Genomic DNA, 52,958 nt, shown 5'->3' on the forward strand with positions numbered 1-52,958 from the left:
GGCGTCGCGGCTCATGCCGTGCAGGGCGAGGATGCGGGCGCGGGCGATGTGCTCGGCGTCGCGGCCGAGGATCATGCCGCCCTCCCCCGTCGCCACGTTCTTGGTGACGTAGAAGCTGAAGCAGCCGAAGTCGCCGAAGGTGCCGGCCTCCTGGCCGCGGTAGGTGGTTTCGATGGCGTGGGCGCAGTCCTCGATCACCAGCAGGTCGTGCTTGCGGGCGATCGCCATCAGGCGGTCCATGTCGCAGGGGCGGCCGGCGAAGTGCACCGGCAGGATGGCCCGCGTGCGCGGGGTGATGGCCGCCTCCACCGCCGCCGGGTCGAGGTTCTGGGTGAGCGGGTCGACGTCGGCCAGTACCGGGGTGAGGCCCGCGTGCAGGATGGCGTTGACGGTGGCGCAGAAGGTCAGCGGCGTGGTGATCACCTCGCTGCCCGGCTCCAGCCCGGCCGCCACCATGCTCACGTGCAGCGCGGCGGTGCAGGAGTTGACCGCCGCCACCTGCGCCGGCGTCGCGCCCTTGTAGGCGGCGAAGTCGCGCTCGAACTGCGCCACCCGCGGCCCGGTGCCCAGCCAGCCCGAACGCAGGCAGGCCTCGACCTCGGCGATCTCCTCCTCGCCGATCGCCGGCGCGCCGAAGACCAGGAAGGGCGGCTCGGTGGATGCGGACATGGCGGGCTCCGGAACGAAACGCGCAGTTCTAGCGCAGTGGGGCGACGGCGTCCACGACGCCGCCCCGGCGTCGCCCCGGCCGAGGGCTTTTCGGTCGCGCGCCAGGTGGGCTTTCGTGACGAGGGCAACGGCAACCCGGGGCTCAAGCTCGATCGGAACACCAGCCACATGCCCGGGCCGAGCGGCACACCCGCCGGCATGCGCCCTGCATCAGCCCTCCCTGGCCGCCGGGCGCCCCGCCGCCACGATCCGCCCGCCCTGTGCGCCAGATCACTGCCGGCGGGGCGCCGGCGGGGGTATACGGGTGACCCGACCCGTTATCTGGGTTAAATTGCCCTTCGATCAGGGGCCTGGGGCGGATCCGGCTATGTCCTCGCAATTGCAACCGTCGCTCGCCGGCTTGTCCGGCATGGCTCGCCGGCTGGTGTCCGAAGGCGTGCTGCCCGAGGCGGACGTGCGCCAGGCGGTCGCCGACTCCACGCGGCAGAAGCACACCCTCACCGCCTGGCTGCTCGACCACAACCTGGTGGACGGCACCCGGCTGGTGCAGGTCGCCTCCTACGAGTTCGGCATGCCGATGATGGACGTGGGCACGCTCGCGCCGACCAACATGCCGCTCAACCTGATCAGCGAAGCGCTGATGACCAAGCACCGCGCGCTGCCGCTGTTCAAGCGCGGCAAGCGGCTGTTCGTGGGCATCGCCGACCCGATGCAGTCGCACGCGCTGGACGAGATCAAGTTCCACTCCAACTGCATGGTGGAGCCGATCCTGGTCGAGCGCGGCCAGCTCAACCGCGCCATCGACAACGCGCTCGCCACCATCAACAACGTGATGCCCGAGGTGGGCGCCGGCGAGCTGGACGAGCTGGCGCTGGAGGGCGGCGACGAGGTCGAGACCACCGGCATCGACGCCAACGCGAACGACGACGCACCGGTGGTGAAGTTCGTCAACAAGATCCTGGTGGACGCGATCCGCCGCGGCGCCTCGGACATCCATTTCGAGCCGTTCGAGACGCAGTACCGGGTGCGCTTCCGCATGGACGGCATCCTGCGCCCGATGGCCAGCCCGCCGAGCAAGCTGTCCGCCCGCATCTCCTCACGCCTGAAGGTAATGTCGGGCCTGGACATCGCCGAGCGGCGCGTGCCGCAGGACGGGCGCATCAAGCTCAACCTGTCCAAGAACCGCGCGGTGGACTTCCGCGTCAGCACGCTGCCCACGCTGTTCGGCGAGAAGATCGTGCTGCGCATCCTGGACGGCTCTTCGGCCAAGCTCGGCATCGACGCGCTGGGCTACGAGGAGGCGCAGAAGAAGCTCTACCTGGAGGCCATCCACAAGCCCTACGGCATGGTGCTGGTCACCGGCCCCACCGGCTCGGGCAAGACGGTGTCGCTGTACACCGCGCTCAACATCCTCAACACCGCCGAGCGCAACATCTCCACCGTGGAGGACCCGGTGGAAATCCGCGTGGAGGGCATCAACCAGGTGCAGCAGAACACCAAGCGCGGCATGACCTTCGCCGCCGCGCTGCGCTCGTTCCTGCGCCAGGACCCGGACGTGATCATGGTGGGCGAGATCCGCGACCTGGAGACCGCCGAGATCGCCATCAAGGCGGCGCAGACGGGCCACATGGTGCTCTCCACCCTGCACACCAACGACGCACCGCAGACCATCGCGCGCCTGATGAACATGGGCATCGCGCCCTACAACATCACCTCCTCGGTGACGCTGGTGATCGCCCAGCGCCTGGCGCGGCGCCTGTGCAGCCGCTGCAAGCGGCCGGTGGAGCTGCCCGAGCACGCGCTGCTCGCGGCCGGCTTCACGCAGGAGGAAATCGCCGCGGGCCTGGAGCTTCACGAGGCGGTCGGCTGCGACCATTGCAACGGGGGCTACAAGGGCCGCGTGGGCATCTATCAGGTGATGCCGATGATGGAGGAGATCCAGCAGATCGTGCTGCAGGGCGGCAACGCGCTGCAGATCGCCGAGGTGGCGCGCCAGGCCGGCGTCAACGACCTGCGCGCCTCGGCCCTGCTCAAGGCCAGGCACGGCGTCACCAGCCTGGCCGAGATCGACCGCGTCACCAAGGATTGAGGCCCGCCATTGGATGGCTTTCACGATCCAGGCAGTGCACGACTTGCGTCCGGCGCCACGGATTGTCGCCAGGGAATGACATAAGCTTCAGGCCGGTGACGGGCGCCGCCACGGCGGCGACGGACCGAACGACTTAAGGGGGATAAGGCGCATGGCAACCGCAACGGCAACGAACTCGCGTGCAATCGGCGCCCAACGCGCGCAGGTCAGCCAGCTGACCATGTACGACTGGGTCGCGCTGGACAAGCGCGGCAAGCGCATGAAAGGCGAAATGCCGGCCAAGAACGCCTCGCTGGTCAAGGCCGAACTGCGCCGCCAGGGCATGAACCCGCAGACCGTGCGCGAACGCAGCAAGCCGTTGTTCGGTGCCACCGGCAGCTCGGTGAAGCCGCGCGACGTGGCCATCTTCAGCCGCCAGATCGCCACCATGATGGCCTCCGGCGTGCCGATGGTGCAGGCCTTCGACATCATCGCCGACGGTCAGCGGAACGTCCGCTTCAAGAACATCCTCACGGACGTGAAGCAGAACATCGAGGGCGGCGCCGCGCTGCACGAGGCGCTGGCCCGCTATCCGGTGCAGTTCGACGAGCTCTACCGCAACCTGGTGCATGCCGGCGAATCGGCCGGCGTGCTGGATACCGTGCTGGACACGGTAGCCACCTACAAGGAGCGGATGGAGGCCATCAAGAGCAAGATCAAGAAGGCCCTGTTCTACCCGGTGATGGTGCTGGCGGTGGCCATGCTGGTCTCGATGATCATGCTGCTGTTCGTGGTGCCGGTGTTCGCGCAGACCTTCAAGGACGCCGGCGCCGATCTGCCCGCGCCGACGCAGATCGTGATCTCCGCCTCGGAGTTCATGAAGAGCTACTGGTGGGTGGTGATCGGCGGCATCATCGGCAGCATCGTGGCGGCGGTGATGGCGAAGAAGCGCTCGCCCAGGTTCGCGCACTTCCTCGACCGCGTGTCGCTCAAGATCCCGGTGATCGGCAACATCCTGCGCCAGTCGGCCATCGCCCGCTTCGCCCGCACCCTGGGTGTCACCTTCCGCGCCGGCGTGCCGCTGGTGGAGGCGATGGAGGCGGTGGCCGGCGCCACCGGCAGCGTGGTCTACGGCGAGGCGGTCATGCAGATGCGCGACGACGTGGCGGTGGGCCACCAGTTGCAGCTGGCGATGCGCCAGACCAGCCTGTTCCCCAACATGGTGGTGCAGATGACCGCCATCGGCGAGGAATCCGGCGCGCTGGACAACATGCTGTTCAAGGTGGCCGAGTTCTACGAGGAAGAGGTCAACAACGCCGTCGACACGCTCTCCACCCTGCTCGAGCCGCTGATCATGGTGATCCTGGGCGTGCTGGTGGGCGGCATGGTGGTGTCGCTGTACCTGCCGATCTTCAAGCTCGCCGGCACGGTGTAAGCCTGGCAAAAGCCCCTCTCCCGCCGGGAGAGGGGCCGAGGTGAGGGTACGGCCGGAGCGCGAGGATGATGTCTTGCGCTCCGGCCGTACCCTCATCCGCCTGCCGGCACCTTCTCCCGCCGGGAGAAGGACCTCGACCTGGGAAGCGTCGACTTCTATTGCGACGGCGCAAAGCTGTTTGTGGAACTCGACGGCTCCCAGCACAATGAAGAGCGCGACGCGGCACGAACGACTGCCCTGGAACATCAAAGCTTGCGAATACTGAGATTCTGGGACAATCAGGTGCTACAAGATACAGCAGCGGTGCTCGCGGCAATCCTCGACGTTGCGCAAGCCCGGACCCTCACCCCAACCCCTCTCCCGGGGGGAGAGGGGCTCTAAGCCAGGCCCTCGCATGCTCCAGCTTCCCCTTGCCCTTTGGACCGGCTTCGCCGCCGTGCTCGGCCTCTTGGTCGGCAGCTTTCTCAACGTGGTGATCCTGCGCCTGCCCGCACGCATGGAGGCGGAGTGGGAGCAGGAGGCGCGCGAGGTGCTGGAGCTGGAGGCGGAAGAAGAGACGGCGCCGCTGCCGCCGGGCATCGTGCGCGAGCCCTCGCACTGCCCGCACTGCAAGCATCCGCTGGCGATCCGCGACAACATCCCGCTGCTTGGCTGGCTGCTGCTGCGCGGCCGCTGCCGCTATTGCAAGGCGCCGATCTCGATCCAGTACCCGCTGGTGGAACTCCTCACCGGCGTGCTGAGCGCCATCATCGTGTGGAAGTTCGGCCCGGGCTGGCCGGCGCTGGCCGGGCTGGCCTTCACCTGGACGCTGGTCGCCCTCGCCGGCATCGACTTCCGCACCCAGCTCCTGCCCGACCAGCTCACCTATCCGCTGCTGTGGCTGGGCCTGCTGCTTGCCCTGGCGCCGCTGTTCACGGCGCCCGCGCCGGCGATCCTCGGCGCCGCCATCGGCTATCTCAGCCTGTGGAGCGTGTACTGGCTGTTCAAGCTGCTCACCGGCAAGGAGGGCATGGGCCACGGCGACTTCAAGCTGCTGGCGGCGATGGGGGCGTGGATGGGGCCCACCGCGCTGCTGCCGGTGGTGCTGCTGTCCTCGCTGATCGGCGCGCTGGTGGGCGGCACGCAGATCCTGCTCGGCCAGCGCGCCCGCGAGGTGCCGATGCCGTTCGGCCCCTTCATCGCCGCGGCCGGCTGGGTGTGGTTCGTGGCGGGCGACGGCCTGCTGCAGTACTACCTGCATCTCACCGGACTGCGTTGAGATGGGCGCGGCGCGGCGCTCCTACGTGGTCGCGCTCACCGGCGGCGTCGCCGCGGGCAAGAGCGCGGTGTCGCGGCGCTTCGAGGCGCACGGCGTGCGCGTCTACGACGCTGACGTGGCCGCCCGCGAAGTGATCGAGCCGGGCAGCGAAGGGCTGGCCGCCGTGGTCGCCGCCTTCGGCCAGGAAGTGCTCGGCGCGGACGGGCGCCTCGACCGGCCGGCGATGCGCGAGCGCATCTTTGCCGACCCGTCGGTGCGCCAGCGGCTGGAAGCGATCATCCACCCGCGCGTGCGTGCCTGGATGCAGGCGCATGCCGAGGCCGACCCCGGCCCTTATTGCGTGGTGGCGATTCCCCTGCTGGCCGAGCATCGCGCGCCCTACCGCTGGGTCGATCGCGTGCTGGTGGTGGATGCGCCGGAAGCCATGCAGCTGGCGCGCCTGCAACAGCGCGACGGCATCGGCGAGACGCTGGCCCGGCGCATGCTCGCCCAGCAGGCCACCCGCGCCGAGCGGCTGGCGCTGGCCGACGACGTGATCGACAACCGCGGCGACGAGGCAGCGCTGGACGAAGCCGTAGCGGCGCTGCACCGGCGCTACCTGATACTGGCCGCCGACAGGCCGGCCTGAGCACCGCTCACGTTCTTGCCGCGGGTGCGCTGGACGGTGCTGCACAGCGCCGCCCCTGCATGCAGGGGTGATCGAAGGGCAACCCCTGCCCCGGTGCAAGCATGCCCACCCCAACTCTCTTCATGCACGCGAGGGCAGCGCGACAGCGTTCACCAGAACCCCAGGCAACCCGCCACGCCCTGCCCGCCCGCGGCCCGCGCCTGCCGCTCGTCCTCCGGCCGCAAGCCGCCCAGCGCATAGACCGGCAGCGAAGCGGCCTCGGCCAGCTGCCGGAAGCCCGGCCAGCCCAGCGCGGGCGCGCCCTCCCGCGCCGCCTCGGATGCCACCGGCGACAGCGTGGCGAAGTCGGCGCCCAGTTGCACGGCATGATCGAGCTGGCCGGCATCGCGGCAACCGACGCCGACCGGCTGCGACCAGGGCAAGGGGCGCTCCTGCGCACTCGCCCCTTGCAGCCCGGCGGCGTCGAGTTGTACGCCAACGCCTTCGCCCAGGGCCAACGCGCCCTCGACATCGCCGTCCAGCAGCAGGCGCGCATCGAGCGCCCGCGCCTGCGGCAGCAGCGCGGCCGCCAGCTCGCGCACCGCCTCGCGCGGCCAGGCCGGCAGGCGCAGGTGCAGCAGGCGCTCGCCGCGGTCCAGCGCGGCGCGCAGGCGGTGCAGCCAATGTTCGCGCCCGCCCAGTGCCGCCTGCTCCGGCGTCGCCAGGTAGCGACCCGGCAGACGCAAAGCGTGGAGGATCATGCGGTCGGCCGGCGCCAGCGTGGCGGCGTCGACCCGCCGCGGATCGCACCATTGCAGGGCCTGGCCTTCCATCGACCGCGGTGCGCCCTGCCAGCGGCCGACCCGCCACACGTCGAGCAGCAGCGAACGCTCGCCATAGCGCCACGGCAGGCGGATCAGCGGCGCATAGTCGCGCGTATCCACGCCCAGTTCTTCCTGCAACTCGCGGCGCAGGCCTGCCTGCACGGATTCGCCGGGCTCGAGCTTGCCGCCGGGAAATTCCCACAGGCCGGCCAGGTGCTTGCCGGGCGGCCGCTGCGCCAGCAGCACGCGGCCCTGCGCATCGGTCATCACCCCGGCCACTACGTGCATCATGCGCTCTCCGCTTCGATTCGCGCGCGATTGTAGAAGGCGGCGCGCAGAGGCCGCCGGGCGCCGCGCGACTGGGCCGCCACGACCATCCTCGCGCGTGGCGCCAATGCCCCAACCCGAACGAGGACGCGCGCGCTCAGTTGCGCACGTATTCCACCATGTCGAAGGCGTAGAGGTGCTCGGCGTCGGCCTTGTGGTGCGTGCGCGACACCTCGGTCCACAGGTCGAAGTGCAGCCCCGGGAAAAACGCATCCGCCCCGTCCACCGCGGCGCTGACCCAGGTGAGGTAGAGGCGCCGCGCCTCGGGCAGCGCCTCGTGGTAGACCTGCCCGCCGCCGATCACCACCAGCTCGGTGCCGTCGGCGATCGCCTTCGCCTCCGCCAGCGAACGCACCGTCACCTGCCCCGGGTACGGCGCCTCGTGCCGGCGCGACAGCACCAGGTTGTGCCGGCCCGGCAGCGCGCGGCCGATCGACACCGCCGTGTTGTAGCCCATCAGCACGTACTTGCCGAGCGTGAGCCGCTTGAACAGCTTGAGGTCGTCCGGCAGGTGCCAGGGCAGCTGGCCCTTGCGCCCGATGGCGAAGTTCTCGTCCAGTGCGGCGATCAGCGAAATGGCCATCGAAGCTCCAGGATCTCAGGAGGAAGGTCGCAGACGAACGCAGGGCCGGCCCGGTCGTGGTGGGCGCCGATTGTAGCCCCCGGCGGGGCCGGCGAAGCATGCGCACGCCGGGCACTTGTTTGCGTTCGCAGCATGAATGGCCGTGCGGCACGGCCCTACCTGGATGCGCCCCGACCACGCGCGGCGGGCCGGCAACGTTCACGGCGATTCCGGCAGAGTGGCAAGCGCGAGGGCCTGCAGAAGCAGCGGGCCGAATTCGGCGCCGGTCAGACCGCCACCGGCGCCTTGATCGCCGGATGCGGCGCATAGCCCTCGATGGCGATGTCTTCGAAGCGGAAGTCTTCCAGCGCGCGCACGTCGGGGTTCAGCGCCAGCTTCGGCAGCGGCCGCGGCTCGCGGGTGAGTTGCAGGCGCGCCTGCTCGACGTGGTTGTTGTACAGGTGCGCATCGCCCAGCGTGTGCACGAAATCGCCCACGCCGAGGCCGACCACCTGCGCCACCATGTGGGTGAGCAGCGCGTAGCTGGCGATGTTGAACGGCACGCCGAGGAAGATGTCGCCCGAGCGCTGGTAGAGCTGGCAGGAGAGCTTGCCGTCCGCCACGTAGAACTGGAACAGCGTGTGGCAGGGCATCAGCGCCATCTTGGACAGCTCGCCCACGTTCCAGGCGCTCACGATCAGCCGGCGCGAATCGGGGTTGCGGCGGATCTCCTCCACCACCCAGCGGATCTGGTCCACCGTGCCGCCGTCGGCGGTGGGCCAGGAGCGCCACTGCTGGCCATAGACCGGGCCGAGGTCGCCGTGCTCGTCGGCCCATTCGTCCCAGATGCTGACGCCGTGTTCCTTGAGATAGGCGATGTTGGTGTCGCCGCGCAGGAACCAGATCAGCTCGTGGACGATGGATTTGAGGTGCAGCTTCTTGGTGGTGACCAGCGGGAAGCCCTGGCCGAGGTCGAAGCGCATCTGCCAGCCGAACACGCTGCGCGTGCCGGTGCCGGTGCGGTCGGCTTTCTCGGTACCGTGGTCGAGGACGTGGCGGAGCAGGTCGAGGTAGGCGTGCATGCGCCAATTCTAGCCTGACGCCCCCGGCGCCGCCCGCGCTATCTGCCGCGCGCCATGGCGCCGAACACGCCGTCGCGGCGGATCAGCCCATGGAACACGCCCAGGTGGGCCAGCACGGTAAGGCACAGCAGGTAGGCCAGGAAGGTGTGCGCCTTGCGCAACAGCGCAAACCACAGCGGGTCGGCCGGCGCGATGGCCGGCAGATGCAGCGGTCCGTACAGCGTCACCGGGTAGCCGCCCGCCGACAGCATGGCCCAGCCGACCAGCGGCAGCGCAGGACCAGGCCGCCATGGCGCGCGCCGCCCAGCCCGGCACCAGTACGTTCGACACTTCTTGCCCGCGCCGGCCAGGAATTAGACTGCCCGCTTTCGCAATGACCAGGGGGGATGGCAAGCCATGGCGCAGTGGTATTTCAGCTACGGCAAGGACGACGGCCGCATCGGCCCGCTCGACGACGAGGCCGCACGCACCCAGGCGCGCAGCCGGCCGGACGGCTACTGCTGGAAGGAGGGCTTCGCCGAATGGCGGCCGATCCGCAGCGTGGCCGAATTCGGCGCCGGCGAGCCGGTGATGGCGCCGCCGCCGGTCCCCGCCTATGCGGGCGGCCATCGCGCCGACGAGATCGACTACCGCATCGTCGGCCACGAGATGCAGTTCGTGGAGATCGAGCTGGACCCCGGCGAGAGCGCGGTCGCCGAGGCCGGCGCGCTGATGTACAAGGAAGCCTCGGTGCAGATGGACACCGTGTTCGGCGACGGCTCCACCAGTGGCCAGGGCGGCGGCGGCTTCATGGACAAGCTGCTCTCGGCCGGCAAGCGCGTGATCACCGGCGAGAGCCTGTTCACCACCCTGTTCACCCACACCGGCAGCGGCAAGGCCAAGGTGGCGTTCGCCGCGCCCTACCCCGGCACGGTGATGGCAATGAAGCTCAGCGAGCACGGCGGCCGGCTGATCTGCCAGAAGGATTCCTTCCTGGCCGGTGCGCGCGGCGTGCGGCTGGGCATCTTCTTCCAGCGCAAGATCCTCACCGGCCTGTTCGGCGGCGAGGGCTTCATCATGCAGAAGCTCGAAGGCGACGGCTGGGTGTTCGTGCACGCCGGCGGCACCGTGGTGCAGCGCGAGCTGGCGCCCGGCGAGCGGCTGGACGTGGACACCGGCTGCGTGGTGGCCTTCCACGACACGGTGAACATGGACGTGAAGCCCGTCGGCGGCATCAAGAGTATGCTGTTCGGCGGCGAGGGCGTGTTCCTGGCCACCCTCACCGGCCCGGGCACCGTATGGCTGCAGTCGCTGCCGTTCTCGCGCCTGGCCGGGCGCATGCTGGCCGCGGCGCCGCAGGGCGGCGGCGAGCGGCGCGGCGAAGGCTCGATCCTGGGTGGCCTCGGCGACTTCATCGGCGGCGACCGCAACTTCTGAGCCGGGCGCCCCCTTTTCCGCCTGGGGAGCGGGGGCGCCGGCAGCGGGTGCGGCTACTTCACCAGCCGCAGCGTGAACGGGTAGCGGTAGCGCTCGCCCTCGTTCGCCTTGATCGCCGCGATGATGATGAAGACCAGCGCCGCCACACTGATGATGATCGCCAGCGGGATGGTGAGCACCGCGCCGACCAGGAAGGTGGCGATGGTGAGGATCCACAGCACCGCGAAGATGATCGCCAGGGTGATGTTGAAGTTGAGCGCCTCCTTGGCCTGGTCGGCGGCGAACGGCATGCTCTCCTTCTTCAGCAGCCAGATCACCAGCGGGCCGATGAAGCAGCCCATGCCGAACAGGTGGCCGGTGAGCAGCGCGCCCAGCAGGGCGGAGAGATGGCCGAACAGCGCCCACTGGCGCTCCTCGTGCGAGGGCATGCCGTCCGTGGGCGGCGCTCCCTCGTCGGACGGCGGGGGCGGTGGGGACGGGGGCGTGACGGATTCGGGTGGAACGCTCATGGCAACTCCTCCTCGCGGAATTCGTGTGCTCGCGGCGGCACGGCCGGTGCGACGATGCTAGCAGCCCTGCCGGCCGACGCCGCATGCCTTTCGGACTAGGCGATGGACGGCCCGGCGATGGACGGCCCCTATTCGCCCGCCACCGTCATGCGCCCGACCAGGATCGAGCCGGTGAGGATGTGCGAGCGCGGGTCCACGTCGCGCCCTACCGCCACGATGCCGGCGAACATGTCGCGCAGGTGGGCGGCGATGGTGATCTCCTCCACCGGGTAGGCGATGCGCCCGCCCTCGACCCAGAAGCCGGCCGCGCCGCGCGAGTAGTCGCCGGTGGTGATGTTGACGCCCGGCCCCATCACCTCGGTGACCAGCAGCCCCGTGCCCAGGCGCGCGAGCATGCCGTCGAAGTCGTCCGCGCCCGGCTCCACCACCAGGTTGTGGATGCCGCCGGCGTTGCCGGTGGAGGCCAGCCCCAGCTTGCGCGCCGAATAGCTGCCGAGCGCGTAGCGCGCCAGCACGCCCCCCTCCACCAGGGCGCTCTCGCGCGTGGCCACGCCCTCCGCGTCGAAGTTGGCCGAACCCTGGCCGCGCGGCAGCCGCGGCTGCTCCACGATGTTCATCCAGGCCGGCATCACCGGCTGGCCCACCTGGTCGAGCAGGAAGCTGGCGCGGCGGTACAGCGCGCCGCCGCTGGCCGCACCCACCAGGTGGCCGATGAGCCCGCGCGCCACCTCCGGCGCGAACAGCACCGGGCATTCGCGGGTGGACAGGCTGCGTGCGCCCAGGCGCGAGAGCGTGCGCTCGGCGGCCTTGTCGCCCAGCGCGCGGGCGCTCATGAAATCGGCCGGCGAGCGCACGCTGTCGTACCAGTAGTCGCGCTGCATGCCCTCGTCGTTGCCGGCGATCAGCGACAGCGACAGCGAATGCCGGGTGCCCCGCTCGCGGCCCACGAAGCCGTGCGAGTTGGCGTACACCGCCATGCTCTCGCTGGCCTGCACGCTGGCGCCCTCGGAATTGGTGATGCCGGCGTGGGCGCGCCCGGCCGCCTCGATCTCCTGCCCGAGCACGATGGCGCCGGCGGTGTCCAGCGCCCACGGGTGCCACAGGTCGAGGTCGGGGAATTCGGTGGCCATGCGGTCGGCATCGGCGAGCCCGGCGGCCGGGTCCTCCTCGGTGTAGCGGGCGATCGCGCAAGCCTGGTCCAGGGTGGCCTGGATCGAGTCCGGATGCAGGTCGGCGGTGCTGGCCGAGCCCTTGCGCTGGCCGAAGTACACGGTGAGGCCGAAGCCGCGGTCGCGGGTGTGCTCCACCGTCTCCACCTCGCCCAGGCGCACGTTGACGCCGAGGCCGGTGTCGATGCTCGCCGAGACCTCGGCCTGGCTGGCACCGGCGGCGCGGGCGCGGCCGATCACGTCCTCGGCGAGTTCGGCCAGGCGGTCGAGATCCTGCTGGCTGCGGTCCTGGCGGGCGGCGACTTCGGTCACGTTGGGCTTCCTGGTGGCGGGGCGGGTAGAATGCGCGGTTCCACGCCGCGCGTCCTGTGAAGAATGGGGTCGCCGCGGCCGATTGCAAAGCCGCGGAGCCACCCATGTCCACCGTCGCCGGCATCTACCGCCACTACAAGGGCCAGCGCTATCGCGTGCTCGGCACCGCCCTGCACAGCGAGACGCAGGAGGAACTGGTGGTGTACCAGGCGCTGTACGGCGAGCATGGCCTGTGGGTGCGCCCGGCGGCGATGTTCGCCGAGACCGTCGAACTGGACGGCGAGCCGATCCCCCGCTTCGCCCTGGAGCAGGCCGAACCCGACCTCCTCCCCCCGCTGCCGGACCTGCCGTGAACCGCAACTACACCGACGACCCCGACCACGACTACGGCCCCAGCCGCAGCCAGCAGCGCCGCGACGCGCTGGCGGTGCTGACGCTGGCCAGCCAGCTGGTGGAGCTGGCGCCGAGCAAGCTCGCCAAGATCGAGCTGCCGGAGGACGTGCGCGAGGAAATCGCCAACGTGCGGCGGATCACGGCGCACATCGCGCGCAAGCGCCAGCTGGCGTTTCTCGCCAAGCTGATGCGCAAGCACGGCGAGGACGCCTTCGACGCCGCCCGCGCCGCGCTGGGCGAGAACCGCGAATTGCAGCGGCGGGAGGCCGCCGCCCTGCACCGCCTCGAGGCCCTGCGCGAGCGGCTGCTGGAGGACGAGGAGGCGCTGTCCGGCGTGATCGCGCAGTACCCGCAGGTGGACCGCCAGCACCTGCGCTCGCTGGTGCGCCAGGCGCGCAGCGAGCGCGCCGGCGGCAAGCCGGCGCGGGCCTACCGCGAACTGTTCCAGACGCTGAAGGCGCTCGAGGCGGAGGCCGGAGCGGACTGACCGGACGCCATCCGGCGCCGGGCGTTCCGCCTCCGTCATTGTCCATGTTGCAGTGCGAGATGGCCGATCGGGGCGCACGCTGTACATTTGGATCGGTTCAAATCACCGACTCCGCCGCCTTGGACAGCCTGCCCACCCGCCACAAGGTCACCGTGACCGACATCGCCGCCGGCTGCGGCGTGTCGCGCGCCACCGTATCGCTGGTGCTGCGCGGCAGCCCGCTGGTCAGTCGCGACACCCGCGCGCGGGTGCAGGAGGAATTGCGCCGGCAAGGCTACATCTACAACCGCGCGGCGGCCAACCTGCGCCGGCAGACCTCCTCCAGCATCGCGCTGGTGATCAACGACCTGGCCAACCCGTTCTTCGCCGAGTTCGCCGCGGGCGTGGACGATGCGCTGGGCGCCGCCAACCTGGTCACCCTGCTCGGCACCAGCGGCGAATCGGGCACGCGCCAGCAGGCCGTGCTCGGCTCGCTGCTCGAGCACGCGCCCGGCGGCCTGATCCTCTCCCCCGCCGAGGGCAGCAAGGCGGCCGACGTGCTGGCGGCGGTGGGCGCGCAGACGCCGCTGCTGCTGTTCAACCGCGACCTCGACGGCGAGCTGCCCGAGGGCCTGCCGTGGGACCGCCTGCTGCTGGACAACCGCCGCGGCGCCCGGCTCGCCACCGCGCACCTGATCGCGCAGGGCCACCGGCGCATCGCCTTCTTCGGCGGCCACGTCGACTCCATGCCGTTCCGCGAACGCCACGCCGGCTACCTGGAGGCCATGTACGAGGCCTGCCTGCCGGTGGCGCCGCACTGGCTGGTCGAGAACGCCTCGACCCGGCTGGAGGCCGCCGCCCAATGTCCGCGCCTGTTCGCCGCCGAGCCGGCACCGACCGCCGCGATCTGCTACAACGATGCGGTGGCGCTGGGCCTGATGCTCGGCCTGCGCCAGCGGGGGCTGGTCCCCGGCCGCGATTTCGCGCTGACCGGCTTCGACGACATCGCCGAAGCCGCCCTGAGCACACCCGCCCTGACCACGCTGTCCGCCGCTCCGCGTGAGCGTGGCCGGCAGGCGGCGGAACTGATCCTGGCCCGGCTGCGCGCCCCGCACGCCGCGCCGCAAACCGTTGTCGCACCGGTCCAACTGGTGGTGCGCGACAGCAGCCCTTCTCCACTCCCCCGCCACTGATCCGGAATTTCCATGGCCTTCACCCCTACCCCGGCTCCGGGGACCTCCCCGACCGACGCGCCGCGCTACACCTACTACCCGGCCGCGCTGATCGCGCTGACCACGATCTTCTTCATCTGGGGCTTCCTGACCAGCCTCAACGACATTCTGGTGCCGCACCTCAAGGCGGTGTTCGAGCTGAACTACACCCAGGCCATGCTGGTGCAGTTCACCTTCTTCGGCGCCTATTTCCTGATGTCGCTGCCGGCCGGCCGGCTGGTGACCGCGCTCGGCTACAAGAAGAGCATCGTGGCGGGCCTCGGCATCGCCGGCATCGGCGCGGCGGGCTTCTGGCCGGCGGCGGCGCTGCACCTGTACCCGGCCTTCCTCGGCGCGCTGTTCGTGCTGGCCACCGGCATCACCGTGCTGCAGGTGGCGGCCAACCCCTACGTGGCGTTGCTCGGCCCGGAGAAGACCAGCTCCAGCCGCCTCACCCTGGCGCAGGCGCTCAACTCCGCCGGCACCGCGGTGGCGCCGACCTTCGGCGGCCTGCTGATCCTCTCCACCACGGTGAAGAGCTCCGACCAGGTGGCCCAGCTGCCGGTGGCCGAGCAGCTCGCCTACCGCGCGCAGGAGGCGCAGGCCGTGCAGGGCCCGTACATCGGCCTGGCCGTGGTGCTGTTCCTGCTGGCGCTGTTCGTGATGCTGTTCCGCCTGCCGGCGCTGGAGCAGGAGCAGGCCGGCGGCGATTCGGACAGCGGCCAGCACAGCCTGCGCGATGCGCTGCGCCATCCGCACGTGCTGTTCGGCGTGCTGGCAATCTTCTTCTACGTGGGCGGCGAGGTGTCGCTCGGCAGCTTCATGGTCAACTACTTGTCGATGCCGGACATCGGCCACATGACCGAGCAGCAGGCCTCGCACTACGTGTCGCTGTACTGGGGCGGCGCGATGGTCGGCCGCTTCGTCGGCTCGGCGCTGATGGCGGTGATCTCGCCGCGCAAGCTGCTGGCCCTGTTCGCCACCATCAACGCGCTGCTGGTCGTCACCACCATGTCGAGCAGCGGCAGCCTGGCGGTGTACAGCATCGTGGCGATCGGCCTGTTCAACTCGATCATGTTCCCGACCATCTTCTCGCTCGGCATCGAGCGGCTGGGGCCGCTGACCAGCAAGGCCTCCAGCCTGCTGATCATGGCCATCGTCGGCGGCGCGCTGATCCCCACCCTGCAGGGCGTGCTGGCCGACCGCATCGGCGTGCAGCATGCGTTCTTCCTGCCGCTGCTGTGCTACGCCTACATCGTGTTCTACGGCCTGCGCGGCTCGCGCGTGGTCACCGTCACGCCCACCTCCGGCCACTGAGGCGACACCGATGGCTCATGACATCCTCTGCTTCGGCGAAGCGCTGATCGACTTCCACAGCGAGGGCCGCAACGAGCGCGGCTTCCCGCGCGCCTTCGTACCGTTCGCCGGCGGCGCGCCGGCCAATGTGGCGGTGGCGGTGGCCCGCCTGGGCGGCCGCGGCGCCTTCGTCGGCATGCTGGGTTCGGACCTGTTCGGCAACCTGCTGCTGGACAGCCTGAACGCCGCCGGCGTCGACTGCCGCGGCGTGGCACGCACCGGCGAGGCCAATACCGCGCTCGCCTTCGTCGCCCACGACGCCCGCGGCGAGCGCAGCTTCACCTTCTACCGCCCGCCTTCCGCCGATCTGCTATTCCGTCCGCAGCACTTCCGCGAGGACAGCTTCCGCGACGCGGCGGTGCTCCACGTCTGCTCCAACAGCCTCACCGACCCGGCGCTGGCCGAGACCACCCGCGAGGGCATGCGCCGCGCCCGGGCGGCCAGCGCGCTGGTCAGCTGCGACCTCAACCTGCGCCCGGCGCTGTGGCCGCGCGAGGTGGACCCGCGCAGCGAAGTGTGGCCGACGCTGGCCCTGGCCGACCTGGTGAAGCTGAGCAAGGAAGAATTCGCCTGGCTGGCGACGGAAGGCGAGGAAGCCGCGCTGGAGCGCCTGTGGCAGGGCCGTACGCGGCTCCTGATCGTCACCGATGCCGACCAGCCGATCCGCTGGTTCCACCCCGACGCCGAGGGCGTGCTGCCGGTCTACGCGGTGCCGATGATCGACAGCACCGCCGCGGGCGATGCCTTCGTCGGCGGCCTGCTGCATCGCCTGGCGCTCGACGGCGTCGCCAGCGGCGCGGCCCTCGACCAGCTGGTGAGCGAGCTGCCCCGCCTGCACACCACCCTGCGCTTCGCCGCCGCCTGCGGCGCGATCACGGTGACGCGCCAGGGCTCTTTCACGGCGATGCCGGAAGAATCGGAGGTGCTGGCCTTCATGGAAACGCCCGCGGTGCCGGCCTCGCAGGTAAGCGCGTCCGCGACACACTGAACGGGATGGCCTTCCCCCCCCCTCGACCTTGGCGTCATAGCGTCGTGAAGCCGCATGCCAAGTGACGGCGGCAAACGTCCACGACTCGCGGGCGAGGGATCGGGTTGAAGGTGGGCATGCACAACCGCTGCACCTAGCACGACGGCGGTGACGGGGCGTGGTGCTCGCTTGAAGCGGGCGGATCGCTGTAAGGCGATTCCAGGTGACCGGCAACGATCGACCTGCCCAGTACACCAGGATCGGGACGAGGTCTGCCCGCGAGTCGGCGCCAAACAGGCCAAGGCGCATGTGTTCGAGTACATCGAGGTTGACTACAATCAAACCCGGCTCCACTCGACCTTGGGCTACCTCAGCCCGGAACAGTTCGAGCTATCCCATGCCGCTTAGGCGAGTGTCCGCGAATCAGGGGCAAGATCAGTTCACGCTGATCTCCTGTTGGTGGTCACCATCTATGCTGCTCGCTTGCGCAGTTTCGCCGTTCGTGACGAGACCTTTCGGACTTAAAGACTTCTTCTTTTCCGGGTTCTTGCTGATTCCCATCGTGGAGCTCGTGCTCGCTACGCATTTACGGCAAATGTGGCGTCGTGGGGGCTCGAAGCTGCGCGGTGGGTCAAGCCTGGCCTGTATGGCTTGATTGTATGGCTACCGCCCGAAGAACCCCGGTCTATGGGAATGGTGGGGTGGACTACGCTTGTGACCCTCGACCCGGAGAGAAAAAAACATCTGGTCTGGTGAAGGCTGGTCAGGTCGTTGGCGTCCGCGTTAAGCAACATCCTTGAACTGCTTCCCGAATTCGATTGCCTGATCTTTCAAGGCCCGTCGCGTCCAGCTATAACCGCTAGCTTAAGATGCGACACGACGGATATCCCGAGAAATCAAGGAGCTATTGATGACAGAACAACGCCCCCGCCTGCGCGCCATCCCGCGCACGATGCGCTATCCGGGTTTACCTCTTGTCGCCCTAGCATTGCTCCTGGCTGCTCCACTCGTCAGTAAGGCGGCAAAGGTTCCTGCCAACTTTGAGAAATATGCCACGACGGATGTCGGTAGCGGACTAAGCTGTGTTGTCGGTGCGACAACCAGCAAAGGAGAGAGCTCGGATGAACGCGCCTATGTGTATTTGGAGGAATCCGCGTCGCACAAAATACGCTGGATTACATCGATTCCTGTGCGCCCCGGTTGGTACCAGAATCGCGCATCACACTGCGTGGCAGCCGGCGACTCCATCTATGCTCTCGTCCAGTCCGACACTAATGCCGTACCGGTGCTGTCGCAGACATTGATCAGCATAGCGACGCTAAACCAAGCTAGCGGTCATATGGAGGCGAATGACATAGTGAAAGTGCCGGACCTGAAGGGTGCCCACACAGTCTTCGTTTACGACGGTGCTGAAAATTTTCGCTTTGAAGACGGAAAAATCGTTGTAGCCGGAGAATGGGCGACAAAGGGTGACGCTGCCGACACGCGCACACCGTTCAAGACCAGTGTACCGGTAGCGATTTCACACTAAAGCCTTTGTGACAAGGAGAGTGCAAATGACGACCCCGCAACAGCAGTTCATCGCCGACATATATCCAGCCGCAAAAAACCTGTCAGACAAAACAGGAAATTCGTTAGAGCTGATTCTGGCCCAGACGGCGCTTGAGACCGGCTGGGGTCAGCACGTATTGCCGGGCACCAAGAATCTTTACAACATCAAAGCAGACGCGAGTTGGCACGGGAAAACGGCCGAGTTCACGGTGCCCGAAGTCGACGATGCGGGTAACACGTACATGTCGAAGGAGAAGTTTCGCGTGTACGACTCGTATGCGGACTCAGTGGCGGATCGCGGAAACTTCCTGGCCGATAATCCTCGATACGCGAAAGCGGGTCTCTTCGACCCGGGTGTGAAGGGGGATCTGGAAAAGGAGGCCGCGGCTATGGCGAAAGCGGGATATGCCACCGACAAGTCGTATGCCGATAAGCTCATTCAGACGGGTCACGGTCCTACACTGCGAGCCGGGATCGCACTGGCCGAAGGCAAGTCTCCCCAGGCTCATGACAAAGAGCACAATGGTGTTGTTCGCAAGGGGGATCGAGGCGATGCCGTTGGCGGCGTTCAGGCGTCGCTCGCGTCTCTCGGATACAAGGACGCACACGGCAACCCACTCAAGCCTGATTTGGCGTTTGGTCCCGGTACCGATTTTGCTGTGAAGGCCTTTCAGCACGATCACGGGCTGCGTCCCGACGGAGTGGTGGGGAAGGCGACGCTCGCATCGATGGCTGAGGCAGTGGTGGCACAGAAGGTGCCGAGCATGATGGACGTCGGTCACCCGGCCAAAGGGATGTACGACCAAGCATTCCAGTGCGTGGCGCAGCTCGACAAGGACCACCAGCGAGAGACGGGTCCGCATAGCCAGATGCTCTCGGGAAGCCTGGTCTCAGCCGCTACGGCCGCTGGATTCAACCGCATCGATCACGTCGTTCTCTCGGATGATGCAAGCCGCGCCTACGCGGTCCAAGGGGCTCTTAATTCGCCCTTCAAGCAATATACCGACGTGGATGTCATGCAAGCCGTCCAGACGCCGCTCCAGCAAAGCAGCGCAGAGGCCTTGACGCACATTCAGGCCAATGAGCAGGCGCAAGTTCAGCAGGCCCAGGTGCAAACGGTTCAGCAGCCACTTCAGGACATACAGCCCCAGGCGCCTTCCATTCAGCGCTAGATCCATTGCTGGGGCCGCCGGGCGCGGCCCCGGTCCCCGGCTGGGGGAGGGCGATGCTTGCAGTCGGCAGCTAACAGGGGGCACACGCACATACAAGCCCAACGCTGGCTCTAACTAGTCCTGGTTAGCGACGACGCTCAGTCATGAAAATTGTCGACGGCGCGCAATTTCGGCTCAGGCCAAGGCTTGCACAGGGTCATGGCGCGGGCCAGCCGCGGCAGTAACTCGGCGAGGCGAAAGCGGCGGTTGAAGCGGTAGGCGGCTTCGGCCAGATAGCGCCGCGCGTACTTGACCTGGCCTATGGCGTGGTAGCAGCCGCTGATGGCACGCTTGACGTGGCCGAGCACCACGTTCGCCCAACGTGCGCCCTTGACCTCGGTCGCGGCGCGACCGCCCGTGGTTTCCAGCACGGTGTGCGCATGATCCAGCGCGACGACACGCCGGAAGCAGCCCAGCCCGTCGCTGAAGACTTCCGCATCCGGCGCCAGTCGGCGCTGGCCCCAGTCGGTGAGCGAAGCATTGTCGAAGCTGCGCACCGGCTCGATCACGGCAAAGGTCGGATGCTCCAGCCGCTCGTCAGTGGCCACCGCCATGACGAACGGCTGCTTGTTCTCCGAGCCGCGCCCCGGCTTGCCGCCGTTGCGCTCGCCGCCGAGGTAGGCATCGTCGATTTGCACGAAGCCCGCGAGCTGGCGCGGTTCCTCGCGCTCGGTCATGGTCTGCATGATCTTGTGCTTGAGCTTCCAGGCGGTGTCGTAGCACACGCCCAGATGCCACTTCAGTTCCAGCGCGGCCATGTTGGTCTTGCTGCCGGTCAACAGGTGCATGGCCAGGAACCACGTCGTCAGCGGCAGCTTGCTACCCTCGAACACCGTGCCGCTGGTCAGCGTGGTCTGATGCCGGCAGGCGCGGCACTGGTAGTACACCCGGCCCGCGCGGCGAAACCGCGACCGAGGCCGACTGTGGCACTTCGGGCAGCGAAACCCCTGCGGCCAGCGCGCCCGGTACAGCGCCCGGTAGCACTTGGCCTCGGTCCCGTATCGCTCGATGAACTGCGCCATCGACAACCCCACCTGGAACGGCACCGGGTTCATGGCCATGATGGCTCTCCGCCTCGTAACATGGCCCGAGGCTGTGCCGCTCACGTCTCACATCACGCGACAGCCGGCTGAGCGTCGTCGCTAATCAGGTCGCTGAATAATCAGATTGTGGAAGCCTCGATTCCGACAACGCACCGCCAAAGAAGGCTTGCTATGCCGCCGTGCCGCCCACCGTCATGCCGTCGATGCGCAGCGTCGGCTGGCCCACGCCCACCGGCACGCTCTGGCCGTCCTTGCCGCACACGCCGATGCCGGCGTCCAGCTCCAGGTCGTTGCCGATCATGGAGACGCGGTTGAGCACTTCCGGGCCGTTGCCGATCAGGGTGGCGCCCTTCACCGGCGCGGTGATCCTGCCGTCCTCGATCAGGTAGGCCTCGGAGGCGGAGAACACGAACTTGCCGTTGGTGATGTCCACCTGGCCGCCACCGAAGTTCACCGCGTACAGGCCCTTCTTCACCGAGCGGATGATCTCCTGCGGGTCGCGCTCGCCGGCGCGCATGTAGGTGTTGGTCATGCGCGGCATCGGCAGCTGGGCGAAGGATTCGCGGCGGCCGTTGCCGGTGGGCGCCATGCCCATCAGGCGGGCGTTGAGCTTGTCCTGCATGTAGCCCCTGAGGATGCCGTCCTCGATCAGCACGGTGCACTCGCTGGGCGTACCCTCGTCGTCGATGCTGAGCGAGCCGCGGCGGCCCGGCAGGGTACCGTCGTCCACCACGGTGACGCCGGGCGCGGCCACGCGCTGGCCCAGGCGGCCGGCGAAGGCGGAGCTGCCCTTGCGGTTGAAGTCGCCCTCCAGGCCGTGGCCCACCGCCTCGTGCAGCAGCACGCCGGGCCAGCCGGGGGCGAGCACCACGGTCATGCTGCCGGCGGGCGCGTCCACCGCGTCGAGGTTGACCAGCGCCTGGCGCACCGCCTCGTCGGCAATGGCCTGGGCGCGGCCTTTCTCCATCAGCTCGCGGTAGCCGTAGCGGCCGCCGCCGCCGGCGTGGGCCTGCTCGCGGCGGCCGTTGGCCTCGGCGATCACCTGCACGGAGAGGCGCACCAGCGGGCGCACGTCGGCCGCCAGGGTGCCGTCGGAGGCGGCCACCAGCACGGTGTCGAGGGTGGCCGAGAGGCTCACCATCACCTGCTTGACGCGCGGGTCGCGGGCGCGCGTGTAGGCGTCCACCTCGCGCAGCAGGGCGATCTTGTCGGCGTTGGGCAGGCTCTCGATGGGGTCGAGCGCCGGATACAGCTGCGGCGCGCCGTGCAGCGCCAGCGGCTTGCCGGCGCCATGGCCGCCCTGGGCGATCGCCCGCGCGGCGCGCGAGGCGTCCAGCAGCTGCGGCAACACGATCTCGTCGGAATAGGCGAAGCCGGTCTTCTCGCCGGCGATGGCGCGCACGCCCACGCCCTGCTCGATCGAATGGCTGCCGTCCTTGACGATGCCCTCCTCCAGCAGCCACGACTCGCTGCGCGAATGCTGGAAGTAGAGGTCGGCGGCGTCGATCGACGGCCCCATCAGCTGGGCGAACACGCGGTCGAGATCGCCGGTGGCGAGGCCGCCGGGGACGAGCAGCTTGCGTTCGGCTTGGGTGATCAGGGCATCCATCGGTTCGGGTCGGCTCGGGTGACAAGTTGAAAAGGTGGGGACGCGCGGCCCGGCTTTAAAGCGGGCCGGGCCGTCAGCGTCCCGGCTTGGCCGGGGCCGGCGTGGAGGCGCCCGGGGCCGGGATCGGCGCGGCGGGCATCCCGTCGCGCTTGTCCAGCGGCGTCATCACCGGCTTTTCCCAGCTGCCGGTGATGGTATAGCGGAAATAGCGCGAGCCGAGGGCGCGGTTGAGGCCGTGGCCGAGCAGCCCCTGCACCGCCAGGCCCGCGGCGGCGCCCACCGGGCCGGCCACCACCGCACCGACGATGGGCAGGCTGCTGCCCACGTGCGGCACCACCAGCAGCTGCTGGTCGTAGTCGCGCGCGCGCAGGCCGGTGCGGCCCTTGACGGTGATGTCGGCGGCGGGGCCGCGGATCTTCAGGTCGTCGGTCCAGGCGTTGCCGTTGCCCAGACGGAACTTGCCGGTGATGGCGTCGAAGGCCAGGCCCTTGCCGAACACGTCGCCGAAATCCAGCGTCATGCGGCGCGGCAGCTCGCCGATGGAAATCAGGCCGAACAGCCGCCCCACCCCGGGCGCCACCTCGAGGATGCGCCCGTTGCTGACGTCGATGTCGAGCGTGCCGTCCATGCCGGCCAGGTCCAGCGACGAGGGCGCGCCCGGCCAGCTGGCGTCGAGGCGCACGCGGGTCTTGCCGCCCTCGAACACACCCTGGAAGCCGAGCGCGTCGAACATGCGGCCGAGGCTGTCGGCGGCGAAGTCCATGCGCAAATGGGTATGGCTGTTGGCGGCGGTGCCGTTCCAGTCGCCGGTGGCGTTGATCTGCACCTGCCGCGAGAGCGCGCGCAACTGGTCGAGGTGCATGCCCTCGGCGGTGGGCCAGGTCTCCACGCGCGCCTCGCCCAGCTTGGCCTCGCCGAAGCGCAGGTCCGCCACCCACAGGTGGAACGGCGGCAGCTCCGAGGGCGTGATGCCGGTGGCCGCCGGATCGGCCGGCGGCGTGCCGGGCGCGGCGCCCGTGCTCGCGGCGGCCGGCACCGCGCCGGTTTTGTCCTTGGCGGGCGTGCCGCCCTTGTCTTTGGCCGCCGTGGCGGACGATGCGGCCGCGTCGTCGCGCGGCCAGTACAGCCGCTGCAGGCGGGCGGTGACGCCGCGCCGGCGCAGGTCCTGCGCGGGCACGTCGAAGTGGCCGGCCAGTGCCGGGCTGTCCGCGTCGATGGCGAGCACGTCGGTCTTGGGCACGACCTGCATGCGCAGGTCGGGGAAGTCGCGGTTGAACACCTGCGCCTGGGCCGCGCGCACGTCCACGCTCTCCAGCCCCGGGCCGCTGCCGGAGGAGGCGCCGGCCACCGCCTGCTGCACCCAGCCGCTCACGTCCATGCGCGCCGCCTCGCCGCGGATGCGCAGCCCCTTCTCCGGCAAGGCATCGGGCGGCCGGGTGCCGAAGGCCAGCGTGCCGGCCAGCGGCTTGCCGTCGTCGGTGGGCAGGCGCAGGCGCCCCTGCAGCACCTGGCCGAGCGAGAGCTGCAGCGCACTGCCGCTCACCGGCAGGCCGAAACTCAGGCGCAGCGGCAGCGTCGCTGCCGCCGGCTTGGCCAGCGGCACCGGCAGGTTGAGCGCGGTGCCGGCGAGGTCGGATTCGACCGAGAGCGTCTGCGTCCAGTCCTGGCCGCTGCCGGCGCGAGCGATGTCGAAGCCGAAGGTGAAGGCGCTGCGCCCGCTGGAGAGCGGCTTGAGCCAATCCAGTTCGGGCACGTTCTCGATCACCTCCGGCACGCTGTAGCTGCCGGCCAGCCGCGCGGACAGCATGGTGTCCGGCCGGCCGGTGGCGTCGGCGATGTCCATGGTCAGGCTGGAAGGCTGGCCGTGGAAGCCGGCCTGGAGCGGCCCGATGTGCACCCCGCGCGCGGTGAACTGCAGCGGGCCGTCGAGCTTGTCCAGCTTGAGCCGCCATGCCGGCGCGTCGAGGTCGGCCTGCTTGAGCTGGGCGTGGCCTTCGAGCGCCAGCGCGTTCATGTCCGCCACCGGCAGCGAGAGGTGGAAGTCGAAATGGCCGCTGCCGCCGAGCCGGAGCTTGTCGAGCACGTCCGCCTGGCGGCTGGCGATCGGGCTCTTGCGCACGAAGTCGAGCAGGCTGGCGCCGCTGCCGCTGCCCTGCACGCCGAGGTCGAGCACGGTGTGGGCGAAATCCGGGATCGCCGCCGTCGCATGCTCCACGCGGTTGCCCAGCGACTGCCCCGCCGTAGCCTCCACCTGCATGCCGTTGTCGACGAAGTAGGCCACCGCGCCGACGCCGTCGGCGCGCGGCCAGTCCTTGCCGTACTGGAGGCTCAGGTCCTTCAGTTCCGCGCGCGCCTCGAAGCGCCCCTCGTTGTGCCGGAACGGCCAGTCGTTGAGGCTGCCGCGCACCAGCACGTCGCCGGCCGTGACCTGGCCGGCGACCAGGGCCTGGTCGAGCCAATTCACCGCCGCGGCCGACATCGAGTCCACCGGCCAGAACAGCTTGGCCGCGGTCACGTCGGCATGGTCCAGGTGCGCGTAGAGGTCGAGGAACGGCCGCCCGCCCGCGTCGGGCAAGGCGACCTCGCCGCGGGCTTCGCCGCCGTAGCCCTCGCCCTCGAATGCCAGCGCATCGGTGCCCAGGTGCCAGGCGCCGTCGTCGGCGTCGTGCCAGGCGGCAAGCTCGCCACCCAGCCGGCTGAGCGCGAACGGCTTGCGGAAGGTATGCGGCATGGACAACACGGTGGACTGCCCGGGCAGCGACAGCGACAGCGCCTCGCCATCGCCGCGCAGCTCGCCGCGCAGGCCGGCGAGCCCGGGCAGCTTGCCCACCGCGTCGATGCCCAGGCTGCTGAAATCGAAGCCGGCCTGCTCCAGGCCGGCGCCGCGGCTCCATTGCAGGCTGCCCTGCTCCAGCACGCCGTGCGGATGCCCGCCACCCAGCCATTGCGCCAGCGCCGGCGGCAGCCCCGGCTTGAGCGCCAGCCAGCCCAGCAGCGGCGAAAGCTGCAACTGCCGCACGGCGAGGTCGACGCGCATCTGCGCCGTGCCCGGCCGCTGCAGCACGAAGGCCGCAGCGCCGCCGTCGTCGTCCAGCCAGCGCGCGTCGTAGCCGTCGGCGGTCCGCTGCAGGGCGGCCACGCCGTGCACGCCGGGCACCGCGACCGTGGCCGAGGGGCTCTTCACTTCCAGCGCCGACAGGTCCGCCTGCAGCGTGGCGCGCACCACCTGCGCGTGGCGCCAGTCCAGCCACACGGCGAGGTTGCCGCGGCCGCCGCGGGCGCTGTAGCCATCCAGTTCGACGTCGCCGAGCAGGCCGTGCAGGTCCATCGCGTCGCCGGCCAGCCACAGCCGCCCGGCGCTGCCGTCCTCCTGGAAGCTGCCGGCGCCGTGCCACACGCCGCTGGCGCCCTCGCGGCGCAGCACCGCACCCACGCGGATGCGCCGGCCCTGGTGGCTCAGGCGCAGCTGGTCGACGCGCAGGCTGTAGTGGTGGCCGGCGCCCTCGTCGTCCACTTCCAGTTGCAGGTCGTCCAGCCGCAGGCCGACCGAGAGCGAGCCCAACGAGAGGTTCTGCCGCTCGCCGCCGCCCTCGACCCGGCCGATGCCGTCGATGTGCCAGCGCGCCTCGCGGTCGCGGCGCAGGTCCAGCCGCAGCCCCTGCACGCGCAGGTTGATGAGGTGCCGCGAGGGCAGCAGCCAGCCGCCGAGGTCGAACTGCAGTTCGGTCTGCGGCAGGCGCAGCGCGCTGCCGCCGGCGGGGCCGGCGCCGATCACCACCTCGCGCATCACGAACAGCGGGCCGGACGGGCGCCAGCGCCCTTCCATCGTGGTGAAGCTCACCGGCCGCTGGATGCGCGCGCCGAGCTGCGCGGCCACCCATTGCGGATGGCGCGCCACCAGCGGTAGCAAGAGCTGCGCCAGCGCCACCAGCACGGCAAACACCACCAGCGTCACGCCGAGCGTCCAGCCGAGCGCGACCATCAGGCGACGCAGGGACGGTCGCCGCCACGGCATCACCACGGGCCGTCCAGCGCGCCCGCGTTACAGCAGCACCACATCGAACTGTTCCTGCGAATAATGCTCTTCGGCCTGGAAGCGTATGCTTTTGGAGATGAACTCTTCCAGTTCGGCCACGGCGGTGGACTCCTCCTCCAGGATGCGTCCGACCACTTTCGGGCTGGCCATCACCAGCAGCTTCTCCGCATTGAACTGGCGCACCGCGCGGGTGATCTCGCGGAAGATCTCGTAGGTCACCGTCTCGGCCGTCTTCAGCGTGCCGCGGCCCGAGCAGGCCGGGCACGGCTCGCACAGCTGGCGCTCCAGGCTCTCGGTGGTGCGCTTGCGCGTCATCTCCACCAGGCCCAACTGGGACATGGGGTACACCGTGGTCTTGGCGTGGTCGCGCAGCAGGCCCTTCTCCAGCATGCGAATCACCTGGCGGCGGTGCTCCTCGTCGGTCATGTCGATGAAGTCGATGATCACGATGCCGCCGAGGTTGCGCAGCCGCAGCTGCCGCGCCGCCGCCTGCGCCGCCTCCAGGTTGGTGCGGTAGACGGTTTCCTCCAGGTTGCGCGAGCCCAGGTAGCCGCCGGTGTTGACGTCGATGGTGGTCATCGCCTCGGTCTGGTCGACGATGAGGTAGCCGCCGGATTTCAGCGGCACTTCCTTCTTCAGCGCGCGCTGGATCTCGTCCTCGGCGCCGTAGAGGTCGAAGATGGGGCGCTCGCCGGCGTAGTGCTCCACGCGATCGTCCAGGTTCGGCATGAACTTGTGCACGAACTTGACCACCTTCTCGAACACCTCGTAGGAGTCCACCCGCACCTTCTCGATGTCCTCGTTGAGCATGTCGCGCAGGCTGCGCAGCGGCAGCGAGAGTTCCTCGTACACGCGCTCGCCCACCTTGGCCTTGGCGATGTTCTCCTGCACCACGCGCCATACCTTGCCGAGGTAGGTCACGTCGAAGGCCAGCGACTCGGCCGACTGCCCCTCCGCGTTGGTGCGCACGATGTAGCCCAGCGGGTTCTCGCCGATCAGCGCGCCCAGCACCTCCTTCAGCCGCGCGCGCTCGGCCTCCTCGTCGATGCGCGCGGAGATGCCCAGCGTCTTCGCGTGCGGCAGCAGCACCAGGTAGCGCGAGGGAATCGACAGGTGGGTGGAAAGGCGCGCGCCCTTGGTGCCGATGGGGTCCTTCACCACCTGCACCACGATCTCCTGGCCCTCGTGCACCAGTTCGCTGATCGAGGGCGCGTGGCCGCCGACCGGCGGCTCCACGCCCTCGGCCAGCGGCGGGCGCACGATGTCGGAGGCGTGCAGGAAGGCCGCGCGCTCCAGGCCGATGTCCACGAACACCGCCTGCATGCCCGGCATCACCCGCTGCACGCGGCCCTTGTAGACGTTGCCGACGTAGCCGCGGCGCGAGGCGCGCTCCACGTGCACTTCCTGCAGCATGCCGTTCTCGACGACGCCGACCCGGGTCTCGCGCGGGGTCACATTGATCAGGATCTCTTCGCTCACCGGCGTTCCCTAAGTTAGGCAATCTTTATAGCGGCTGGGCGCGCGGACTGTCGATGCGCGGCGCACAGCGGCACGGCGCCGGATCCGGCCCAAGCCGTTCTGCCGCAAGGGTTCCGCGCGTGCCCCGCGCGGGCGGGCGATCGCTTAAAGTGTGCGCATGAATGCCACGCCCACCCTGCTCGCCTGGAGCGGCGGCAAGGACTGCCTGATGGCGCTGGCGCGGCTGCGCGCCGACCCGCGCTGGCACGTCGCCGGCCTGCTCACCACCGTCAACCGCACCCATGCGCGCATCGCCATGCACGGTATTCGCCGCGACGTGCTCGAAGCCCAGGCCGCCGCGCTCGGCCTGCCGCTGCTGGAGGTCGAACTGGAGTGGCCCGGCAGCAACGACGCCTACGAGGCCGCCCACGCCGCCGCGCTGGCCCGGGCGCAGCGGCGCTGGCCGGGCCTGTGCCACTGTGCCTTCGGCGACCTGTTCCTGGAGGACGTGCGCGCCTACCGCGAGCGCCAGCTCGCCCGCGAAGGTTGGGAGGGCGTGTACCCGCTGTGGGGCGAGGACACCGCCGCGCTGGCGCGCCGCTTCGTCGCCGAGGGCCACCGCGCGGTGCTGTGCTGCGTGGACACCGAGCAGCTCGACGCCGCCTTCAGTGGCCGCGCGTTCGACGCCGCGCTGCTCGACGCCCTGCCTGCCGGCGTCGACCCCTGCGGCGAGCGCGGCGAGTTCCACACGCTGAGCCATGCCGGGCCGCTGTTCCGCACGCCGCTCGCCCTGCGCCGCGGCGAATCGGTGCTGCGCGAGGGCCGTTTCCAGTACACCGATTTCCTGCTCGACGATGCCGCCTGAAGCCGCGACACCGATCCTCCCCGACGTGCTGCAACCGGGCCTGGCGCTGGTGTTCTGCGGCACCGCGGCCGGCAAACGCTCCGCCGCCGAGGGCGCCTACTACGCCCACCCCGGCAACCTGTTCTGGCGCGCGCTGGCCGAGACCGGCCTCACCCCGCGCCGCTTCGCGCCCGCCGAATACCCGCTGCTGCCCGGCCTGGGCATCGGCCTCACCGACGTCGCCAAGCGCCACAGCGGCAACGACGACGAGCTGCCGCGCGATGCTTTCGACGCTCCCGCGCTGCAGGCCAAGATCGCGCGCCATGCCCCGCGCCTGCTCGCCTTCACCAGCAAGAACGCCGCCCGCGCCGCGCTGGGCCGCGCGGTCCACTACGGCCTGCAGGCCGAGCGCCTGGGTGCGACGCAGTTGTTCGTGCTGCCTTCGCCGTCCGGGCAGGCGCGCGGGCGCTGGGACCTCGCGCCGTGGCAGCGCCTGGCGGCGCTTTACCGGCACGAGCGCGGACCCACGCCGGGCGGCTGAATACGCCGCCTCCGATCAGCACGCCCCGCCGGCGCAACAGGGCGCGCGCACGCCGGCCGGTGCGGCTGGCCTCGCATCGTCGGCATCGCCGGCGGCAGCGACCGATTCCACCACCGGCGTGGCAGTCGCCTCGGTCGTCGCGTCCGCCGCCAGCGCGTGCGCCGCAGCCGCCTCCTTGCGCTCGCTGTAGCGATCGACTAGGTAGTCACGGCGGTCGCGCAGCAGCAGGGTGAACTTGACCAGCTCCTCCATCACGTCCACCACGCGGTCGTAGAAGGGCGAGGGCTTCATGCGCCCGTCCTCGCCGAACTCCTGCCACGCCTTGGCCACCGAGGACTGGTTGGGGATCGTCACCATGCGCATCCAGCGCCCGAGCACGCGCAGCGTGTTGACCACGTTGAAGGACTGCGAGCCGCCGCAGACCTGCATCACCGCCAGCGTGCGGCCCTGGGTGGGGCGCACGCTGCCGTCCTCCAGCGGCAGCCAGTCGATCTGGTTCTTGAACACGCCGGTCACCGCGCCGTGCCGCTCCGGGCTCACCCACACCTGCCCTTCGGACCACCGCGACAGCGCGCGCAGCTCCTGCACCTTCGGATGGCTGGCCGGCACGCTGTCGAGCAGCGGCAGGCCGTGCGGATCGAACACCCGCGTCTCGGCGCCCAGCCGGCGCAGGATGCGCTCGGCCTCCAGCGCCAGCTTGCGGCTGAAGGACGGCGGCCGCAGCGAACCGTACAGCAGCAGGATGCGCGGCGGATGGCCGCCGCTCGCAGGGCGCTCCAGCCTGGCGAGGCTGGGCGCGTCCAGCAGGTCGGCGGCGAGATTGGGCAGGTCGGGGTGGGGCATGGCGAATCCCGTTGCGGCGGTCGAATAATTCGACCATTATGGAAATATGGAAGTCAACCATCGGACATCGCCCATGCCTCCCTGCCGCATCCTCTTCGTCTGCACCGGCAATTCGGCCCGCAGCATCCTTTCCGAGGCCACGCTCAACCATCTCGGCCACGGCCGCTTCGAGGCCCACAGCGCCGGCAGCCGCCCCACCGGCCGGGTGAACCCCCACGCGCTGGCGACGCTGGCGGCCGCGGGCATCCCCACCGAAGGCCTGTCGAGCAAGTCCTGGGACCGCTTCACCGAAGGCAGCGGGACACCGCTGGACATCGTCGTCACCGTCTGCGACAGCGCCGCCAGCGAACCGTGCCCGGTGCTGTTCGGCGACTTCGTGCGCAGCCACTGGGGCCTGCCTGACCCGGCGGCCGCGACCGGCGACGCGGCGGCGATCGACGCCACGTTCCGGCAGGCCCACGCGCTGATCACGCGCCGCCTGCAGGCGCTGCTGGCGCTGCCGGTCGAGCGCATGCCGAAGGACGCCTTGCGGCGCGCGCTGGACGAGATCGGCACCCTCGGCGCCGGCGACAACGACGCGAAGCCGGCATGAGCGCGGCGACGGCGCCCCGCATCGGCTTCGTCGAGCGCTACCTCAGCGCCTGGGCGGCGCTGTGCATCGTGGCCGGCGCAGGGCTCGGCTATCTGCTGCCGGACGGCTTCGCCAGGCTCGGCCGGATGGAGGTCGCCAAGGTCAACCTGCCGGTGGCCGCGCTGATCTGGCTGATGATCGTGCCGATGCTGCTCCGGATCGACTTCGCCGCGCTCGCCGGCGTGCGGCGCCAGTGGCGGGGCATCGGCATCACGCTGTTCGTCAATTGGGCGGTCAAGCCGTTCTCGATGGCCCTGCTCGGCTGGCTGTTCGTCCGCCACCTGTTCGCCGCCTGGCTGCCCGCCGGGGAGCTCGACGCCTACGTGGCCGGGCTGGTGTTGCTGGCCGCCGCACCGTGCACGGCGATGGTGTTCGTGTGGAGCCGCCTCTGCGGCGGCGAGCCGGCCTTCACGCTGAGCCAGGTCGCGCTCAACGACGCGATCATGGTGGTGGCCTTCGCGCCCATCGTGGGCCTGCTGCTGGGGCTCTCGGCGATCACCGTGCCGTGGGCCACGCTGCTGCTGTCGGTGGGGCTCTACATCGTGGCGCCGGTGCTCGCCAGCGCGGTCCTGCGCCGCGCGGTGCTCGCGCACGGCGGCCCGCTGGCGCTCCGGCGGCTGCTCGACCGGCTGGGCCCGGTGTCGCTGGCCGCCCTGCTGCTGACCCTGGTGCTGCTGTTCGGCTTCCAGGGCCGTCAGCTCGTGGCGCAGCCGCTGGTGATCGCGCTGCTGGCGGTACCGATCCTGATCCAGGTCTACTTCACCTCCGGCCTGGCCTACCTGCTCAACCGCGCTGCCGGCGTGCCCCATGCGGTGGCCGCGCCCTCGGCGCTGATCGGCGCCAGCAACTTCTTCGAGCTGGCGGTTGCCACCGCGGTGGGCCTGTTCGGCGTGCACTCGGGCGCCGCCCTGACCACCGTGGTGGGCGTGCTGATCGAGGTGCCGGTGATGCTGTCGGTCGTGCGCCTCGCCGTCGCCAGCCGGGGCTGGTACGAGGCCGGCGCGGCCCGGACGGGCGGGCGCGGCGACCTCGTACACTGACGCCGCCACTCTCCAGGGCCCATCGCATGCAGACCAAGCAAGCCATCGCCATCCTCGCCGCGCTCGCCCAGGAATCCCGGCTGGCCGTGTACCGCCTGCTGATCGAGCACGCGCCCGACGGCCTGGCCGCCAGTGCGATCGCCGAGCGCCTCGGGCTGGCCAATGCCACGCTCTCCTTCCACCTGAAGGAGCTGCAGCACGCCGGGCTCATCGTCGGCCGCCAGCAGGGACGCTTCATCTACTACGCGCCGGTGCTGGACACGATGGACGCGCTGGTCGGCTTCCTCACCGAGAACTGCTGCGGCGGCAGCGGCGCATCGTGCGCCACGCCCCGGGCCTGTGCGCCGGCAACGCAGCGCGCTTCGACCAAGACCCGGGCCGCCGAGCCTGCGCCGCGAACGAGGCGCGCTGCGCGCGCGATCGAGCGCTGAGCCCGCGGACGCCAATGAAAAGGCCGCGCGATGCGCGGCCTTCCCGTCATCGGAAACGCCGCCGCTTCAGAGCGGCACGCCGTGGTACTTCGCGACCTGCGCCGGCGACACCGCCGAGGCGCGGTTGCCCCAGCTGCGGCGGATGTAGGTGGCGAGCGCGGCGATCTCGCGGTCGGTGAGGCGCTGGCCGAACGGCGGCATCGAGTACGGGCGCGGGTTGCCGTCGGTGGAGGGCGCCACGGCGCCGGCCTGGATGATGCGGATCACGTTCATGCTGTTGCCGGCGGTGACCGAGCCGTTGCCGGCCAGCGGCGGATAGGCCAGGCCCGAGCCCTCGCCGTTGGGCTGGTGGCAGTCGGCGCACTCCTTGCGGTAGAGCGCCTCGCCCTCGGCCATCAGCTGCTCGGTCTCGGCCGCGTTCACCGCGATGCTCACCAGCTCCGGCGGCTCCTTCGTGGGCACGGTCTTGACGTAGGTGGCGATCGCCTTGGCGTCCGTCGCGGTCAGGTATTGCAGGCTGTGGAACACGGCGTCGGCCATCGGGCCGTAGGCCGCGCCCTTGGGCGAGACGCCGGTGCGCAGCAGCGCGGCGATGTCCTCCACGCTCCACTGCGCCAGGCCCTCCTGGTTGAGCGCCGGGCCGTACCAGCCCTGGCCCACCACTTCGCCGCCGGAGAGGTAGCGCGAGGCCGGCAGCGAGGCCAGCGGGCCGCGGCCCGAGTGGCACATGTTGCAGTGGCCGAGGCCGTCCACCAGATATTTGCCGCGGTTCCACTCCGCCCCCTGCGACGGGTCGGGCCGGAATTCGGCGGGTCGGAAATACAGCATACGCCAGCCCAGCACCGCGAAGCGCATGTTGAAGGGGAACGGCATGCGGTTCTGCGAATTCGGCTGCGAGGACGCCGGCCGCGACATCAGGTAGGCGAAGATGGCGTCGCTGTCCTCGCGGCTCAGGTTGGTGAAGTTGGTGAACGGGAAGGCCGGGTACAGGAAACCGCGCGGGGACACGCCGTAGTGCATCACGCGCCAGAAGTCGTCGGCAGTCCAGCTGCCGATACCGTTGTTCTTGTCGGGCGTGATGTTGGTGGAATACAGCGTGCCGAACGGCGTGACGAACTCCAGGCCGCCGGCGTAGAGGTCGCCGCGCGGCACCGTGTGGCAGGCCACGCAGTCGCCGGCCAGCGCGAGATAGCGCCCGCGCGCGATCAGCGCCGGATCCTTGAGGTTGACCGGGCTGCCCGACCCCACCCGCGAGGCGATGAGGGTCGGCAGGCCGCCCTGGCGCACGAACAGCCACGCCGCGACGATGAGGCCCGCCAGCACGATCGCCAGCAAAGGCCACAGCCAGTAACGCTTCGATGACTTGCTCATGCGCGCCCCTTAGAGCCTGTTCATGACCTCCCAGTACCCCGCGCCGGGAGCTGTTTGCGCGCAGGGCAAGGAAGAACGAAGGAGTGGACGTCCGTCCACGACTGAGTGATGACGCCGCCCTGCGGGCAAGCAGACCCGGCCCTGCGGGTTGCTTCGCTGTGGCCGCCAGGTGGTGGTACGTCGCGCCGGGCAGGCTGGCTGCCTGGCCAAGCGGCGCGCTGCCGCCTGGCGGCCACAGCGAAGCAACGCGGGGCACTGGGAGGCCATGAACAGGCTCTTACTGCTGCATGCTGCCGCAGACCAGCGGCAGCTTCTGGGTGGCGGAAGCCGGCTCGGCCTGGAGCGTGTCGCTGCCCGGACGCGAAGCGATCCAGATGCCCACGGCCTCGATGTCGGCGGTGCTCAACCGGTCCACCACCTCGTGCATGCAGTCCGGCGCCACCGCCTGGCGCGCGCCGTTCTTCCAGCCGCCGAGCTGCGCGGTGAGGTAGCTGCGCGACATGCCGACCAGTCGCGGGATGGCCGGGTCGCGGCCTTCCAGCCGGGTACCGTGGCAGGCCGCGCAGGCCGGCACGCCGAGCTGCGCGTCGCCCTGCTCCACCAGCGCCTGGCCGCGCTGCAGCACCGCGGGCGCGATGCCCTCGGTGGAGGCCGGCGGCTCGTAGTGCGGCGCCTGCCTGGCGTAGTAGTCGGCCACCTCGCGCATGTAGGCGTCGTCCATGAAGCGCACCAGGTAGACCATCTGCGTGTAGCGCCGCTGGCCGTCCTTGAAGGCCTTGAGCTGGTGGTAGAGGTAATCCGCCGATTTGCCTGACAGGCGCGGATAGAACTGGTTGTAGGCCACGCCCTCGCCGTGCACGCCATGGCAGGCCGCGCAGCCCATCAGGCGCTGCTCCATGGTGTCGGGCACCTCGGCCGCCACGGCCTTGCCGCCGGCGCCGAAGACGCCCAGGATGGCGACGATCAGCCAGGCGGCCCAGGACTCCGGCCGGCCGGGACGACGTGTAGGGGATGCAGCGCGCGCAGCGTGGGGAAGCTGGGTCGTTTCCATGCGGCTCCATTCGGAAAGCAAGGCCTCGGGAGGCGAGGCGTGGCACCACGGACAACAACGCTTGCCGCAACATCTTGTCGCAGCCATCGCAAAGGATCAATCACGTGAAACCACGCTACGCCCTCGCCGCCGCCCTGATGCCGGCCCTGGCCCTCGCCGGATCCGGCGGCGTGCAGGTCGCGGCGGCGCCAGCCGCGGGCCGCCCCGACCCCGCCTACGCCGACCTCGCCCAGCTGCGCAGCTGGCAGCAGGACGACCGCCTGGGCGCCGCGCAGCTGATCGCCGCGCTCGAGGCGCGCATCGCCGCCATCGACCGCGGCGGGCCGGCGCTGCATGCGGTGCTCGAGCTCAATCCCGATGCGCCGAAGATCGCCGCCTCACTCGACGCGAGCCGCGGTGAAAACGCCGGGCCGCTGCACGGCATGCCGGTGCTGCTCAAGGACAACATCGACACCGGCGACCGCCAGCTCACCACCGCCGGCTCCCTCGCCCTGGCCAGCGCACCCGCGGGCGAGGACGCCGCCCTGGTGGCGCGCCTGCGCAAGGCCGGCGCGATCGTGCTCGGCAAGGCCAACCTGAGCGAATGGGCCAACTACCGCTCCACCCACGCCAGCAGCGGCTGGAGCGCGCGCGGCGGGCAGACCCGCAACCCCTACGTGCTCGACCGCAACCCCTGCGGCTCCAGCGCCGGCTCCGCCGCGGCGGTGGCCGCCGGCCTCGCGCCGCTGGCGATCGGCAGCGAGACCGACGGCTCGATCATCTGCCCCGCCTCGATGACCGGCATCGTCGGCATCAAGCCCACGCTCGGCCTGGTCAGCCGCCGCGGCATCGTGCCGATCAGCCACAACCAGGACACCGCCGGCCCGATGGCCCGCAGCGTCGCCGACGCCGCCGCCCTGCTCGGCGCCATCGCCGGCAGCGACCCGCGCGACCCGGCCACGGCGGAAGCCGACCGCCACGCCACCGACTACACCCGCTTCCTCGACCCGAACGGCCTCAAGGGCAAGCGTATCGGCGTAGTGCGCGAGATGGCCGGCGCGGAACCGAACGCCGACCGCGCGCTGGAGCGCGCCATCGCGCTGATGAAGGCCCAGGGCGCGATCGTGATCGACCCGGTGAAGCTGCCCCATCTGAAGGAACTGGGCCCGGTCGAGAACACCGTGCTGCTGTACGACTTCAAGCACGACATCAACGCCTACCTCGCCACCCGCAAGGGGCTGGGCGTGAAGACGCTGGCCGACCTGATCGCCTTCGACACCGCGCACGCCGACGTGGAGATGCCCTGGTTCGGGCAGGAGTTGTTCGAGCAGTCGCAGGCCAAGGGGCCGCTGACCGAGAAGGCCTACACGGAGGCGCTGACCAAGGCCAAGCGCCTGTCCGGCCCCGAGGGCATCGACGCGGCGCTCGCCAAGGGTCGCCTCGATGCGCTGCTGGCGCCCTCGTGGGGGCCGGCCTTCGTCACTGACCCGGTGCTCGGCGACCACGTGGTGAGCGGTGATCCCACCATCGGCGGCGCCTCGCAGCCGGCCGCGGTGGCCGGGTATCCGTCGATCACCGTGCCGGCCGGCTTCGCGCACGACCTGCCGGTGGGCATCGTGTTCTTCGGCGCCAAGTGGAGCGAGCCGACGCTGATCTCGATCGCCTACGGTTTCGAGCAGCATGCGAAGGCCTGGCAACCGCCGCGCTTCCTCGATACGGTGGGCGGCAAACCGGTAGCCACCGGCCGCTGAGGCACAGGAACCTCGCCCGCGGGCGCGGATCCATCGTGGAACGCGCCCACCCTTCAAGCCCAAGGACCGCCCCATGCACGCGATCAGGAACCTCCTCGCCCGGAACAAGGGCTTCCTCGCCTTCATGCTCTGCATGTTCATGTTCCGCAGCGCGCTGGCGGACTGGAACGTGGTGCCCACCGGCTCGATGCAGCCGACCATCCGCATCGGCGACCGCATCGTGGTGAACCGCGCGGCCTACGACGTGCGCGTGCCGTTCACCCACGTCTCGCTGTGGCAGCTGGGCGACCCGCAGCGCGGCGACATCGTGGTGGTCGACTCCAGCGCGGCCGGGGAGCGGTTGGTGAAGCGGGTGATCGGCCTGCCCGGCGACACCGTGGCGCTGCGCGGCAACGTGCTCTACGTCAACGGCCGCGCCGCGCGCTACCGGCCGGCCACGGCCGACGGCATCCGCGACGACCTGCGCGACCCAGCCGTCTACGCCATCGAAGCGCTGGACGGCATGCGCCACCGCGTGCGCCTCTCGCGCTACGCCCCCAGCCCGGTCAGCCACTACGGCCCGGTGACGGTGCCCACCGGCCGCTACCTGCTGCTCGGCGACGACCGCGACGACAGCCTGGACTCGCGCTACTTCGGCGCCGTGCCGCGCCGCGAGATCGTGGGGCGGGCGCGCTACGTGGCCGTCTCGCTCGACCCGGCCCACCACTACCTGCCGCGCCCCGGACGCCTCGCCGCCCCCTTGGACTGAGCCGGCAGGCCAGCGGGCGGCCATTTGAGGCTCCTTCCCCCAAGCGGCCGTCCAGGTTTCCGCTCACCACGGAACCCGCCGCCCCAGGTAATCCAGGTACTGCAAACCCGCCTTTCCCGCCTGCGCATCCATGGTGTCCGCGAGGTTCGGGATGCTCTCCTCGATACTCAGGCGCGCCTGGGGGCCGCCCATGTCGGTCCGCACCCAGCCCGGAGCCATGAGCAGCAGCGTTCCCGCCTCGCCGGCGTGGCGGGCGGCGAAGCTGCGCATGAACATGTTGAGCGCCGCCTTGCTGCCGCGATACACCTCGTAGTGCCCGTGCTCGTTGTTGGCGACGCTTCCCTGGGCTCGCACGCACGGTCGTCGCGGTGGTGCCCGGATTCCGGGCCGCCTGCGGCGAGCCGGCACACTAGTCGGCAATCGCGGGGGCGCTCCCTTTCGTGGGAGCGCCCCATGCACGGCTTGCATGGCCTGCAGGTGATGCGGATGCCCGGCGCATAGCGCCAGGCATTTACCCGGCCGCTCGCCGGCATGCCCGCAAGAAGGCGTCGCTCAGCCCTGCCCGCCGCTCGACTTGCGCACGATCAGCATGGCCAGTTCCAGCGACTGCTCGTAGTTGAGGCGCGGGTCCACCATCGACTTGTAGGCGCGTTCGAGGTCGCTCTCGGAGAGGTCGCGCGCGCCGCCCATGCACTCGGTGACGTTCTCGCCGGTGAGCTCCAGGTGCACGCCGCCCAGGCGCGTGCCGGCCGCCGCGTGGATGTCCAGCGCCTGGTCCAGCTCGCCGCGGATGTTGTCGAAACGGCGGGTCTTGTAGCCGTTGGAGGTGCTCTCGGTGTTGCCGTGCATCGGGTCGGCCACCCACAGCACGCGCCGTCCCTCGCGCTTGACCGCCTCCAGCAGCGGCGGCAGCGCCTCGGCGATCTTGGCGTTGCCCATGCGGTGGATCAGGGTGAGCCGGCCCGGCTCCTCGTGCGGGTTCAGCGCGTCGATCAGCGGCAGCAGCTGCTCGGGCGTCACCGACGGCCCCACCTTCACCGCGATCGGGTTGCGGATGCCGCGGAAGTACTCCGTATGCGCGCCGTCCAGCGCCGCCGTGCGCATGCCGATCCACGGGAAGTGCGTGGAGAGGTTGAACCAGCCCGCATGGCGCGGCACCTGTCGCGTGAGTGCCTGCTCGTAGTGCAGCAGCAGCGCCTCGTGCGAGGTGAAGAAATCCACCCGCGAGAAGCCGGCGATCGGCCCGGCCAGGGTCTCCATGAAGCGCACCGAGTCGCCGATGGCGTCCACCATGCGGCGGTATTCGGCCGCCAGCGGCGAGTACTCGACCCAGGCCAGGTCCCAGTATTCCGGATGATGCAGGTCGGCGAAACCGCCGTCGATCAGCGCGCGCACGAAGTTCATCGTCAGCGCCGAATGCGCATGCGCCTGGATCAGCCGCTGCGGGTCCGCGCGGCGCGCCTCGGGCGTGAACTCGGGGCTGTTGACCAGGTCGCCGCGGAAGCTCGGCAGGGTCACGCCGTCGCGCGTCTCGGTGTCGGCCGAACGCGGCTTGGCGTACTGCCCGGCGAAGCGGCCCACCCGCAGCACCGGCTGCTTGAGGCCGTGCACCAGCACCAGGCTCATCTGCAGCAGCACCTTGAGCCGGTTGGAAATGATCGGGCTGGTGCAGTCGGCGAAGCTCTCCGCGCAGTCGCCGCCCTGCAGCAGGAAGCGCTTGCCCTCCTGCGCCTCGGCCAGCGCCTGCTTCAGCGCCAGCACTTCCCACGAGGTGACCAGCGGCGGCAACTGCGCGAGCTGCGCGGTGGCCTGCGCCAGTTCGTCGGCGTCCTCGTAGAACGGCTGCTGCAGCGCCACGCGCTGCTGCCAGGAACCGGGCGTCCAGCCGGCGGCTTCGCCGGCCGGCGCGGGATAAGCGTTCAGCGCCGCATGGCGCAGGTGGGTCAACATCTCAACCTCGTTTGCGCACGCTGGCGCGGATCGCCCAGACGGCGAGCAGTACGAACCACAGCAGGGTCCAGGCCGGCATCGGCAGGCCCAGGATCGGGTCTACCTTGGCGCATTCGCCGGAACCGGTGAACACCATCTTCAGCACCTTGGCGAACGGAAAGGCGTCCAGCATGTAGCCCAGCGGCAGGCCGCAGGCCGGCACCTGGTCGGCGGGCAGCGACTGGATCCACAGGTGGCGTCCCGCCACCGCGATGCCCCACGCCGCGCCCAGCAGCACGCCGCCGGTATACACCCAGCGGCCGCCGCCACGCGGCGCATGCGTCGCCCCCAGCAGGAAGAACGCACCCATGGCCACGAACGCGATGCGCTGGAAGATGCACAGCGGGCACGGCGCCAGGCCCCAGACGTACTGGGTATACAGCGCGAAACCGAGCAGGGCCGCGCAGATCACAAAGCCGGCGAGGAAGCTGAAGCGATAGGACCAGTGCAGGGGATTCATCGGCAAAACGGCGACTTGGGGAACGCCGACATTACCCGCTCCCCGCCCCGCTGTCAGCCGGACATTTCCAGACGTCCAGATACGACGAACCCCGGCCGGTCGCCCGATCGGGGGTCGCAGAACGCAGTGGAGCGCGAGGGCGCTTACTCGGCGTCGGCCGCCTGCACGCGCGGGCGATCCACCAGCTCGACGTACGCCATCGGCGCGTTGTCGCCGGGGCGGAAGCCGCACTTGAGGATGCGCAGGTAGCCACCGGGACGCTGGCTGTAGCGCGGGCCGATCTCGACGAACAGCTTGCCCACGGCCTGCTTGTCGCGCAGGCGCGAGAAGGCGAGGCGGCGGTTGGCGACACCGTCGGTCTTGGCCAGGGTGATCAGCGGCTCGGCCACGCGGCGAAGTTCCTTCGCCTTGGGCAAGGTGGTGCGGATCAGCTCGTGCTTGAACAGCGACGCGGCCATGTTGCGGAACATGGCTTCGCGGTGGCTGCTGGTCCGGTTGAGCTTGCGTCCGGATTTCATGTGGCGCATGGCGAAAACTCTCTCTATCAGTCTGTTGTTATGAAAAGCCGGCGCTCAGGTCCGGCTTCCCGCGGTTGCCCGCTTTTACGGCCCTGGTTGAAACGGGCCTTTTCTTAGAGTGCGGCCATGGATGGCCGCTTCTGGACTTCCAGATCGCGGGAGCAGACGCCGCTGCGACGCCTACTCCCGACTACCGCGATCAGGGACGATCGCATTAACCCAATTGCATGCCGTGCGAGAGGCCCGGCGGCGGCCAGTTCTCGATCTTCATGCCCAGGGCCAGGCCGCGCGAGCCAAGGACATCCTTGATCTCGGTGAGCGACTTCTTGCCCAGGTTCGGGGTCTTGAGCAACTCGACCTCGGTCTTCTGCACCAGATCGCCGATGTAGTAGATGCTCTCGGCCTTCAGGCAGTTCGCCGAACGCACGGTGAGCTCCAGGTCGTCGATCGGACGCAGCAGCAGCGGATCGAAACCGCCCTTCTCCGCCTTGTCGGTGGCGCTCTCGCGGCGCGAGAAGTCGCCGAACACCGACAGCTGGTCGTTGAGGATCTCGGCCGCCTTGCGCACGGCGTCTTCCGCACCGATGGTGCCGTTGGTCTCGATGTCCAGCACCAGCTTGTCGAGGTTGGTGCGCTGCTCGACGCGGGCCGCTTCCACCTCGTACGCCACGCGCAGCACCGGCGCGAACGACGCATCCAACTGCAGCCGGCCGATCGGCCGCGCCTCGTCGTCCGGATGCTGGCGCGTACTGGCCGGCTGGTAGCCGACGCCGCGATGCACCTTCAGGCGCATGTTGAGCGCGATGTCCTTGGTCAGATGGCAGATCACGTGCTCGGGATTGATGATCTCGACCGAGTGATCGACCACGATGTCGCCCGCGGTGACGATGCCCTTGCCCTTCTTCGACAGGGTCAGGGTGACTTCGTCGCCGGTGTGCTGGCGGATCGCCACGTCCTTCAGGTTGAGCAGGACTTCGATCACGTCCTCCTGCAGGCCCTCGAGGGTGGTGTACTCGTGAAGCACGCCGTCGATCTCGACCTCGACGATGGCGCTGCCGGGGATCGAAGAGAGCAACACGCGGCGCAGCGCGTTGCCCAGGGTGTGGCCGAAGCCACGCTCGAGCGGCTCGACCACCACCTTCGCGCGGTTGGGTCCAAGCTGCTCGACGCTGAGGCCGCGAGGCCGCAACACGCTAGTTGACGAAACTGCCATGCAGGGCTCCGATTGATTACTTCGAATAAAGCTCGACGATCAGGGCTTCGTTGATGTCGGACGGCAGGTCACCGCGATCCGGCAGAGCCTTGAAAGTACCGGCGAACTTCTTCGCATCCACCTCGACCCACAGCGGGCGCAGGTCCATGGTGTCGAACACGGTCGCCGCTTCCTGCACGCGCAGCTGGGTGCGCGCGCGCTCGGTCAGCGCGATCTCGTCGCCCGGCTTGACCTGGTAGGACGGAATGTTGACCTTCTTGCCGTTGACCAGGATCGCCTTGTGGCTGACCAGCTGGCGAGCCTGGGCGCGGGTCACGGCGAAGCCCATGCGGTAGACGACGTTGTCCAGACGGCACTCGAGCAGGCGCAGCAGGTTCTCGCCGGTGTTGCCCTTGAGGGTCGACGCCTTGGCGTAGTAGTTGCTGAACTGACGCTCCAGCACGCCGTAGATGCGCTTGACCTTCTGCTTCTCGCGCAGCTGCACGGCGTAGTCCGACAGGCGGGCGCGCTTGTTCGCGCCGTGCTGGCCGGGCTTGTTTTCCAGCTTGCACTTCGAATCGAGTGCGCGGGCCGGGCTCTTCAGGCTGAGATCAGCAGCCTCGCGGCGGGCGAGCTTGCAGGTAGCTCCACGATAACGGGCCATGGGTATGCTCCTTTAGACTCGACGCTTCTTGGGAGGACGGCAGCCGTTGTGCGGAATCGGCGTGACGTCGATGATGTTGAGCACCTTGTAACCCAAGGCGTTCAGCGAGCGCACCGCCGACTCGCGGCCCGGGCCGGGGCCCTTGATGCGCACTTCCACCGTCTTCACGCCGTAGTCGGCGGCGGCACGGCCGGCCTTCTCGGCGGCGACCTGCGCGGCGAACGGGGTGGACTTGCGCGAACCGCGGAAACCCGCGCCGCCCGCAGTCGCCCACGACAGCGCGTTGCCCTGGCGGTCGGTGATGGTGACGATGGTGTTGTTGAAGGAGGCCTGCACGTGGGCCACGGCATCCGTGACGACGCGCTTGATCTTCTTCTTGGTTTTGACCGGCTTAGCCATATTCGGAATCCGTTACTTCTTGATCGCGCGACGCGGACCCTTGCGGGTGCGGGCGTTGGTTTTGGTGCGCTGGCCGCGCACCGGCAGGCCACGACGGTGGCGCAGACCGCGGTAGCAACCCAGATCCATCAGGCGCTTGATGGCAATGCCGACTTCGCGACGCAGATCGCCCTCGACGACGTACTTGCCGATCTCGTGGCGGAGCTTCTCCACCTCGCCTTCACTCAAGGACTTGATCGGCGTGGTGGGAACCACGCCAGCGTCCGCGCAGACCTTCTTGGCCCGGCTGCGGCCGATCCCGTAGATGCTCTGCAGGCCAACCCAGACATGCTTCTGGACTGGCAAATTGACACCCGCGATGCGCGCCATGATGTACTTTCTCCGATGCGTTTCGTGCGCGGTAAACGCGCAATTTTAACCTGAATCAACCGGCCGGGAAACCCCTTTGGCTCCGAGCCTTCCCGACCACAGGACCTGACCTCTTACCGCCCAGCAGCCACTAGTTACGGCGGAGGTTGGCCTTCTTGAACAAACTTTCGTACTGGTGGCTCACCAGATGCGCCTGCACCTGGGCGGTGAAATCCATCACCACGACCACCACGATCAGCAGCGAAGTGCCGCCGAAGTAGAACGGTACGTGCCAGGCCTTCTGCATGAAGGACGGCACCAGACAGACCAGCACCAGGTACAGCGCGCCGACACCGGTCAGACGGGTCATCACGTTATCGATGTAGTCCGCCGTGGCGCGGCCCGGGCGGATGCCCGGAATCAGCGCGCCGGAGCGCTTCAAGTTGTCGGCCGTTTCCTGCGAGTTGAACACGATCGCCGTGTAGAAGAAGGCGAAGGTGATCACCAGCACCGCGAACACGATGTCGTACAGCGGCTCGCCGAAGGTCAGCGCCTGGGTGAGGCCCTGCAGCCAGCGCGACTGGCTGCCGGCGCCGAACCAGCTCGCCGCGGTCGCCGGGAACATCAGCAGGCTCGAGGCGAAGATCGGCGGGATCACGCCGGCCATGTTGACCTTCAGCGGCAGGTGCGAGGTCTGGTTCATGTACGCGCGCTGTCCGCCGGAGCGCCGCGCGTAATTCACCGTGATCCGCCGCTGGGCCCGCTCCATGAACACCACGAAAGCGGTCACCAGCAGGATCACCACCACCACCATGATCATCCGCAGCACCGACAGCTCACCGTTGCTGGCCATGCCCAGGGTGTGCGCCACCGCGGTCGGCAGGCCGGCCACGATGCCGGCGAAGATCAGCAGCGAGATCCCGTTGCCGATGCCGCGCTCGGTGATCTGTTCGCCCAGCCACATCAGGAACATGGTGCCCGCGGTCAGGCCCACCACCGAGGACAGGACGAAGCCCATGCCCGGCGTGTAGACCACCGGCGCACCGCCGGCAACGACCTGCTTCTGGAACGCCACCGCGATGCCGAAGGCCTGGAAGGCCGCCAGCGCCACCGTACCGATGCGGGTATAGGTGGTCATCTTGCGACGCCCCGCCTCGCCTTCCTTGCGCAGCGCCTGCAGGCTCGGGATCACCGCGCCCATCATCTGCACCACGATCGAGGCCGAAATGTACGGCACCACACCCAGCGCGAACACCGAGAAGCGTGCCAGCGAGCCGCCCGAGAACATGTTGAACATGTTCAAGAGGCCGCCGCCTTGCTCGATCAGCCGCGTCATCGCATCCGGGTTCACACCCGGAACCGGGATGAACGAACCCAAGCGGAACACGATCAGCGCACCGATCACGAAGAAGATGCGCTGACGCAGTTCAGTCAGCTTGCCGAGCGATCCGAGACCCGAGCCCTTGGCTGCCGCCACGATCGATTACTCCACGCTGCCGCCGGCCGCCTCGATGGCCGCCTTGGCGCCAGCCGTGGCGAGCACGCCGGACAGCTTCACCGCGCGGCCGATCTCGCCCTTGGCGACGACCTTGACCTTCTTCGCGCGGCTGTCGATCAGACCGGCCTGGTGCAGCGCGATCACGTCGATCACGTCCACCTTCAGGTTGGCCAGCTGGTACAGGAACACCTGCTGGTTCTCGGCCTTCTTCTTGGAACGGAAGCCAACCTTGGGCAGGCGACGCTGCAGCGGCATCTGGCCGCCCTCGAAGCCGAACTTGTGGGTGCCGCCGGCGCGGGCGTGCTGACCCTTGTGGCCGCGGCCAGCGGTCTTGCCGAGACCCGAGCCGATACCGCGGCCGACGCGCAGACGCGACTTGCGCGAACCGGCGGCAGGCTTGATGTCATTCAGACGCATGATGCTTACTCCTCGACCCGGACCAGGTAGTAGACCGTGTTGATCAGGCCACGAACCTGCGGGCTGTCCTTCAGTTCGCGCACGTCGTTGAGCTTGTTGAGGCCCAGCGCCTTCACGCTCAGGCGATGACGGCTCTGCACGCCGCGCAGGCCCTTCACCAGGCGCACGCGCACGGTTTTCTCTGTATTAGCCATGGCCCAGCACCTCTTCCACGGTCTTGCCGCGCTTGGCAGCGATGTGCTTCGGCGAGGCGATGGCCTGCAGGCCCTTGATGGTGGCGCGAACCAGGTTGATGGGGTTGCGCGAACCGACCGCCTTGGCCAGCACGTTCTTCACGCCGACCACTTCCAGCACGGCGCGCATCGCACCGCCGGCGATCACGCCGGTACCCTCGGCGGCCGGCTGCATGAACACGCGCGCAGCGCCATGGTTGGCCTTGATGGCGTACCAGAGCGTGCCGTTGTTGAGGTCGATGTTCACCATGTTGCGGCGGGCGCGGTCCATGGCCTTGGAGATGGCCACCGGCACTTCGCGCGCCTTGCCATAGCCGAAGCCGACCTTGCCCTCGCCGTCGCCGACCACGGTCAGCGCAGTGAAGCTCATCTGGCGGCCACCCTTGACGGTCTTGGCCACGCGGTTGACGGCAATCAGCTTCTCGAGCAGGCCGTCGGAATTTTCGCGATCGGTAGAAGACATGTTCTTTTCCGTATGCCCGGACCATCCGGGACTTTGCTTGCGGCTTGGGCCGCTTGGAGTTGTTTTGCTTACGCGGGGAATCGGGAGTAGTGAATAGAGAATTGGGACATCAAGAGCACTCGATTCCCTATTCCCGACTCTCGATTCCTGAAATCAAAACTTCAGGCCAGCCTCGCGGGCCGCTTCGGCCAGCGCCTTGATGCGGCCGTGGTAGCGGAAGCCGGAGCGATCGAACGCCACCGACTCCACGCCCGCGGCCAGCGCGCGCTCGGCCACCGCCTTGCCCACCGCCGCCGCGGCGGCGAGATTCTTGGTGCCCTTCAGGCCTTCGGCGAGCGACTTCTGCACGGTCGACGCGGCGGCCACCACCTGCTGGCCGTCGGCGGCGAACACCTGGGCATACAGGTGCTGGCCGGTGCGATGCACGGAAAGGCGTGCCACGCCCAGCTCGCGGATGTGGGCGCGCGTGGACTTGGCGCGGCGCAGACGGGCTTCGTTCTTGTTCATCGTGTTCTCTCCAAGGAAAGCGGATAGGCGCTTTACGCCTTCTTGGCTTCCTTCAGGGTGATCTTCTCGCCGGCGTAGCGCACGCCCTTGCCCTTGTAGGGCTCCGGCGGACGGAAGCTGCGGATCTTCGCCGCCACTTCGCCCACGCGCTGCTTGTCCGCGCCCTTGATGAGCACTTCGGTCTGCGTCGGGGTTTCGATGCTGATGCCTTCCGGCGCATCGAACACCACCGGATGCGAGAAACCGAGGCTGAGGTTCAGCGCCTTGCCCTGCATGGAAGCGCGATAACCCACGCCGACCAGCTCGAGCTTGCGCTCATAACCCTCGGACACGCCCTTGACCATGTTGGCCAGCAATGCGCGCGCGGTACCGCCGAACTTGTCGTCGGCGCCCTCGGCCAGCTCGATCAGCGCCGTGCCGTCGTTCACCGCGATGGTGACGCCAGGCAGCGCGTGGCTGGACAAGGTACCCTTCGGGCCCTTCACGGAAATGCCGTCTTCGGCAACCTTGAGCTCCACGCCCTTGGGCAGGGAGACAGGCTTCTTGGCAACTCGGGACATCGTTGAGACTCCTTACGCGACCAGGCCGATGACTTCGCCGCCCACGCCCTGGGCGCGAGCCTGGGCGTCGGTCAGCAGACCGGCGGACGTCGAAACGATCGAGATACCGAGACCGCCGAGCACCTTCGGCAGATCGCCCTTGCCGCGATACACGCGCAGGCCCGAGCGGCTGATGCGCTCGATGCGCTCGATCGCCGGACGGCCTTCGAAATACTTGAGCTTGATCTCGAGCACCGGCTTGCCTTCTTCGGTGGAAGGCTTGGCGTCGAGGATGTAGCCCTCGTTCTTGAGGAGGTTGGCCAGCGCCAACTTCAGCTTGGACGACGGCATGCTTACGATCTGCTTACCCGTGGACTGGGCATTGCGGATGCGCGTAAACATGTCGGCGATGGGATCAGTCATGCTCATGGAAACATCCTTCAGCGTGCACCGATATCCGATCGAACCGGAAATCTTGTGTTGAATTGTGTGCCGACAAACGCCGGCCTGCCTTGCGCAGACCGACGACTGTAGCAGACTTCCGGCCGTTTGGAAACAGCAGTGCTTGAAATCGCCTCGCGGCCGGACTTGGCCGGCCGCGACGCGGGCTTACCAGCTGGCCTTGCGCAGGCCGGGCACGTCGCCACGCATGGTGGCTTCGCGCAGCTTGTTGCGGCCGAGGCCGAACTTGCGATACACGCCGCGCGGACGACCGGACAGCGCGCAGCGGTTGCGCTGGCGCACCGGGCTGGCGTCACGCGGCAGCTTCTGCAGCTTCGCCTGCGCGTCCATCTTCTCCTCGTAGGAGGCGGTGGGGCTCAGCACGATCGCCTTCAGTTCGGCGCGCTTGCCGGCGTACTTTTTGACGAGCTTGGTCCGCTTGATGTCGCGGTTGACCATCGAGGTCTTTGCCATGGGTATCTCTCGCGTATCAGTTGCGGAACGGGAAGCTGAAGGCCTCGAGCAGCGCCTTGGCTTCTTCGTCGGTCTTCGCGGTCGTGGTGATGGCGATATCCATGCCGCGCATCGCATCGATCTGGTCGAAGTCGATTTCCGGGAAGATGATCTGTTCCTTGATGCCGAAGTTGTAGTTGCCCCGGCCGTCGAAGGCACGCCCGGACACGCCGCGGAAGTCGCGGGTGCGCGGCAGCGCGACGTTGATCAGGCGATCCAGGAACTCCCACATCTGGGCGCGGCGCAGGGTCACCTTGCAGCCGATCGGCCAGCCGTCGCGGATCTTGAACGACGCCACCGACACGCGGGCGTTGGTCGTGATCGGCTTCTGGCCGGCAATCTTGGCCATGTCGGCGACGGCGTTCTCGAGCACCTTCTTGTTGCCGACGGCTTCGCCCACGCCCATGTTCAGCGTGATCTTGCTGATGCGCGGAACCTGCATCACGTTCTGGTAGCCGAAACGCTCGGTGAGCTTCTGGACTACCTGCTCTTTGTAGAAATTTTCAAGGCGGGTCATGATCGTCTTCCTTACGCGTCCACGACCTCGCCCGAGGAGCGATACACGCGGACCTTGCGCCCATCTTCGAGCGTCTTGAAGCCCACGCGCTCACCCTTGCCCGAGGCAGGGTTGAACAGCTGTACGTTGGAGATGTGGATCGAGGCCTCGCGCTCGACGATGCCGCCGGCCTGGTTGGCCTGCGGATTCGGCTTGGTGTGGCGCTTGATCAGGTTCACGTTGGAGACGAACACGCGCTCGCCCTCAACGCGCAGCACGTCGCCGTGCTGCCCCTTGTTCTTGCCGGTGATCACGAGGACCTGATCACCCTTGCGGATACGGTTCATGGGTCTATCTCCGCTCAGAGCACTTCGGGCGCGAGCGAGACGATCTTCATGAACTTCTCGCCGCGCAGCTCGCGGGTAACCGGCCCGAAGATTCGGGTGCCGATCGGCTCGAGCTTGTTGTTGAGGAGCACCGCTGCGTTGCCGTCGAAACGGATCAGCGAGCCATCGGGACGGCGCACGCCCTTGGCGGTACGCACCACCACGGCGTTGTACACCTCGCCCTTCTTCACCTTGCCGCGCGGAATGGCATCCTTCACGGTGACCTTGATCACGTCACCGATCGCGGCGTAGCGGCGCTTGGAACCGCCGAGCACCTTGATGCACATCAGTTCCTTCGCACCGCTGTTGTCGGCCGCGGAAAGCGTGCTTTGCATCTGGATCATGTCTGCACCCTCCCCTTAGACGTCGGCACGCGTGACGATTTCGATCACGCGGTGATGCTTGGTCTTGGACAGCGGACGGCACTCCGCGATGCGCACCACGTCGCCCTCGTTCGCACCGATCTCGTCCTGCGCGTGGAGCTTGGTGGAGCGGCGGACGATCTTGCCGAGCAGCGGGTGCTGCACCTGGCGCTCGATCAGGACGGTGACCGTCTTGTCCATCTTGTTGCTGATGACGCGGCCCTCGAGGGTGCGCGCCTGCTTGTTGTTGTCACTCATGTCCGCCGTCCTTACTTCTTGCCGCCGAGCACGAACTTCGTGCGGGCGATGTCGCGCCGAACGCGGCGCAGCTGGTGCGGCTGGTTGAGCTGGCCGGTGCCCTTCTGCATGCGCAGGTTGAACTGCTCCTTGCGCAGGTCCAGCAGATGCTGCTTCAGCTCGTCGGCCGACTTGGTGGTCAGATCTTTGATAGCCATCACATCACCGCCCTGGTCACAAACTGGGTCTGCACCGAGAGCTTGGCGGCGGCCAGGCGGAACGCCTCGCGCGCCGTCGGCTCGTCGACGCCCTCGATTTCATAGAGCATGCGACCCGGCTGGATCGGCGCCACCCAGAACTCGACGTTGCCCTTGCCGGCGCCCATACGCACTTCGATCGGCTTCTTGGTGATCGGCTTGTCGGGGAACACCCGGATCCACAGCTTGCCGCCACGCTTGACGAAGCGCGTGATGCAGCGGCGGGCTGCCTCGATCTGGCGCGCGGTGAGCGCGCCGTGCGTGGTCGCCTTCAGGCCGTACTCGCCGAAGCTGACGAGGTTGGAGCACTGGGCCAGGCCGTCATTACGACCCTTGAACTGCTTACGGTATTTGGTTCGCTTGGGTTGCAACATGGCAACACTCCTTACTTCGCCGTCCGCTCGCGGCGGCCTTCACCGCCCTCGCGACGCGATTCACGACGACCCTCGCCACCTTCGCGGCGCGGCTGCGACTGTTCTTCCTTCGACTCCTGGCTGGCCTGGGCCAGATCGAAGATCTCGCCCTTGTAGACCCACACCTTGATGCCGATGATGCCGTAGGTGGTCTTCGCCTCGGCCACGCCGTAATCGATGTCGGCGCGCAGGGTGTGCAGCGGCACGCGGCCCTCGCGGCTCCACTCCGAACGGGCGATCTCGGCGCCGTTCAGACGGCCGGACACGTTGATCTTGATGCCCAGCGCGCCCAGACGCATCGCGTTGCCGACCGCGCGCTTCATGGCCCGGCGGAACATGATGCGGCGCTCGAGCTGCTGCGCGATCGACTCGGCCACCAGCTGCGCGTCGAGCTCGGGCTTGCGCACCTCGCTGACGTTGATGTGCGTCGGCACGCCCATCATCTGGCTGACTTCCTTGCGCAGCTTCTCGATGTCCTCGCCCTTCTTGCCGATCACCACGCCCGGGCGGGCGGTGTGGATCGTCACGCGCGCGGTCTTGGCCGGGCGCTCGATCTGGATCTTCGAGATGCCGGCCTGCGCCAGCTTCTTGCGCAGCATCTCTCGGACCTTGAGGTCGGCCGCGAGGTACTGGGCATACTCGCCCTTATTGGCGTACCACTTCGAGTTCCAGTCCTTGGCAATGCCGAGGCGGATACCGGTGGGATGAACTTTATGACCCATCGTCTATGTCCTCAGTCAGTTGCCAACGACCACAGTGATGTGGCTGGTGCGCTTCAGGATGCGCGAACCGCGGCCCTTGGCGCGGGCGTACATGCGCTTCATCGCCGGACCTTCGTCCACGAAGATGCGCGAGACCTTCAGCTCGTCGACGTCCGCGCCGAGGTTGTTCTCGGCGTTGGCGACGGCCGACAGCAGCACCTTGCGAACGAGGTGCGCGGCCTTCTTGTTGGTGAACTGGAGCACGTCGCTGGCGCGGCCCACGGGGAGACCGCGGACCAGGTCAGCCACCAGGCGTGCCTTCTGCGCCGAGATGCGGGCGCTGCGCAGGATCGCTTTGGCTTCAGTGCTCATGTCACTTGCCCTTCTTGTCGCCGCCGTGGCCCTTGAAGGTGCGGGTCACCGCGAACTCGCCGAGCTTGTGCCCGACCATGTTCTCGTTGACGAGCACCGGCACGTGCTGGCGACCGTTGTGGATGGCGATGGTGAGACCCACCATTTCCGGCAGGATCATCGAGCGGCGCGACCAAGTCTTGATCGGGCGCTTGTTGTTAGTGGAAACCGCAGCTTCCACCTTCTTCACGAGGTGAAGGTCGACGAACGGACCTTTCTTCAGAGAACGCGGCATGACGGTTTCCTGTTACTTGCGACGACGCACGATGAACTGCTGCGTGCGCTTGTTGTTGCGGGTCTTGTAACCCTTGGTCGGCATCGCCCACGGGCTGACCGGATGACGGCCACCGGAGGTGCGGCCTTCGCCGCCGCCGTGCGGATGGTCGACCGGGTTCATCGCCACGCCGCGGACGGTCGGACGAATACCCTGCCAACGCTTGGCACCGGCCTTGCCGAGCTTCTTCAGGCTGTGCTCGCTGTTGCCGACCTCGCCGATGGTGGCGCGGCAGTCGACCGGCACGCGGCGCATTTCGCCGGAGCGCAGGCGCAGCGTGGCATAGCCGGACTCGCGAGCGATCAGCTGCACCGAGGCGCCGGCGCTGCGGGCGATCTGCGCGCCCTTGCCCGGCTTCATTTCCACGCAATGCACGGTGGAGCCGACCGGGATGTTGCGCAACGGCAGGCTGTTGCCGACCTTGATCGGCGCATCGTGGCCGGCGACCACGCGGTCGCCCACCGCCACGCCCTTCGGCGCGATGATGTAGCGGCGCTCGCCGTCGGCGTAGCACAGCAGCGCGATGTGCGCGGTGCGGTTCGGATCGTATTCCAGGCGCTCGACGCGGGCGGCGATGCCTTCCTTGTCGCGCTTGAAGTCGATGATGCGGTAATGCTGCTTGTGACCGCCGCCGCGATGACGGGTGGTGATGCGACCGAAATGGTTGCGGCCGCCGGTCTTCGACTGGGCTTCGGTCAGCGGCGCGTACGGCGCGCCCTTGTACAGCCCCTCGGTGCGGACGCTGACGGCGTCGCGACGGCCCGGCGAGGTTGGCTTGTGGGTGATCAGTGCCATCTCAATTCAACTCCTGGCTCAGGCCTTGGCCGCGACGTCGATGGTCTGGCCTTCGGCGAGACGCACATAGGCCTTGCGCTTGCCCTGGCGGTTGCCCGCGCGGAAGCGGAAAGACTTGGTCTTGCCCTTGACGTTGACCAGGTTCACCTGCTCGACCTTGACGTCGAACATCTGCTCGACCGCGGTGCGGACATCGGCCTTGGTAGCGGCCGGGGCGACCACGAACACGTACTGGTTGCCTTCGGCGAGGCGGGCCGACTTCTCGGAAATGTGCGGCGCGCGCAGCGTATTCAGAATGCGTTCGTTGCTCATGCCAGCCACTCCTCGACCTTCTTCACCGCATCGGCGGTCAGCACCACGTAGTCGGAGCCGACCAGGGCGACCGGATTCAGCGCGAGCACATCCAGCACATGCAGGTACGGGATGTTGCGCGCGGCCAGGAACAGCGCCTCGTCGGCGTCTTCCGAAACCAGCAGCACGCGACCCGACACTTCCAGCTCGGCCAGCTTTGCCACCATCGCCTTGGTCTTCGGGGCGTCGATGCCGAAGCCCTCGACCACCTTCAGACGACCCTGGCGATTCAGCTCCGACAGGATCGAGCGGATCGCCACACGATAGGCCTTGCGGTTGACCTTCTGCTCGAAGCTGCGCGGCTTGGCCGCGAAGGTGACGCCGCCGCCCACGAAGATCGGGGCGCGGTAGTCGCCGTGACGGGCGCCGCCGCCCTTCTGCTTCTTGAACTTCTTGGTGGTGCCCGACAGCTCACCGCGCGACAGCTGCGCCTTGGTACCGGCGCGACCGCCGGCCTGGTAAGCGACGACCACCTGATGGACCAGAGCCTGCTTGAACTCGCCGCCGAACACTTCGTCCGACACGGTGAGCGCGGCCTTGTTAGGCGATGTTGCGCCAATGACATTCAGTTCCATGGCGTCTCTCCTCAACCCTTGGTGGTCGGACGGATGACGACGTCGCCGCCGGTAGCGCCCGGCACCGCGCCCTTCACCGCGATCAGGTGACGCTCGGCGTCGACCTTGACCACTTCCAGACCCTGCTGCGTGCGGTTCACCGCACCCATGTGGCCCGCCATCTTCTTGCCCGGGAACACGCGGCCCGGCGTCTGGCGCTGGCCGATGGAGCCCGGCGCACGATGCGACAGCGAGTTACCGTGAGTCGCATCGCCCATGGTGAAGTTGTGGCGCTTGATGGTGCCCTGGAAGCCCTTGCCCTTCGAGACGCCGGCGACGTCGACGACCTGGCCCGCCTGGAACACGTCCTCGGCCTTGATCTCGGCGCCCACGCTGTACTTGCCGAGATCCTCGGCGGACACGCGGAACTCCCACAGGCCACGACCCGGCTCGACCTTCGCCTTCGCGTAATGGCCCTTCAGCGGCGCCGTCAGCAGGCTGGCGCGCTTGACGCCGGCCGCGACCTGCACCGCGGTGTAACCATCGTTATCTTCCGTCTTCAGCTGGGTGACGCGATTCGGGGTGGCTTCAATCAGCGTCACCGGAATCGAGCGTCCGTCTTCAGTGAAGAGTCGGCTCATGCCGCACTTGCGGCCAACCAGTCCGATACTCATCTTCGTATCCTGTCTATCGCTCAGCCGAGCTTGATCTGAACGTCCACGCCAGCGGCGAGATCAAGCTTCATGAGCGCGTCCACGGTCTTGTCGTTGG

Annotated in this window: 63 protein-coding genes and 3 pseudogenes (2 of these 66 cut by a window edge); 21 read left to right on the plus strand and 45 right to left on the minus strand. The window is 68.8% G+C overall.

Going from position 1 to position 52,958, the window contains the following annotated elements:
- Positions 1 to 669 carry the 5' portion of a DegT/DnrJ/EryC1/StrS family aminotransferase gene (locus tag ACH65_RS06500; RefSeq protein WP_049621771.1) on the minus strand. Its footprint begins 504 nt before the window's first position, so the window shows 669 of its 1,173 coding nt (coding positions 1–669); the start codon lies at positions 667 to 669; its stop codon lies off the left edge, out of view.
- Positions 670 to 1,036: 367 nt separating this feature from the next.
- On the opposite strand from ACH65_RS06500, the gene pilB reads away from it, so the two are divergent.
- The 5 genes and pseudogenes from pilB (at position 1,037) to coaE (ending at position 6,058) form a co-directional block, all read left to right on the plus strand.
- Complete coding sequence (gene pilB / locus ACH65_RS06505; RefSeq protein WP_049621772.1) at positions 1,037 to 2,758, plus strand: type IV-A pilus assembly ATPase PilB; 1,722 nt, start codon at positions 1,037 to 1,039, stop codon at positions 2,756 to 2,758.
- Positions 2,759 to 2,909: 151 nt separating this feature from the next.
- The gene (locus tag ACH65_RS06510; protein ID WP_049621773.1) at positions 2,910 to 4,172 is read left to right on the plus strand and encodes a type II secretion system F family protein; all 1,263 of its coding nucleotides are present in this window, start codon (positions 2,910 to 2,912) and stop codon (positions 4,170 to 4,172) included.
- Between the two features lie 129 nt (positions 4,173 to 4,301).
- Positions 4,302 to 4,553 (plus strand): annotated as a pseudogene (locus ACH65_RS18855) (endonuclease domain-containing protein); the annotation flags it as partial.
- Positions 4,554 to 4,566: 13 nt separating this feature from the next.
- Positions 4,567 to 5,430: a prepilin peptidase gene (locus ACH65_RS06515; protein ID WP_049621774.1), complete on the plus strand. Its 864-nt coding sequence runs from the start codon at positions 4,567 to 4,569 to the stop codon at positions 5,428 to 5,430.
- A 1-nt stretch (position 5,431) separates the two neighbouring features.
- On the plus strand, positions 5,432 to 6,058 hold the full coding sequence (coaE, locus tag ACH65_RS06520) for a dephospho-CoA kinase (protein WP_049621775.1): 627 nt from the start codon (positions 5,432 to 5,434) through the stop codon (positions 6,056 to 6,058).
- Between the two features lie 149 nt (positions 6,059 to 6,207).
- Here the strand turns inward: coaE and ACH65_RS06525 are convergent, their stop codons facing one another.
- The 4 genes and pseudogenes from ACH65_RS06525 to ACH65_RS06540 all read right to left on the minus strand — a co-directional run.
- Positions 6,208 to 7,152, minus strand: a complete 945-nt coding sequence (locus ACH65_RS06525; protein WP_237561462.1) for a Nudix family hydrolase — start codon at positions 7,150 to 7,152, stop codon at positions 6,208 to 6,210.
- Positions 7,153 to 7,285: 133 nt separating this feature from the next.
- Positions 7,286 to 7,771 (minus strand): dihydrofolate reductase, encoded by a 486-nt coding sequence (locus ACH65_RS06530; RefSeq protein ID WP_049621776.1) that lies wholly within the window; start codon positions 7,769 to 7,771, stop codon positions 7,286 to 7,288.
- A gap of 266 nt (positions 7,772 to 8,037) precedes the next feature.
- Positions 8,038 to 8,832: a thymidylate synthase gene (locus ACH65_RS06535; RefSeq protein ID WP_049621777.1), complete on the minus strand. Its 795-nt coding sequence runs from the start codon at positions 8,830 to 8,832 to the stop codon at positions 8,038 to 8,040.
- Positions 8,833 to 8,870: 38 nt separating this feature from the next.
- Positions 8,871 to 9,104, minus strand: a pseudogene (locus ACH65_RS06540) (cytochrome b); the annotation flags it as partial.
- Positions 9,105 to 9,228: 124 nt separating this feature from the next.
- On the opposite strand from ACH65_RS06540, the gene ACH65_RS06545 reads away from it, so the two are divergent.
- Complete coding sequence (locus ACH65_RS06545; RefSeq protein ID WP_049621778.1) at positions 9,229 to 10,248, plus strand: TIGR00266 family protein; 1,020 nt, start codon at positions 9,229 to 9,231, stop codon at positions 10,246 to 10,248.
- A 53-nt stretch (positions 10,249 to 10,301) separates the two neighbouring features.
- Here the strand turns inward: ACH65_RS06545 and ACH65_RS06550 are convergent, their stop codons facing one another.
- Together ACH65_RS06550 and pmbA are read right to left on the minus strand one after the other, a co-directional pair.
- Entirely contained in the window at positions 10,302 to 10,757 is a 456-nt protein-coding gene (locus ACH65_RS06550; protein ID WP_049621779.1) for a magnetosome magnetite crystal formation protein family, read from the minus strand.
- A 128-nt stretch (positions 10,758 to 10,885) separates the two neighbouring features.
- The gene (pmbA, locus tag ACH65_RS06555; RefSeq protein ID WP_049621780.1) at positions 10,886 to 12,238 is read right to left on the minus strand and encodes a metalloprotease PmbA; all 1,353 of its coding nucleotides are present in this window, start codon (positions 12,236 to 12,238) and stop codon (positions 10,886 to 10,888) included.
- Positions 12,239 to 12,342: 104 nt separating this feature from the next.
- Here pmbA and ACH65_RS06560 point away from each other — a divergent pair, with 104 nt between their 5' ends.
- The 6 genes and pseudogenes from ACH65_RS06560 to ACH65_RS06585 form a co-directional block, all read left to right on the plus strand.
- Positions 12,343 to 12,591 (plus strand): DUF1653 domain-containing protein, encoded by a 249-nt coding sequence (locus ACH65_RS06560; protein WP_049621781.1) that lies wholly within the window; start codon positions 12,343 to 12,345, stop codon positions 12,589 to 12,591.
- Positions 12,588 to 13,118 (plus strand): ribosome biogenesis factor YjgA, encoded by a 531-nt coding sequence (gene yjgA, locus ACH65_RS06565; protein WP_049621782.1) that lies wholly within the window; start codon positions 12,588 to 12,590, stop codon positions 13,116 to 13,118. The genes ACH65_RS06560 and yjgA overlap by 4 nt, the downstream gene beginning before the upstream one ends.
- A 101-nt stretch (positions 13,119 to 13,219) precedes the next feature.
- Positions 13,220 to 14,290: a LacI family DNA-binding transcriptional regulator gene (locus ACH65_RS06570; RefSeq protein WP_425478269.1), complete on the plus strand. Its 1,071-nt coding sequence runs from the start codon at positions 13,220 to 13,222 to the stop codon at positions 14,288 to 14,290.
- Between the two features lie 12 nt (positions 14,291 to 14,302).
- Entirely contained in the window at positions 14,303 to 15,625 is a 1,323-nt protein-coding gene (gene fucP, locus ACH65_RS06575; protein WP_049621784.1) for an L-fucose:H+ symporter permease, read from the plus strand.
- Positions 15,626 to 15,635: 10 nt separating this feature from the next.
- Positions 15,636 to 16,652, plus strand: coding sequence for a carbohydrate kinase family protein (locus ACH65_RS06580; protein ID WP_049621785.1), 1,017 nt, complete (start codon positions 15,636 to 15,638; stop codon positions 16,650 to 16,652).
- Positions 16,653 to 16,934: 282 nt separating this feature from the next.
- A pseudogene (locus ACH65_RS06585) lies at positions 16,935 to 17,039 on the plus strand (IS3 family transposase); the annotation flags it as partial.
- A gap of 27 nt (positions 17,040 to 17,066) precedes the next feature.
- Here ACH65_RS06585 and ACH65_RS20985 read toward each other — a convergent pair.
- Positions 17,067 to 17,192, minus strand: coding sequence for a hypothetical protein (locus ACH65_RS20985; RefSeq protein ID WP_272913758.1), 126 nt, complete (start codon positions 17,190 to 17,192; stop codon positions 17,067 to 17,069).
- Positions 17,193 to 17,541: 349 nt separating this feature from the next.
- On the opposite strand from ACH65_RS20985, the gene ACH65_RS19725 reads away from it, so the two are divergent.
- Positions 17,542 to 18,162, plus strand: a complete 621-nt coding sequence (locus tag ACH65_RS19725) for a hypothetical protein (protein ID WP_153242505.1) — start codon at positions 17,542 to 17,544, stop codon at positions 18,160 to 18,162.
- 25 nt (positions 18,163 to 18,187) lie between these two features.
- Positions 18,188 to 19,354 carry an XVIPCD domain-containing protein gene (locus ACH65_RS18860; RefSeq protein WP_082190178.1) on the plus strand — a complete coding sequence of 389 codons (1,167 nt, stop codon included), beginning with the start codon at positions 18,188 to 18,190 and terminating at the stop codon, positions 19,352 to 19,354.
- Positions 19,355 to 19,491: 137 nt separating this feature from the next.
- Here the strand turns inward: ACH65_RS18860 and ACH65_RS06600 are convergent, their stop codons facing one another.
- The 4 genes from ACH65_RS06600 to rng form a co-directional block, all read right to left on the minus strand.
- Positions 19,492 to 20,454 (minus strand): IS1595 family transposase, encoded by a 963-nt coding sequence (locus ACH65_RS06600; protein ID WP_049621788.1) that lies wholly within the window; start codon positions 20,452 to 20,454, stop codon positions 19,492 to 19,494.
- Between the two features lie 151 nt (positions 20,455 to 20,605).
- A complete protein-coding gene (tldD, locus tag ACH65_RS06605; protein ID WP_049621789.1) occupies positions 20,606 to 22,045 on the minus strand; it encodes a metalloprotease TldD in 1,440 nt (479 codons plus the stop codon).
- A gap of 73 nt (positions 22,046 to 22,118) precedes the next feature.
- On the minus strand, positions 22,119 to 26,060 hold the full coding sequence (locus ACH65_RS06610) for a YhdP family protein (RefSeq protein ID WP_049621862.1): 3,942 nt from the start codon (positions 26,058 to 26,060) through the stop codon (positions 22,119 to 22,121).
- Positions 26,061 to 26,087: 27 nt separating this feature from the next.
- Positions 26,088 to 27,560, minus strand: a complete 1,473-nt coding sequence (gene rng / locus ACH65_RS06615; RefSeq protein ID WP_049621790.1) for a ribonuclease G — start codon at positions 27,558 to 27,560, stop codon at positions 26,088 to 26,090.
- Positions 27,561 to 27,717: 157 nt separating this feature from the next.
- Between rng and ACH65_RS06620 the strand changes: the two genes are divergently transcribed.
- Positions 27,718 to 28,404: a Dph6-related ATP pyrophosphatase gene (locus tag ACH65_RS06620; RefSeq protein WP_049621791.1), complete on the plus strand. Its 687-nt coding sequence runs from the start codon at positions 27,718 to 27,720 to the stop codon at positions 28,402 to 28,404.
- Complete coding sequence (locus ACH65_RS06625) at positions 28,394 to 28,924, plus strand: mismatch-specific DNA-glycosylase (protein ID WP_049621792.1); 531 nt, start codon at positions 28,394 to 28,396, stop codon at positions 28,922 to 28,924. The genes ACH65_RS06620 and ACH65_RS06625 overlap by 11 nt, the downstream gene beginning before the upstream one ends.
- 15 nt (positions 28,925 to 28,939) lie before the next feature.
- On the opposite strand, the gene arsH is transcribed toward ACH65_RS06625, so the two are convergent.
- A complete protein-coding gene (gene arsH / locus ACH65_RS06630; RefSeq protein WP_049621793.1) occupies positions 28,940 to 29,767 on the minus strand; it encodes an arsenical resistance protein ArsH in 828 nt (275 codons plus the stop codon).
- A 73-nt stretch (positions 29,768 to 29,840) separates the two neighbouring features.
- On the opposite strand from arsH, the gene ACH65_RS06635 reads away from it, so the two are divergent.
- Genes ACH65_RS06635 through ACH65_RS06645 form a run of 3 tightly spaced genes read left to right on the plus strand, consistent with a single transcriptional unit; the run spans position 29,841 to position 31,869 of the window.
- Positions 29,841 to 30,359 (plus strand): arsenate reductase ArsC, encoded by a 519-nt coding sequence (locus tag ACH65_RS06635; RefSeq protein WP_049621794.1) that lies wholly within the window; start codon positions 29,841 to 29,843, stop codon positions 30,357 to 30,359.
- Positions 30,356 to 31,438, plus strand: coding sequence for an ACR3 family arsenite efflux transporter (gene arsB / locus ACH65_RS06640; protein WP_049621795.1), 1,083 nt, complete (start codon positions 30,356 to 30,358; stop codon positions 31,436 to 31,438). Before ACH65_RS06635 ends, arsB begins: the two co-directional genes overlap by 4 nt.
- 26 nt (positions 31,439 to 31,464) lie before the next feature.
- Positions 31,465 to 31,869: an ArsR/SmtB family transcription factor gene (locus tag ACH65_RS06645; RefSeq protein ID WP_049621796.1), complete on the plus strand. Its 405-nt coding sequence runs from the start codon at positions 31,465 to 31,467 to the stop codon at positions 31,867 to 31,869.
- Between the two features lie 66 nt (positions 31,870 to 31,935).
- On the opposite strand, the gene ACH65_RS06650 is transcribed toward ACH65_RS06645, so the two are convergent.
- Together ACH65_RS06650 and ACH65_RS06655 are read right to left on the minus strand one after the other, a co-directional pair.
- Complete coding sequence (locus ACH65_RS06650) at positions 31,936 to 33,240, minus strand: c-type cytochrome (protein ID WP_064504827.1); 1,305 nt, start codon at positions 33,238 to 33,240, stop codon at positions 31,936 to 31,938.
- Between the two features lie 277 nt (positions 33,241 to 33,517).
- Complete coding sequence (locus ACH65_RS06655; protein ID WP_202594155.1) at positions 33,518 to 34,291, minus strand: c-type cytochrome; 774 nt, start codon at positions 34,289 to 34,291, stop codon at positions 33,518 to 33,520.
- Between the two features lie 137 nt (positions 34,292 to 34,428).
- Here ACH65_RS06655 and ACH65_RS06660 point away from each other — a divergent pair, with 137 nt between their 5' ends.
- Both ACH65_RS06660 and lepB read left to right on the plus strand, forming a co-directional pair.
- Positions 34,429 to 36,021 (plus strand): amidase, encoded by a 1,593-nt coding sequence (locus tag ACH65_RS06660; protein WP_082190180.1) that lies wholly within the window; start codon positions 34,429 to 34,431, stop codon positions 36,019 to 36,021.
- A 73-nt stretch (positions 36,022 to 36,094) separates the two neighbouring features.
- Positions 36,095 to 36,769, plus strand: a complete 675-nt coding sequence (gene lepB / locus ACH65_RS06665; protein ID WP_049621797.1) for a signal peptidase I — start codon at positions 36,095 to 36,097, stop codon at positions 36,767 to 36,769.
- Between the two features lie 63 nt (positions 36,770 to 36,832).
- Here the strand turns inward: lepB and ACH65_RS06670 are convergent, their stop codons facing one another.
- The 30 genes from ACH65_RS06670 to rpsJ form a co-directional block, all read right to left on the minus strand.
- Positions 36,833 to 37,123, minus strand: coding sequence for a Rossmann-fold NAD(P)-binding domain-containing protein (locus ACH65_RS06670; RefSeq protein ID WP_237561464.1), 291 nt, complete (start codon positions 37,121 to 37,123; stop codon positions 36,833 to 36,835).
- Between the two features lie 198 nt (positions 37,124 to 37,321).
- Positions 37,322 to 38,719 (minus strand): class II 3-deoxy-7-phosphoheptulonate synthase, encoded by a 1,398-nt coding sequence (locus ACH65_RS06675; protein ID WP_049621798.1) that lies wholly within the window; start codon positions 38,717 to 38,719, stop codon positions 37,322 to 37,324.
- 1 nt (position 38,720) lies between these two features.
- A complete protein-coding gene (locus ACH65_RS06680) occupies positions 38,721 to 39,218 on the minus strand; it encodes a disulfide bond formation protein B (RefSeq protein WP_049621799.1) in 498 nt (165 codons plus the stop codon).
- Between the two features lie 143 nt (positions 39,219 to 39,361).
- Positions 39,362 to 39,745, minus strand: a complete 384-nt coding sequence (gene rplQ / locus ACH65_RS06685; RefSeq protein ID WP_049621800.1) for a 50S ribosomal protein L17 — start codon at positions 39,743 to 39,745, stop codon at positions 39,362 to 39,364.
- Positions 39,746 to 39,950: 205 nt separating this feature from the next.
- Complete coding sequence (locus ACH65_RS06690) at positions 39,951 to 40,949, minus strand: DNA-directed RNA polymerase subunit alpha (protein WP_049621801.1); 999 nt, start codon at positions 40,947 to 40,949, stop codon at positions 39,951 to 39,953.
- Positions 40,950 to 40,965: 16 nt separating this feature from the next.
- The gene (gene rpsD, locus ACH65_RS06695) at positions 40,966 to 41,592 is read right to left on the minus strand and encodes a 30S ribosomal protein S4 (protein WP_049621802.1); all 627 of its coding nucleotides are present in this window, start codon (positions 41,590 to 41,592) and stop codon (positions 40,966 to 40,968) included.
- 12 nt (positions 41,593 to 41,604) lie between these two features.
- Positions 41,605 to 41,991, minus strand: coding sequence for a 30S ribosomal protein S11 (rpsK, locus tag ACH65_RS06700; RefSeq protein ID WP_049621803.1), 387 nt, complete (start codon positions 41,989 to 41,991; stop codon positions 41,605 to 41,607).
- 12 nt (positions 41,992 to 42,003) lie between these two features.
- Positions 42,004 to 42,360 (minus strand): 30S ribosomal protein S13, encoded by a 357-nt coding sequence (rpsM, locus tag ACH65_RS06705; protein WP_049621804.1) that lies wholly within the window; start codon positions 42,358 to 42,360, stop codon positions 42,004 to 42,006.
- A 130-nt stretch (positions 42,361 to 42,490) separates the two neighbouring features.
- Entirely contained in the window at positions 42,491 to 43,819 is a 1,329-nt protein-coding gene (gene secY / locus ACH65_RS06710; RefSeq protein ID WP_425478270.1) for a preprotein translocase subunit SecY, read from the minus strand.
- Positions 43,820 to 43,822: 3 nt separating this feature from the next.
- Positions 43,823 to 44,254 carry a 50S ribosomal protein L15 gene (rplO, locus tag ACH65_RS06715; protein WP_049621806.1) on the minus strand — a complete coding sequence of 144 codons (432 nt, stop codon included), beginning with the start codon at positions 44,252 to 44,254 and terminating at the stop codon, positions 43,823 to 43,825.
- Positions 44,255 to 44,259: 5 nt separating this feature from the next.
- The gene (rpmD, locus tag ACH65_RS06720; protein WP_049621807.1) at positions 44,260 to 44,448 is read right to left on the minus strand and encodes a 50S ribosomal protein L30; all 189 of its coding nucleotides are present in this window, start codon (positions 44,446 to 44,448) and stop codon (positions 44,260 to 44,262) included.
- Positions 44,441 to 44,950, minus strand: a complete 510-nt coding sequence (gene rpsE / locus ACH65_RS06725; protein ID WP_049621808.1) for a 30S ribosomal protein S5 — start codon at positions 44,948 to 44,950, stop codon at positions 44,441 to 44,443. The genes rpmD and rpsE overlap by 8 nt, the downstream gene beginning before the upstream one ends.
- Before the next feature lie 153 nt (positions 44,951 to 45,103).
- Positions 45,104 to 45,457 (minus strand): 50S ribosomal protein L18, encoded by a 354-nt coding sequence (gene rplR, locus ACH65_RS06730; protein ID WP_049621809.1) that lies wholly within the window; start codon positions 45,455 to 45,457, stop codon positions 45,104 to 45,106.
- A gap of 32 nt (positions 45,458 to 45,489) precedes the next feature.
- Positions 45,490 to 46,017, minus strand: coding sequence for a 50S ribosomal protein L6 (gene rplF, locus ACH65_RS06735; RefSeq protein WP_049621810.1), 528 nt, complete (start codon positions 46,015 to 46,017; stop codon positions 45,490 to 45,492).
- Positions 46,018 to 46,029: 12 nt separating this feature from the next.
- Entirely contained in the window at positions 46,030 to 46,425 is a 396-nt protein-coding gene (gene rpsH / locus ACH65_RS06740) for a 30S ribosomal protein S8 (protein WP_049621811.1), read from the minus strand.
- Positions 46,426 to 46,605: 180 nt separating this feature from the next.
- Positions 46,606 to 46,911: a 30S ribosomal protein S14 gene (rpsN, locus tag ACH65_RS06745; protein ID WP_049621812.1), complete on the minus strand. Its 306-nt coding sequence runs from the start codon at positions 46,909 to 46,911 to the stop codon at positions 46,606 to 46,608.
- A gap of 16 nt (positions 46,912 to 46,927) precedes the next feature.
- Positions 46,928 to 47,470 (minus strand): 50S ribosomal protein L5, encoded by a 543-nt coding sequence (gene rplE, locus ACH65_RS06750; protein ID WP_202594156.1) that lies wholly within the window; start codon positions 47,468 to 47,470, stop codon positions 46,928 to 46,930.
- An 8-nt stretch (positions 47,471 to 47,478) separates the two neighbouring features.
- Entirely contained in the window at positions 47,479 to 47,793 is a 315-nt protein-coding gene (gene rplX, locus ACH65_RS06755) for a 50S ribosomal protein L24 (protein ID WP_049621814.1), read from the minus strand.
- Between the two features lie 14 nt (positions 47,794 to 47,807).
- Positions 47,808 to 48,176, minus strand: a complete 369-nt coding sequence (rplN, locus tag ACH65_RS06760; protein WP_017461864.1) for a 50S ribosomal protein L14 — start codon at positions 48,174 to 48,176, stop codon at positions 47,808 to 47,810.
- Positions 48,177 to 48,191: 15 nt separating this feature from the next.
- On the minus strand, positions 48,192 to 48,452 hold the full coding sequence (gene rpsQ, locus ACH65_RS06765) for a 30S ribosomal protein S17 (protein WP_049621815.1): 261 nt from the start codon (positions 48,450 to 48,452) through the stop codon (positions 48,192 to 48,194).
- An 11-nt stretch (positions 48,453 to 48,463) separates the two neighbouring features.
- On the minus strand, positions 48,464 to 48,649 hold the full coding sequence (gene rpmC / locus ACH65_RS06770) for a 50S ribosomal protein L29 (RefSeq protein WP_049621816.1): 186 nt from the start codon (positions 48,647 to 48,649) through the stop codon (positions 48,464 to 48,466).
- Positions 48,649 to 49,062: a 50S ribosomal protein L16 gene (rplP, locus tag ACH65_RS06775; protein WP_049621817.1), complete on the minus strand. Its 414-nt coding sequence runs from the start codon at positions 49,060 to 49,062 to the stop codon at positions 48,649 to 48,651. Before rplP ends, rpmC begins: the two co-directional genes overlap by 1 nt.
- 11 nt (positions 49,063 to 49,073) lie before the next feature.
- Positions 49,074 to 49,823: a 30S ribosomal protein S3 gene (rpsC, locus tag ACH65_RS06780; protein WP_049621818.1), complete on the minus strand. Its 750-nt coding sequence runs from the start codon at positions 49,821 to 49,823 to the stop codon at positions 49,074 to 49,076.
- A 15-nt stretch (positions 49,824 to 49,838) separates the two neighbouring features.
- The gene (gene rplV, locus ACH65_RS06785) at positions 49,839 to 50,174 is read right to left on the minus strand and encodes a 50S ribosomal protein L22 (protein ID WP_049621819.1); all 336 of its coding nucleotides are present in this window, start codon (positions 50,172 to 50,174) and stop codon (positions 49,839 to 49,841) included.
- Between the two features lies 1 nt (position 50,175).
- On the minus strand, positions 50,176 to 50,448 hold the full coding sequence (rpsS, locus tag ACH65_RS06790; protein ID WP_026635835.1) for a 30S ribosomal protein S19: 273 nt from the start codon (positions 50,446 to 50,448) through the stop codon (positions 50,176 to 50,178).
- Between the two features lie 12 nt (positions 50,449 to 50,460).
- Positions 50,461 to 51,282 carry a 50S ribosomal protein L2 gene (gene rplB, locus ACH65_RS06795; RefSeq protein ID WP_049621820.1) on the minus strand — a complete coding sequence of 274 codons (822 nt, stop codon included), beginning with the start codon at positions 51,280 to 51,282 and terminating at the stop codon, positions 50,461 to 50,463.
- Positions 51,283 to 51,300: 18 nt separating this feature from the next.
- Positions 51,301 to 51,594: a 50S ribosomal protein L23 gene (gene rplW / locus ACH65_RS06800; RefSeq protein ID WP_049621821.1), complete on the minus strand. Its 294-nt coding sequence runs from the start codon at positions 51,592 to 51,594 to the stop codon at positions 51,301 to 51,303.
- Positions 51,591 to 52,208 (minus strand): 50S ribosomal protein L4, encoded by a 618-nt coding sequence (gene rplD, locus ACH65_RS06805; protein WP_049621822.1) that lies wholly within the window; start codon positions 52,206 to 52,208, stop codon positions 51,591 to 51,593. The genes rplW and rplD overlap by 4 nt, the downstream gene beginning before the upstream one ends.
- Before the next feature lie 11 nt (positions 52,209 to 52,219).
- Positions 52,220 to 52,861, minus strand: coding sequence for a 50S ribosomal protein L3 (gene rplC, locus ACH65_RS06810; RefSeq protein WP_049621823.1), 642 nt, complete (start codon positions 52,859 to 52,861; stop codon positions 52,220 to 52,222).
- A gap of 20 nt (positions 52,862 to 52,881) precedes the next feature.
- Positions 52,882 to 52,958 carry the final stretch of a 30S ribosomal protein S10 gene (gene rpsJ / locus ACH65_RS06815; RefSeq protein WP_014402136.1) on the minus strand. The gene runs 235 nt beyond the window's last position, so the window shows 77 of its 312 coding nt (coding positions 236–312); the start codon falls outside the window, past its right edge — the gene reads right to left on this strand; its stop codon occupies positions 52,882 to 52,884.

The sequence above is a fragment of the Frateuria defendens genome (assembly GCF_001182895.1).
Lineage (GTDB): Bacteria > Pseudomonadota > Gammaproteobacteria > Xanthomonadales > Rhodanobacteraceae > Frateuria_B > Frateuria_B defendens.

Excerpts from the sequence above, each read along its gene's own strand:
- pilB (WP_049621772.1), top strand. The coding sequence starts at position 1,037 with ATGTCCTCGCAATTGCAACCGTCGCTCGCCGGCTTGTCCGGCATGGCT.
- ACH65_RS06510 (WP_049621773.1), top strand. The coding sequence starts at position 2,910 with ATGGCAACCGCAACGGCAACGAACTCGCGTGCAATCGGCGCCCAACGC.
- ACH65_RS06515 (WP_049621774.1), top strand. The coding sequence starts at position 4,567 with ATGCTCCAGCTTCCCCTTGCCCTTTGGACCGGCTTCGCCGCCGTGCTC.
- coaE (WP_049621775.1), top strand. The coding sequence starts at position 5,432 with ATGGGCGCGGCGCGGCGCTCCTACGTGGTCGCGCTCACCGGCGGCGTC.
- ACH65_RS06525 (WP_237561462.1), bottom strand. The coding sequence starts at position 7,152 with ATGATGCACGTAGTGGCCGGGGTGATGACCGATGCGCAGGGCCGCGTG.
- ACH65_RS06530 (WP_049621776.1), bottom strand. The coding sequence starts at position 7,771 with ATGGCCATTTCGCTGATCGCCGCACTGGACGAGAACTTCGCCATCGGG.
- ACH65_RS06535 (WP_049621777.1), bottom strand. The coding sequence starts at position 8,832 with ATGCACGCCTACCTCGACCTGCTCCGCCACGTCCTCGACCACGGTACC.
- ACH65_RS06545 (WP_049621778.1), top strand. The coding sequence starts at position 9,229 with ATGGCGCAGTGGTATTTCAGCTACGGCAAGGACGACGGCCGCATCGGC.
- ACH65_RS06550 (WP_049621779.1), bottom strand. The coding sequence starts at position 10,757 with ATGAGCGTTCCACCCGAATCCGTCACGCCCCCGTCCCCACCGCCCCCG.
- ACH65_RS06560 (WP_049621781.1), top strand. The coding sequence starts at position 12,343 with ATGTCCACCGTCGCCGGCATCTACCGCCACTACAAGGGCCAGCGCTAT.
- fucP (WP_049621784.1), top strand. The coding sequence starts at position 14,303 with ATGGCCTTCACCCCTACCCCGGCTCCGGGGACCTCCCCGACCGACGCG.
- ACH65_RS06580 (WP_049621785.1), top strand. The coding sequence starts at position 15,636 with ATGGCTCATGACATCCTCTGCTTCGGCGAAGCGCTGATCGACTTCCAC.
- ACH65_RS20985 (WP_272913758.1), bottom strand. The coding sequence starts at position 17,192 with ATGGGAATCAGCAAGAACCCGGAAAAGAAGAAGTCTTTAAGTCCGAAA.
- ACH65_RS19725 (WP_153242505.1), top strand. The coding sequence starts at position 17,542 with ATGACAGAACAACGCCCCCGCCTGCGCGCCATCCCGCGCACGATGCGC.
- ACH65_RS18860 (WP_082190178.1), top strand. The coding sequence starts at position 18,188 with ATGACGACCCCGCAACAGCAGTTCATCGCCGACATATATCCAGCCGCA.
- ACH65_RS06600 (WP_049621788.1), bottom strand. The coding sequence starts at position 20,454 with ATGGCCATGAACCCGGTGCCGTTCCAGGTGGGGTTGTCGATGGCGCAG.
- tldD (WP_049621789.1), bottom strand. The coding sequence starts at position 22,045 with ATGGATGCCCTGATCACCCAAGCCGAACGCAAGCTGCTCGTCCCCGGC.
- ACH65_RS06610 (WP_049621862.1), bottom strand. The coding sequence starts at position 26,060 with ATGCCGTGGCGGCGACCGTCCCTGCGTCGCCTGATGGTCGCGCTCGGC.
- ACH65_RS06620 (WP_049621791.1), top strand. The coding sequence starts at position 27,718 with ATGAATGCCACGCCCACCCTGCTCGCCTGGAGCGGCGGCAAGGACTGC.
- ACH65_RS06625 (WP_049621792.1), top strand. The coding sequence starts at position 28,394 with ATGCCGCCTGAAGCCGCGACACCGATCCTCCCCGACGTGCTGCAACCG.
- arsH (WP_049621793.1), bottom strand. The coding sequence starts at position 29,767 with ATGCCCCACCCCGACCTGCCCAATCTCGCCGCCGACCTGCTGGACGCG.
- ACH65_RS06635 (WP_049621794.1), top strand. The coding sequence starts at position 29,841 with ATGCCTCCCTGCCGCATCCTCTTCGTCTGCACCGGCAATTCGGCCCGC.
- arsB (WP_049621795.1), top strand. The coding sequence starts at position 30,356 with ATGAGCGCGGCGACGGCGCCCCGCATCGGCTTCGTCGAGCGCTACCTC.
- ACH65_RS06645 (WP_049621796.1), top strand. The coding sequence starts at position 31,465 with ATGCAGACCAAGCAAGCCATCGCCATCCTCGCCGCGCTCGCCCAGGAA.
- ACH65_RS06650 (WP_064504827.1), bottom strand. The coding sequence starts at position 33,240 with ATGAGCAAGTCATCGAAGCGTTACTGGCTGTGGCCTTTGCTGGCGATC.
- ACH65_RS06655 (WP_202594155.1), bottom strand. The coding sequence starts at position 34,291 with ATGGAAACGACCCAGCTTCCCCACGCTGCGCGCGCTGCATCCCCTACA.
- ACH65_RS06660 (WP_082190180.1), top strand. The coding sequence starts at position 34,429 with ATGCCGGCCCTGGCCCTCGCCGGATCCGGCGGCGTGCAGGTCGCGGCG.
- lepB (WP_049621797.1), top strand. The coding sequence starts at position 36,095 with ATGCACGCGATCAGGAACCTCCTCGCCCGGAACAAGGGCTTCCTCGCC.
- ACH65_RS06675 (WP_049621798.1), bottom strand. The coding sequence starts at position 38,719 with ATGTTGACCCACCTGCGCCATGCGGCGCTGAACGCTTATCCCGCGCCG.
- ACH65_RS06680 (WP_049621799.1), bottom strand. The coding sequence starts at position 39,218 with ATGAATCCCCTGCACTGGTCCTATCGCTTCAGCTTCCTCGCCGGCTTT.
- rplQ (WP_049621800.1), bottom strand. The coding sequence starts at position 39,745 with ATGCGCCACATGAAATCCGGACGCAAGCTCAACCGGACCAGCAGCCAC.
- ACH65_RS06690 (WP_049621801.1), bottom strand. The coding sequence starts at position 40,949 with ATGGCAGTTTCGTCAACTAGCGTGTTGCGGCCTCGCGGCCTCAGCGTC.
- rpsD (WP_049621802.1), bottom strand. The coding sequence starts at position 41,592 with ATGGCCCGTTATCGTGGAGCTACCTGCAAGCTCGCCCGCCGCGAGGCT.
- rpsK (WP_049621803.1), bottom strand. The coding sequence starts at position 41,991 with ATGGCTAAGCCGGTCAAAACCAAGAAGAAGATCAAGCGCGTCGTCACG.
- rpsM (WP_049621804.1), bottom strand. The coding sequence starts at position 42,360 with ATGGCGCGCATCGCGGGTGTCAATTTGCCAGTCCAGAAGCATGTCTGG.
- rplO (WP_049621806.1), bottom strand. The coding sequence starts at position 44,254 with ATGCGTCTGAATGACATCAAGCCTGCCGCCGGTTCGCGCAAGTCGCGT.
- rpmD (WP_049621807.1), bottom strand. The coding sequence starts at position 44,448 with ATGGCTAATACAGAGAAAACCGTGCGCGTGCGCCTGGTGAAGGGCCTG.
- rpsE (WP_049621808.1), bottom strand. The coding sequence starts at position 44,950 with ATGTCTTCTACCGATCGCGAAAATTCCGACGGCCTGCTCGAGAAGCTG.
- rplR (WP_049621809.1), bottom strand. The coding sequence starts at position 45,457 with ATGAACAAGAACGAAGCCCGTCTGCGCCGCGCCAAGTCCACGCGCGCC.
- rplF (WP_049621810.1), bottom strand. The coding sequence starts at position 46,017 with ATGTCCCGAGTTGCCAAGAAGCCTGTCTCCCTGCCCAAGGGCGTGGAG.
- rpsH (WP_049621811.1), bottom strand. The coding sequence starts at position 46,425 with ATGAGCATGACTGATCCCATCGCCGACATGTTTACGCGCATCCGCAAT.
- rpsN (WP_049621812.1), bottom strand. The coding sequence starts at position 46,911 with ATGGCAAAGACCTCGATGGTCAACCGCGACATCAAGCGGACCAAGCTC.
- rplX (WP_049621814.1), bottom strand. The coding sequence starts at position 47,793 with ATGAACCGTATCCGCAAGGGTGATCAGGTCCTCGTGATCACCGGCAAG.
- rplN (WP_017461864.1), bottom strand. The coding sequence starts at position 48,176 with ATGATCCAGATGCAAAGCACGCTTTCCGCGGCCGACAACAGCGGTGCG.
- rpsQ (WP_049621815.1), bottom strand. The coding sequence starts at position 48,452 with ATGAGTGACAACAACAAGCAGGCGCGCACCCTCGAGGGCCGCGTCATC.
- rpmC (WP_049621816.1), bottom strand. The coding sequence starts at position 48,649 with ATGGCTATCAAAGATCTGACCACCAAGTCGGCCGACGAGCTGAAGCAG.
- rplP (WP_049621817.1), bottom strand. The coding sequence starts at position 49,062 with ATGTTGCAACCCAAGCGAACCAAATACCGTAAGCAGTTCAAGGGTCGT.
- rpsC (WP_049621818.1), bottom strand. The coding sequence starts at position 49,823 with ATGGGTCATAAAGTTCATCCCACCGGTATCCGCCTCGGCATTGCCAAG.
- rplV (WP_049621819.1), bottom strand. The coding sequence starts at position 50,174 with ATGAGCACTGAAGCCAAAGCGATCCTGCGCAGCGCCCGCATCTCGGCG.
- rpsS (WP_026635835.1), bottom strand. The coding sequence starts at position 50,448 with ATGCCGCGTTCTCTGAAGAAAGGTCCGTTCGTCGACCTTCACCTCGTG.
- rplB (WP_049621820.1), bottom strand. The coding sequence starts at position 51,282 with ATGGCACTGATCACCCACAAGCCAACCTCGCCGGGCCGTCGCGACGCC.
- rplW (WP_049621821.1), bottom strand. The coding sequence starts at position 51,594 with ATGAGCAACGAACGCATTCTGAATACGCTGCGCGCGCCGCACATTTCC.
- rplD (WP_049621822.1), bottom strand. The coding sequence starts at position 52,208 with ATGGAACTGAATGTCATTGGCGCAACATCGCCTAACAAGGCCGCGCTC.
- rplC (WP_049621823.1), bottom strand. The coding sequence starts at position 52,861 with ATGAGTATCGGACTGGTTGGCCGCAAGTGCGGCATGAGCCGACTCTTC.